36 protein-coding genes (2 of these 36 running past the window's edge) are annotated in these 57,671 nt (G+C 72.8%); 13 read left to right on the plus strand and 23 right to left on the minus strand.

Annotated features, from left to right (window positions below; translation table 11 throughout):
* Positions 1-619, plus strand: the 3' portion of a protein-coding gene (locus tag J5X75_RS22140; protein WP_307798196.1) for a lytic polysaccharide monooxygenase auxiliary activity family 9 protein. Its footprint begins 41 nt before the window's first position; the window shows 619 of its 660 coding nt (coding positions 42-660); its start codon lies beyond the left edge, outside the window; its stop codon occupies positions 617-619.
* Positions 620-669: 50 nt separating this feature from the next.
* Positions 670-1,197, plus strand: a complete 528-nt coding sequence (locus J5X75_RS22145) for a hypothetical protein (protein WP_208469391.1) — start codon at positions 670-672, stop codon at positions 1,195-1,197.
* A gap of 35 nt (positions 1,198-1,232) precedes the next feature.
* On the opposite strand, the gene J5X75_RS22150 is transcribed toward J5X75_RS22145, so the two are convergent.
* Positions 1,233-1,670 (minus strand): HIT family protein, encoded by a 438-nt coding sequence (locus tag J5X75_RS22150; protein ID WP_208469392.1) that lies wholly within the window; start codon positions 1,668-1,670, stop codon positions 1,233-1,235.
* 269 nt (positions 1,671-1,939) lie between these two features.
* Between J5X75_RS22150 and J5X75_RS22155 the strand changes: the two genes are divergently transcribed.
* Positions 1,940-2,629 carry a response regulator transcription factor gene (locus J5X75_RS22155; RefSeq protein WP_307798197.1) on the plus strand — a complete coding sequence of 230 codons (690 nt, stop codon included), beginning with the start codon at positions 1,940-1,942 and terminating at the stop codon, positions 2,627-2,629.
* Entirely contained in the window at positions 2,626-4,263 is a 1,638-nt protein-coding gene (locus tag J5X75_RS22160; protein ID WP_208469394.1) for a sensor histidine kinase, read from the plus strand. Before J5X75_RS22155 ends, J5X75_RS22160 begins: the two co-directional genes overlap by 4 nt.
* Here J5X75_RS22160 and J5X75_RS46040 read toward each other — a convergent pair.
* Entirely contained in the window at positions 4,238-5,458 is a 1,221-nt protein-coding gene (locus J5X75_RS46040; RefSeq protein WP_208469395.1) for a glycosyltransferase family 4 protein, read from the minus strand. The genes J5X75_RS22160 and J5X75_RS46040 overlap by 26 nt on opposite strands.
* Positions 5,459-5,512: 54 nt before the next feature.
* On the opposite strand from J5X75_RS46040, the gene J5X75_RS22170 reads away from it, so the two are divergent.
* A complete protein-coding gene (locus J5X75_RS22170; RefSeq protein ID WP_208469396.1) occupies positions 5,513-6,475 on the plus strand; it encodes a LacI family DNA-binding transcriptional regulator in 963 nt (320 codons plus the stop codon).
* Between the two features lie 9 nt (positions 6,476-6,484).
* Here J5X75_RS22170 and J5X75_RS22175 read toward each other — a convergent pair whose 3' ends face one another.
* A complete protein-coding gene (locus J5X75_RS22175) occupies positions 6,485-7,363 on the minus strand; it encodes an oxidoreductase (RefSeq protein ID WP_208469397.1) in 879 nt (292 codons plus the stop codon).
* A 73-nt stretch (positions 7,364-7,436) separates the two neighbouring features.
* On the opposite strand from J5X75_RS22175, the gene J5X75_RS22180 reads away from it, so the two are divergent.
* Positions 7,437-7,856, plus strand: coding sequence for a winged helix-turn-helix transcriptional regulator (locus J5X75_RS22180; protein WP_208469398.1), 420 nt, complete (start codon positions 7,437-7,439; stop codon positions 7,854-7,856).
* A gap of 42 nt (positions 7,857-7,898) precedes the next feature.
* On the opposite strand, the gene J5X75_RS22185 is transcribed toward J5X75_RS22180, so the two are convergent.
* The 6 genes from J5X75_RS22185 to J5X75_RS22210 form a co-directional block, all read right to left on the minus strand.
* Positions 7,899-8,936: a FecCD family ABC transporter permease gene (locus J5X75_RS22185; protein WP_307798198.1), complete on the minus strand. Its 1,038-nt coding sequence runs from the start codon at positions 8,934-8,936 to the stop codon at positions 7,899-7,901.
* Positions 8,933-9,937 carry a FecCD family ABC transporter permease gene (locus tag J5X75_RS22190; protein ID WP_307798199.1) on the minus strand — a complete coding sequence of 335 codons (1,005 nt, stop codon included), beginning with the start codon at positions 9,935-9,937 and terminating at the stop codon, positions 8,933-8,935. The genes J5X75_RS22185 and J5X75_RS22190 overlap by 4 nt, the downstream gene beginning before the upstream one ends.
* Positions 9,934-10,704 (minus strand): ABC transporter substrate-binding protein, encoded by a 771-nt coding sequence (locus tag J5X75_RS22195; protein ID WP_208469399.1) that lies wholly within the window; start codon positions 10,702-10,704, stop codon positions 9,934-9,936. The genes J5X75_RS22190 and J5X75_RS22195 overlap by 4 nt, the downstream gene beginning before the upstream one ends.
* A gap of 8 nt (positions 10,705-10,712) precedes the next feature.
* Positions 10,713-11,687, minus strand: coding sequence for an ABC transporter substrate-binding protein (locus tag J5X75_RS22200; RefSeq protein ID WP_208469400.1), 975 nt, complete (start codon positions 11,685-11,687; stop codon positions 10,713-10,715).
* Positions 11,688-11,762: 75 nt separating this feature from the next.
* Positions 11,763-13,904: an AMP-binding protein gene (locus tag J5X75_RS22205; RefSeq protein ID WP_208469401.1), complete on the minus strand. Its 2,142-nt coding sequence runs from the start codon at positions 13,902-13,904 to the stop codon at positions 11,763-11,765.
* Positions 13,901-34,648 carry a non-ribosomal peptide synthase/polyketide synthase gene (locus J5X75_RS22210; protein ID WP_208469402.1) on the minus strand — a complete coding sequence of 6,916 codons (20,748 nt, stop codon included), beginning with the start codon at positions 34,646-34,648 and terminating at the stop codon, positions 13,901-13,903. The genes J5X75_RS22205 and J5X75_RS22210 overlap by 4 nt, the downstream gene beginning before the upstream one ends.
* 70 nt (positions 34,649-34,718) lie before the next feature.
* Between J5X75_RS22210 and entS the strand changes: the two genes are divergently transcribed.
* Entirely contained in the window at positions 34,719-36,002 is a 1,284-nt protein-coding gene (entS, locus tag J5X75_RS22215; protein WP_208469403.1) for an enterobactin transporter EntS, read from the plus strand.
* Positions 36,003-37,197: 1,195 nt separating this feature from the next.
* Here entS and J5X75_RS22220 read toward each other — a convergent pair.
* The 7 genes from J5X75_RS22220 to J5X75_RS22250 form a co-directional block, all read right to left on the minus strand.
* The gene (locus tag J5X75_RS22220) at positions 37,198-38,001 is read right to left on the minus strand and encodes a siderophore-interacting protein (protein ID WP_307798200.1); all 804 of its coding nucleotides are present in this window, start codon (positions 37,999-38,001) and stop codon (positions 37,198-37,200) included.
* 63 nt (positions 38,002-38,064) lie between these two features.
* Entirely contained in the window at positions 38,065-38,286 is a 222-nt protein-coding gene (locus tag J5X75_RS22225; protein WP_208469404.1) for an MbtH family protein, read from the minus strand.
* On the minus strand, positions 38,283-38,534 hold the full coding sequence (locus J5X75_RS22230; RefSeq protein ID WP_208469405.1) for a phosphopantetheine-binding protein: 252 nt from the start codon (positions 38,532-38,534) through the stop codon (positions 38,283-38,285). Before J5X75_RS22230 ends, J5X75_RS22225 begins: the two co-directional genes overlap by 4 nt.
* Positions 38,531-39,883, minus strand: a complete 1,353-nt coding sequence (locus J5X75_RS22235) for a lysine N(6)-hydroxylase/L-ornithine N(5)-oxygenase family protein (RefSeq protein ID WP_208469406.1) — start codon at positions 39,881-39,883, stop codon at positions 38,531-38,533. The genes J5X75_RS22230 and J5X75_RS22235 overlap by 4 nt, the downstream gene beginning before the upstream one ends.
* Positions 39,884-39,943: 60 nt before the next feature.
* Positions 39,944-40,564: a GNAT family N-acetyltransferase gene (locus J5X75_RS22240; protein WP_208469407.1), complete on the minus strand. Its 621-nt coding sequence runs from the start codon at positions 40,562-40,564 to the stop codon at positions 39,944-39,946.
* A gap of 106 nt (positions 40,565-40,670) precedes the next feature.
* A complete protein-coding gene (locus J5X75_RS22245; RefSeq protein ID WP_208469408.1) occupies positions 40,671-41,633 on the minus strand; it encodes a hypothetical protein in 963 nt (320 codons plus the stop codon).
* An 82-nt stretch (positions 41,634-41,715) separates the two neighbouring features.
* On the minus strand, positions 41,716-42,282 hold the full coding sequence (locus J5X75_RS22250) for a TetR/AcrR family transcriptional regulator (protein WP_208469409.1): 567 nt from the start codon (positions 42,280-42,282) through the stop codon (positions 41,716-41,718).
* Between the two features lie 86 nt (positions 42,283-42,368).
* On the opposite strand from J5X75_RS22250, the gene J5X75_RS22255 reads away from it, so the two are divergent.
* Positions 42,369-42,944, plus strand: coding sequence for a dihydrofolate reductase family protein (locus J5X75_RS22255; protein ID WP_208469410.1), 576 nt, complete (start codon positions 42,369-42,371; stop codon positions 42,942-42,944).
* 36 nt (positions 42,945-42,980) lie between these two features.
* Here the strand turns inward: J5X75_RS22255 and J5X75_RS22260 are convergent, their stop codons facing one another.
* Entirely contained in the window at positions 42,981-43,949 is a 969-nt protein-coding gene (locus tag J5X75_RS22260) for an Acg family FMN-binding oxidoreductase (protein WP_208469411.1), read from the minus strand.
* Positions 43,950-44,179: 230 nt separating this feature from the next.
* Here J5X75_RS22260 and J5X75_RS22265 point away from each other — a divergent pair, with 230 nt between their 5' ends.
* On the plus strand, positions 44,180-44,794 hold the full coding sequence (locus tag J5X75_RS22265; protein WP_208469412.1) for a universal stress protein: 615 nt from the start codon (positions 44,180-44,182) through the stop codon (positions 44,792-44,794).
* Here the strand turns inward: J5X75_RS22265 and J5X75_RS22270 are convergent.
* The 5 genes from J5X75_RS22270 to J5X75_RS22290 all read right to left on the minus strand — a co-directional run bounded on the left by J5X75_RS22270 (position 44,733) and on the right by J5X75_RS22290 (position 50,256).
* Positions 44,733-45,143 carry a universal stress protein gene (locus tag J5X75_RS22270; protein WP_307798201.1) on the minus strand — a complete coding sequence of 137 codons (411 nt, stop codon included), beginning with the start codon at positions 45,141-45,143 and terminating at the stop codon, positions 44,733-44,735. The two genes, J5X75_RS22265 and J5X75_RS22270, sit on opposite strands and share 62 nt — an antisense overlap.
* Before the next feature lie 84 nt (positions 45,144-45,227).
* A complete protein-coding gene (locus tag J5X75_RS22275; RefSeq protein ID WP_208469414.1) occupies positions 45,228-45,965 on the minus strand; it encodes a CBS domain-containing protein in 738 nt (245 codons plus the stop codon).
* Between the two features lie 171 nt (positions 45,966-46,136).
* Positions 46,137-47,357, minus strand: a complete 1,221-nt coding sequence (locus J5X75_RS46045; protein ID WP_208469415.1) for an ATP-grasp domain-containing protein — start codon at positions 47,355-47,357, stop codon at positions 46,137-46,139.
* Positions 47,354-48,964, minus strand: coding sequence for a phosphotransferase (locus J5X75_RS22285; protein WP_208469416.1), 1,611 nt, complete (start codon positions 48,962-48,964; stop codon positions 47,354-47,356). Before J5X75_RS22285 ends, J5X75_RS46045 begins: the two co-directional genes overlap by 4 nt.
* A 2-nt stretch (positions 48,965-48,966) precedes the next feature.
* Entirely contained in the window at positions 48,967-50,256 is a 1,290-nt protein-coding gene (locus J5X75_RS22290; protein ID WP_208469417.1) for a lysine N(6)-hydroxylase/L-ornithine N(5)-oxygenase family protein, read from the minus strand.
* Between the two features lie 461 nt (positions 50,257-50,717).
* On the opposite strand from J5X75_RS22290, the gene J5X75_RS22295 reads away from it, so the two are divergent.
* From J5X75_RS22295 to ppdK, 4 genes are all read left to right on the plus strand, one after another.
* A complete protein-coding gene (locus J5X75_RS22295) occupies positions 50,718-51,941 on the plus strand; it encodes an ATP-grasp domain-containing protein (protein WP_208469418.1) in 1,224 nt (407 codons plus the stop codon).
* Positions 51,938-53,191 carry an ATP-grasp domain-containing protein gene (locus tag J5X75_RS22300; protein ID WP_208469419.1) on the plus strand — a complete coding sequence of 418 codons (1,254 nt, stop codon included), beginning with the start codon at positions 51,938-51,940 and terminating at the stop codon, positions 53,189-53,191. The genes J5X75_RS22295 and J5X75_RS22300 overlap by 4 nt, the downstream gene beginning before the upstream one ends.
* Positions 53,188-54,441: an MFS transporter gene (locus J5X75_RS22305; RefSeq protein ID WP_307798202.1), complete on the plus strand. Its 1,254-nt coding sequence runs from the start codon at positions 53,188-53,190 to the stop codon at positions 54,439-54,441. The genes J5X75_RS22300 and J5X75_RS22305 overlap by 4 nt, the downstream gene beginning before the upstream one ends.
* Before the next feature lie 99 nt (positions 54,442-54,540).
* A complete protein-coding gene (ppdK, locus tag J5X75_RS22310; RefSeq protein WP_208469420.1) occupies positions 54,541-57,207 on the plus strand; it encodes a pyruvate, phosphate dikinase in 2,667 nt (888 codons plus the stop codon).
* Between the two features lie 27 nt (positions 57,208-57,234).
* On the opposite strand, the gene J5X75_RS22315 is transcribed toward ppdK, so the two are convergent.
* On the minus strand, positions 57,235-57,671 hold the 3' portion of the coding sequence (locus tag J5X75_RS22315; RefSeq protein WP_208469421.1) for a hypothetical protein. 205 nt of this gene lie beyond the right edge of the window; only the last 437 of its 642 coding nucleotides appear in the window; the start codon falls outside the window, past its right edge — the gene reads right to left on this strand; the stop codon is at positions 57,235-57,237.

Below are 57,671 nucleotides of genomic sequence, written 5' to 3' on the forward strand. Positions count from 1 at the left end.
TCAAGTGCTGCTCGTCGCGCTCGCCACGATGATCAGCATGCTGCCCTGGACCGGAGCCGCCCAGGCACACGGCACCATCATCAACCCCGCGACCCGCGCCTATCAGTGCTGGAAGACCTGGGGTAGCCAGCACACCAACCCGGCCATGCAGACCCAGGACCCGATGTGTTACCAGGCGTTCCAGGCGAACCCGGACACCATGTGGAACTGGATGTCCGCGCTCCGGGACGGGCTGGGCGCCCAGTTCCAGGCCCGCACGCCGGACGGGCAGCTGTGCAGCAACGGCCTGACCCGCAACGACAGCCTGAACCGGCCGGGCGCCTGGAAGACCACCAACGTCAGCCGCAACATGACGGTCCAGCTGTACGACCAGGCGAGTCACGGCGCCGACTACTTCCGCGTCTACGTGAGCAAGCAGGGGTTCAACCCGGCCACCCAGACCCTCGGCTGGGGAAACCTCGACTTCATCACGCAGACCGGTAGGTACGCCCCGGCACAGAACATCTCGTTCAACATCACCACCTCGGGTTACACCGGGCACCACATCCTCTTCGTCATCTGGCAGGCCTCGCACCTCGACCAGGCCTACATGTGGTGCAGCGACGTCAACTTCGTCTGACCCGTCCGGCCCGGCGCTCCCCCCGGGCCGGAACTACCCCGAGGTGAATCATGAGGACCCGCTACATCGGGGCCGCGGTGGCGCTGCTGACGGCCACCGCCGGGGCGGTCGTGCTGTCCCGCTCCGGCGCCGATCCCGAGGATCTGCAAACCCAGATCATGACCCGGATGCGTACGACGCTCGAACAGTCCAGCCCCGAACAGCACCAGCACGCCGGCCACGGGGCCACGACCGCGGAGGCGGCGGTGATCTGCGGCGTCCGCGTCTACGGCTACGAGCCGGCGGAGGTCACCGCGCTCGCCGACGTGAAGACGGTCTACGGCTTCCACCTGTGCGGGGTGGCCGAGGGCCAGCGGCCGTGGGACGTGGCGGTCAAGCTGGCCGGCCCGGTCATCCTCGACATGTCCAGCGACCCGCCCTGCATCCAGGTCGTCGAGGCCACCGCCGAGGTCAAGTACGCCGACCGGCTCCGGCAGATGTTCCCCTCGCCGTACGCCGAACTGGCTTCCAAAGAGGCCCTGACCACCGAGGAGATGGCCGACCTGCGAGGGCGCTACGACGCGGCCGCCGGCCTGTGACCCGGCACCGGATCCGTCGCCGGCGGCGAGGCCGCTCATCGCAGGGCGGCCCGGATGGCGACGGCGAGCTCGTCGCGTCGTGCCTCGGGCAGGCGGGCGCCGGTGTCGTTCAGGTACCGGAAGACGCCCGGCCCGCGACGCTCGGCGGGCAGGTCCGGCATGCGGGGCACGATGTGGAAGTGCACGTGGGCGAAGCCCTCCTTCTCGGCGAACTGCACCACGTAGGTCTTGACGCAGCCGGTGACCTCCTGCAGTGCACGCGACAGTCGCACCTGCCAGGTGCCGAGCGTGCTCGCCTCCTCGTCGGTCAGCTCCGCGATGGAGGTCGCGTGACGCCGCGGGACCAGGACGAGCCACCCGGGCAGACTGCTGTTGAAGTCGTGCGCCACCCGCCAGAACCGGTCCGCGGCGATCCGCTCCCGAGGCGGCAGCCGATCGAACGTCTCGTTGTTCCGGCAGGCGTAACAATCCACCGCCGCAGATTACCGGCTGCTCACGCCGGCTCGGCGGGTTCGATCGCCGGGGCGCCCTTCGGTCAGGCGTGACCCGGTTCGCCGGGGCCGCACGACGGGCGGTGACCAGCGCTGATCACCGCCGGGCTCGACCATGACGATCACCGGTCCGGCCGGCACCGTGGACGATCCGCAGAATGATCATGCGGGCCACGCGGCGTGCTCCCCCCGGGTGAGGACGGTGTCTCGCGACATCGATGGAGGTTGCGGGGTGGTGTTTGGATCGATGGGTGGCAACCGAGATCCTGATCGCCGAGGACAACCCCAAGCAGGCCGAGCTCGCCGCCGCGTACCTGCGGCGCGAAGGGCACCGCGTCACGCTGGTCGGGGACGGGCCCGCGGTCTTCGAGGCGTGCCGGCAACGGCGGCCGGATCTCGTGGTGCTCGATGTGATGATGCCGGCGCTCGACGGGGTCACCGTCTGCCGGGTGCTGCGCGCCGAGTCGGATGTCCCGATCCTCATGTTGACGGCCCGCGCCGCCGAGGACGACATCCTGCGTGGCCTGGACGCCGGGGCCGACGACTATCTGACCAAACCGTTCAGTCCGCGTGAGCTGGCGGCCCGGGTGCGGGCGCTGCTGCGCCGGTCGGGGGCGCTGCGGGACCGGGATCAGCCGGTGCTGCGTACCGGGGATCTGGAAGTCGACGTCGGGCGGTTCGAGGTCCGGGTCGGCGGGCGGCCGATCGTGCTCACCGCCAAGGAGTTCGGGATCATCGAGGTGCTGGCCGGGGCGCCGGGGCGGGTGTTCACTCGTGGCGAGATCCTGGCGAAGGCCTTCGGTTTCGACCGGTACGTTCTGGAGCGCACGGTCGACGCGCACGTGCGCAACCTGCGGCGCAAGCTCGGCGACGACCCGGACGATCCACGGTACGTGCAGACCGTCTACGGGCGCGGCTACCGGCTGGCGGCCGAACCGTGAGCTTCCGGATCCGCGTCTTCCTGCTGGTCGCGGTCGTCGGGCTGGGCGCCACCGGGCTGACCGTCGCGCTGACCTGGTGGCAGGCCCGCGACCAGGTGGGCGAGGCGGCGTCGGCGTCCCGGGAGACGACCGAGACGATCCACGCCGAGTTGCGTGCCCAGGCGCTGCGCAACGGCACCTGGGAGGGGGTGGACCAGACCCTGAAGCGGTTGCGGGCGCAGACCGGGCAGCGGATGCGGCTGGTCGACCCGTACGGCAACGTGGTGGCCGATACCGATCACATGGACGGTCGCGCCGCCCGGCCGCCCGGCCCGGTCGCGGTGATCGTCGACCCGCTGCCCACGCTGGTGCTGCCGGTCGGCGGTGACGAGCGGATGGCGACGCTCACGGCCATCGGCGCGTACCGGGAGGAGACGGTGTGGTCGGCGTGCCTGTTCCGGGCCGGCTATACGCCGCTCGGCGTGGTGGGCGCGGACGGCGTACCCCGTCATGGTCTGTCCGGTGTCGATCCGGGCACTCTCGACGCGTGCCGGCCCGGTCCCTTCGCGGAGGCGACGCGGGCGACGGACCGTCTCGAGGTGGGGCAGTGTGCCGAGGCCGGCTGCCTGCGGGAGGCGTTCCGCCGGCGGGTCACCGACTCGGACGTGGCCCCGGCGACGCTGTTGCTGACGATCGGCGCCGCCAACGAGCCGGTACGGGCGCTGGACCCCGGCCCGGTTCTGCTGATCACCGTGGTGGTGGCGGCGCTGGCGGTCGGCGGCGCGCTGCTGATCAGCCGGCGGGTGCTGCGCCCGATCGGCACGCTGACCACGGCGGCCCGCCGGCTCGCCGACGGCGACCGGGCCGGGCGGGTGCCCGACGACGGCCGCGACGAGATCGGCGAGCTGGCCCGGGCCTTCAATCAGATGACCGATTCGGTACGCGCGGCGGAGGAGGATCAGCGGCGGCTCATCGCGGATGTGGCGCACGAGTTGCGTACCCCGCTGGCGAATCTGCGCGGCTACCTGGAGGCGATCCAGGACGGGGTGATCGAGCCGACGCCGGCGGTGTTCGCGTCCCTGCACGACGAGGTGATCCTCAACCAGCGGATCGTCGACGATCTCCAGGAGCTGGCGCTGGCCGAGGCCGGGGCGCTGGTCTACCACCGGGAGCCGACCGATCTGGCCGAGCTGATGGAGACGGCCCGCACCGCGCACCGGCCGGCCGCCGACGCGGCGGGCGTCCGGCTCACGGTGGAGTCGGACGGCCCGGTGTTCGCCGACGCGGACGCCGACCGGATCCGGCAGATCGTCGGGAATCTGGTGGGCAACGCGTTACGCGCCACCGCGTCCGGCGGTTCGGTCACCTTGCGCGCGCACGCCCGCGGCGACCGGGCGGTGCTCCAGGTGACCGACACCGGGGTCGGGATCGCGCCGGAGCACCTTCCGCTGGTCTTCGACCGGTTGTGGCGGGCCGACCCGGCGCGCGGCCGGGGCACCGGCGGCAGCGGGCTCGGGCTCGCCATCGTCCGGCAGATCGTCCACGATCACGGCGGTGAGGTGACCGCCCGCAGCGCCGAGGGCGCGGGCGCCACCTTCGAGGTCTCCCTGCCGCTGACCGGTGACCGCGTCAGCGGCGCCGCACCGGGTCGGTGACGGCGCCCTCCGCCGCGCCGGCACGCGGGGACGGCACCCTACGGTGGCCGAGCAGATCGGCGAAGAGCCCCTCCCACCGCGCGACGACCACCGGCATCTCGTAGCCGGAGGCGGTCGTCCGCGCGGCGGCGCCCAACCGCTCCCGCTCGGCGGGGGCGTCGATCAGGCGGGAAAGGCCGGCGGCCAGGCCGGGCACGTCCTTGGGCGGGATGAGCAGCCCGTTCACCCCGTCGTCGACCACGTCGGCCGGGCCGGTCGGGCAGTCGAACGACACCACCGGCAGCCCGGCGCTCATGGCTTCGAGCAGCACCATCGGCAGGCCCTCCTTGCGGGAGGACAGCGCGAAGATCGACGCTTTGGCGAATTCGGCGTCCAGGGTGCGGGTCACGCCACGCAGCCGGACCACGTCACCGAGGCCGCGTTCGGCGATCCGGGCGGTGAGCCGGCCCCGGGCCTGGCCCTCGCCGAAGATGTCCAGCCGCCAGTCCGGGTGCTGCTCGTGGACCAGGGCGAAGGCGTCGATCAGCATGTCGAAGCCCTTCTGCTTGCCCAGCCGCCCGGCGGCGATCACGGTCCGGGCGCGGTCCGGCTCGTCCGTCCCGGTCCGTGGCGGAATGCCGTTGGGGATGCGGAACAACGGCATCGCGTCGCCGAGCGCCTCCCGGTAGGTGGCCAGGTCGGCGCGGGTGAGCACGGTGACGGCGTCCAGGCGGGGGTAGGCGCGGACGATCCGCTTCTGCAGGCCCTTGCGGTAGCTGGCGAAGTTCATGTGGTCCTGGCCGATCCGGACCAGCCGGCGTGGCGCGAACCAGGCGGACAGCAGGTTGAGCGCCGGCCGGGTGCTGAACAGGATCCCGTCTTTCTGGGCCCGCATGTACCGGATGATCCGCAGGTCGACGACCGGGTCCCAGCGGTGGTACCGGAAGTCCCGGCCGTGCGGCAGCGGGTTGCGCACCGCCCGGGTCTTGCGCAGACGCCGGGGCGTGCCGTTCCACCTCGTGCCGTCGGTACGCAGATCGGTCAGTGAGACCAGCCGCACCCGCGGATCCAGCGTGAACGCCGGAACCTCCGCGGTGCGGTACACACTGGCGATCTCGACGTCGTGGGTGGCGCACAACGCGTTGGCCTGATTGAAGACCGTTCGGATCGTTCCGCCGACTCCGTACGCGTTGTGTATGAGATACCTGATATTCACTCGCACAACCTAGGAGGCCGCGTCAATCGAAGATCTGCGGTTATCGTGATCCACATGGAACGACGGCATCCCACCCTGGCCGATGTGGCGCGTGCCGCCGGCGTGTCGAAGGCCACCGCCTCCCGCGCCATCAACGGAGCGTACGGGACCTCGTCGACGGTCCGTGATCATGTGCGTTCGGTGGCGGCCCGGCTCGGTTTCGAGCCGCACGCGGCGGCCCGCGCCCTGGCGTCCGGGCGGGGCGGACCGCGCCGGCGGGACCGCATCGAGGTGCTGATCGTCGACCCGGATCCGGCCGCGATGAGCGCCAAACCCTTCTACGGGCGGGTCCTGGCCGGCGCGATGCGCGCGCTCGGTGACCAGGATCTCGCCCTGGAGGTACGCCGGGTGGCCGCCCCACCCTCCGATGAGGACGACGCGCCGTTCGGCCGTCTGCTGATCAACCTGCCGGGCGCGGCCGGTGCCGCCCTGGCCCGCCGGTCGCGGACCGTGGCGCTGGGCCGCTCCGCGCCCGGTGTGATGTTCGTGGCCCCCGACAACGACAGTGGCGGAAGTCAGGCGGCCGCCCATCTGGTCGCCACCGGCCGGACCCGGATCGGCGCCGTGTTCGGCCCGCCCACACCGTGCGCCGACGAACGCCGGGCGGGCTTCCTGCGGGTGCTGGCCGGCGCGGGCCTCGCGGTGGCGTCCGTGGACGGTGATTTCACCCGGCCCACCGCCTACGCGGCCACCCGCGACCTGCTGCGGCGCGAACCGGACCTGGACGCGGTGTTCGCCGCGTGCGACGTCACCGCGATGGGCGTGTTGCAGGCGCTGCGCGAGACCGGCCGCCGCGTCCCGGCCGACGTGGCGGTCGTCGGCTTCGACGGCAGCGCCCTGGCCGAGGCCGCCGACCTGTCCTCGGTCTACATGCCGGTCGAGGACGAGGCCGCGGCGGCGGTGCGGCGCCTGCTCGATCCGGCCCTGCCATCGGCCGGCCGCCTGCCGACCACCCTGACCGTCCGCGGCTCCAGCTGACCGATCCGGTCAGTGGCCGATCTTGTCCAGGTCGGCCAGATCGTCGGCGGAGAGCGGCAGGCCCGCGCCCGCGATGTTCTCGCGCAGGTGGGCGCGGGACGACGTACCCGGGATCAGCAGGATGTTCGGTGACCGCCGCAACAACCAGGCCAACGCGACCGACAGGGGCGACGCCTCCAGCCGGGCGGCCACCGCCGACAGCGCCGAGGACTGGATCGGGCTGAAGCCGCCGAGCGGGAAGAACGGCACGTACGCGATGCCCTGCCGGGCGAGCTCGTCGATCAGCCGGTCGTCGTCGCGGTGGGCGAGGTTGTAGAGGTTCTGGACCGCCACGACCGGTGCGATCGCCTGCGCCTCGACGATCTGTTCCGGTGTCGCGTTGCTGAGCCCGAGGTGGCGGATCAGGCCCTGCCGCTGGAGTTCGGCGAGGGTCTCGAACGCTTCGGCCACCGGCTCGGGCCGGGGTCCGGCGGCGTCGCCGAGGCGCAGGTTGACCAGGTCGAGCACGTCGAGGCCGAGGTCTTCGAGGTTCTCGTGCACCGCTCGGCGCAGGCTGCCGGGGTCGCGGGCCGGGGGCCAGCCACCCTGCCGGTCCCGCTCGGCGCCGACCTTGGTGACGATGTGCAGCGACTCCGGGTACGGATACAGCGCCGCGCGGATCAGCCGGTTGGTGACGCGCGGCCCGTAGGCGCCGGCGGTGTCGATGTGGGTGATGCCGAGGTCGACGACGTCACGGAGCACGGTGAGCGCGTTGCCGGGGTCGGCGGGTGGTCCCATCACCCCGGGTCCGGCGAGCTGCATGGCGCCGTAGCCGAACCGGGTGACGGTCAGGTCCCCCAGTGCCCGGAAGCCGCCGGGAAGAGAGGCGGAGCCGTGTTGATCACTCATGGACTCCACTATCGGGGGGTAGCTTTCCATCAGGAAGTAGGCACCTGAAGGTGCGTAACGTGGGGAGAAGTGCGTGGCGACGACGACAGCGGCGCAGAAGCGGGCGGCCGCGAAGGTGGAGTACGACGCTTTCGTGGCCCGGTGTCCCAGCCGTGAACTGCTCGACCGGATCGCGGACAAGTGGGTCGTCCTGGTCCTGGCCGCGCTTCGCAGCGACTGCGCCGGTGAGCCGCGGCCACTGCGGTATTCGGAGCTGTCCCGCACCCTGGCCGGTGTCAGCCAGAAGATGCTGACGCAGACCCTGCGCGCCCTGGAACGCGACGGTCTGATCACCCGGACCGTGACGCCGACCGTGCCGGTCACGGTCACCTACGAGCTGACCGGTCTGGGTCTCTCCCTGCATCAGACGGTCCAGGGTGTGAAGGCGTGGGCGGAGACGCACATGGACGCCGTGCTCGCCAACCGCGACTACTACGACGGACGCACCGCCTGAGGTGACGCCGAGGGGGCCCGCACGGTCCTCGGCGGGCTCGTCTCAGCGAACCCGGCGAGAATGCACCAGCAGGAGCCAGCCCAGGTAGATGCCGCCGACGCCGGCGGTCACGACGCCGACCGGGAGTTCGCTCGGGGCGGCCGCCCGCCGGGCGATCAGGTCGCTGGCGACCAGCAGCAGCGCGCCCATGAGGCCCGCCGCGGTCAGCCCCGCGCCCGGTGAGCGGGTGAGCCGCCGGGCCAGCTGCGGCCCGGCCAGGGCGACGAAACCGATCGGGCCGGTGGAGGCGGTGGCGATCGCGGTGAGGCCGACCGCGACCACGACCAGGCCGAGGCGGGCCTTCTCCAGCGGTACGCCGAGGGCCGCGGCCGCGTCGTCGCCGAGTTCGAGCATCGGCAGGTAGCGGGACAGGACGACGGTGATCGGGATGAGCAGCAGCAGCCCGAACCCGACCAGCTGCACGTCGCCCCACCGGCGCTCGAAGAGGCTGCCGACGATCCACACCGTGGCGGCCCGGGCGTCGCGCAGGTCGGCCCGGCTGACCAGGTAGTTGATGATGGCGATGAGGATCGCGCTGACGCCGATGCCGACGAGCACGAGCCGCAGCCCGTTGACGCCGCTGCGGTAGGCGAGCAGATAGACCGCGATCGCCGCGATCAGGCCACCGGCGAAGGCTCCGGTGGCGGTGAGCACGGCGCCCCCGCCGTAGAAGAGGATGACCAGAATGGCCCCCACCGACGCGCCGTAGCCGAAGCCGATGACGTCGGGGCTGCCCAGCGGGTTGTGGGTGAGCCGCTGGAAGATCGCGCCGCTGATCCCGAAGGCGATACCGGCGACCACGGCCACCAGGGCGCGCGGCAGGCGCCGCTGGACGACGAACAGTTCGGCGAGCCGGCTGCCCTCCCCCCGCAACGACGTGATCACCTCGGGGAACGGGACGGGATAGTCGCCGACGCTCAGCGACACCAGCACCAGCCCGGCGGTGACCAGGATCAGAATCAGACAAACCAGGAGGGTACGGGGTTCGACCCGGAACGAGACCCGGTCGGCGGCCAGCCGTACGTCCTTGACCGTTGTCACAGCGGCACCACCTGACGACGGCGGACCAGGGCGATGAGCACGGGCGCGCCGAGCAGGGCGGTGACGATGCCGGCCTCCAGTTCGCTCGGGGTGATCACGACCCGGCCGACGACGTCCGCGCCGAGCAGCAGGACGGGGGCGAGCAGCATGGCGTACGGCAGCACCCACCGCAGGTCGGCGCCGATCAGGGCGCGGGCCGCGTGCGGGACGGCCAGCCCGATGAACGCGAACGGACCGGCGGCCGCGGTGGCCGCGCCGCAGAGCAGGGTGACCGTGGCGGCCGAGGCGAGGCGGGTGCGGGCCAGGTTCACGCCGAGCGCCCGGCCGGTGTCCTCGCCGAGCGACAGCGCGTTGAGCGGGCGGCTCAGCAGCAGGGCGACGACGATGCCGATGAGCAGGAACGGCAACACGTCCATCAGCACCGACCGGTCGCGCCCGGAGAGGCCGCCGACGATCCAGAACCGGAACTGGTCGAGCGCCTTCGCGTCGAGCATCTGCACCCCGTACGTGTAGGCGACCAGCACCGCGCCGATCGACGTGCCGGCCAGGGCGAGCCGGACCGGGCCGCCGGGTCCCCTACCGCCGGCGCCGAGCAGGTAGACCACGACGGTGGCGGCGGCCGCTCCGGCGAACGCGAACCACACGTACCCGGAGGCGGTGGTGATGCCGAAGAAGCTGATCGCCGTGACCACCGCGGCGGCCGCGCCGGAGTTGACGCCGAGCAGGCCGGGGTCGGCGAGCGGGTTGCGGGTGAGCGCCTGCATCACGGTTCCGGCCAGGCCGAGGGCCATGCCGATCAGAAGACCGAGGACGGTACGGGGTACGCGCTGGGTGGTGACGATGACGGCCTCGGGTGAGCCGTCGGAGTGCCACAGCGCGTCGACGACCGTGGAGAACGGGATGGCGCGGGCGCCCACGGCGAGGCTGAGCAGCACGGCGAGCGCCAGCAGGGCGAGGCAGAGCAGCAGCCCCGCGATCCGGCGGGGCAGGGTGTTCGTCACGCGGCGGTCCGGTCCAGGGTGGTGAGGGCGGTGAACAGGCGGGCGTAGTTGCCGTAGGAGAACGCGTGCCAGGCGTCGTCCCACGGGTGGGCGCGGAAGCCGGGCGGGATCTCCCCATTGACCATGATCAGATCAGCGGACACGGCGGACCACGCTACCGGGGTGCCGTGCGGGCCGTCGTCGGGAGTGCGGTCACCGAGGACCCGCAGCCCCAGCTCGTGAAGCGTCACGAGCCAGGGGTAGCGGGAGGGGTCCAGGATCGACAGTCGCGCGCCCCGCGCGTACCCGAAGATGATCGTGCGGCCGGACAGCGAAGCGGTGAGCGCGAGCTTCGCGGCCTGATAGGAATCGGTCGCGGGCGGCGAGGCGCCGAGGGCGACGGCGAGCCGGGCCGTCTCGGCGAGCAGGTCGTCGAGCGACTGTCCGCGCTCCTTGAGCGGCAGGACGACGGCCGGAAAGCCGTGCTCGCGGGGGAAACGGTCGACCACCAGGTCGGGCCGGGCCGCGGCGAGCAGGCCGGGATCGATGGCGGGATCGCCGGGGGTGTCCAGCCGGGCGACTCCGCCGGGCGCGAACCCGGCGGCGGCGAAGCAGACGTCGCCGTCCGGGTCCGGGCCGAGGGCCGCCGCGACGGGACGGATCCCGGCGGCGGCCAGCGTCGAGACGGCGAGCAGCTCGGCGACGGCGATGCGCCGCGGCCGTCGCGGCAGGGTGAGGGTGACCCCTCGCCCGTCCGTGTAGTGCCAGTCGTCCCGACGATCCCGCATCAGACGTGTCAGCCCTTGAGGGACTTCGCGATGTCGTCGAGGACGATGCCCGCCGCGATCGGGCCACCGCGCGAGGTCCACGGCACACCGTCGACGGCCACGACCTTGTTCGCCTTGACCGCGCCGAGCTGGTTCCAGGAGGCGTTCGCCTTGGCCTGTTCGAGGGCGGCGGCGCCGTCGTTGTTCAGGGTGCCGAGGAAGATGTAGTCGGCGTCGAGGACGTCGAGCTTCTCCAGGCTGACCGGGTCGGACGGGCCGGTGCCCTCGGTGAGCTGGGCGTCCGGGCGCTTGAGGCCGAGCTCCTCCACGATGGTGCTGGAGAAGTGCTGCTTCTGCAGGTAGGACGGGCCCTGCGGGTTCCAGCGGACGAGGCTGACCTTGGCGGCGCCGTTCGCGGCGATGGCGGCCTTGGTGTCGGCGACCTTCTTGTCGTAGGCGGCGAGCACCTCGGTGGCCTTGGCCTCCAGGTTGAGCGCGTTCGCGACGCCCTTGAGGCTGTCCTTCCAGGTGCTGTCGACCATGCTGGTGATGACGGTCGGCGCGATCGCGTTGAGGTCCTTGATCTGCGCCGGGTCCGGGTCGAGGAAGTGTCCGTAGAGGATCAGGTCGGGCTTCGGGTCCAGCGTGGCGATCGCCTCGATGTTCGGCTCGACGATCTCGCCGACCAGCTTGACGTTGGGCAGCTGCGGCACGAGGTAGCCGGCGACCGAGTCGCCCTGGCGGGACTTGCTGGCGCCGATCGGGGTGACGCCGAGCGCGAGGGCCGCGTCCAGGTCGGTCTCGGCGAGGGCCACGATGTTCTTCGGGGCCGACGGGACGGTGACCTTCGCGCCGGAGGCGTCGGTGATCTCGCGGGTGGTGGAGGCGGGGGCGGCGCTCTCGCCGGAGGCGGCCGGCTCGGCCTCGGAGGAGCAGGCGCCGAGGGCGGCGGCCACCGTGGCCGCGGCCAGAAGCGCACCCATGCGCTGGGTGAAGCGGGACATCATGAACTCCCGGGGAGCAGTCGGAATCAGGCGGCTAGGCCGCGCTGAGTTTCTACCACATGAGGTAAGGCTTACCTAACGTCCGATCGACGCGGAGGTGGCTACCACAGTGGATTCGGTCGGTCCGTAAGTGTTGAATAGCTGGACATTCGGGGCGATTCGCCGCCAGGCGGCAACCCGGTCCGGCAGCGCCGCCTCGCCACCGATGATCACTGTGCGTACCGAATCCGGGACCCCGATGTCCTGAGTGGTGAGGGCGTGCACCAGTTCGTGCCAGAACGCGGTCGGCAGGTCGAGCACGGTGAGTCGCAGCTCACCGCACGCCCGCAGGAACGTCTCCGCCGAGGCGTGCATCTCGGGCTCGCGCAGCACCAGCGTCCCACCGGTCGAGAGAGTGCCGAAGATTTCCTCCACACTGGCGTCGAAGTGGAGGGCCGCGAACTGGAGAACCCGGTCGCTGTCGGTGAACCCGTACCGGTGGGTGGCGGCCGCCACGAAATGCGACAGCGCCCCACGGCTGATCTCCACGCCGTTCGGGCGGCCGGTCGAACCCGAGGTGTAGATCACGTAGGCGAGCGCGTCCTCCGGCACCTTCCGGCGGACCACTTCGTTTCCGCCACCGATCTCGTCGAGGACGATGACCGGCCGGGCGTCCGCCAGCACATCGGCGTTGCGTCCCGCCGGGCCGTCCGGATCGACCGGCAGATAGGCCGCGCCGGCCAGCAGCGCGCCCAGGATCGCCACGATCGCGTCCGGCTCGCGGCGCATCCGCACCGCGACCAGGCTGTCCGCTTCCACCCCGCGACGGGCCAGGTCGGCGGCCACGGCGCCGGCTCTCACCCACATCTCGGCGTACGTGTACCGCGCCCCGCCCTGCTCGACCGCCACCGCGTCCGGGGTCGCCGCCACCTGCACGGCGATCCGGTCCAGAACCGGCGTCGCCGCCCGATCCCGCCACACCGGACGGCGGGGCGCGACCGCCGGGCCCAGCCGCAGCCGGCCCAGCGGCGTCTCCGGCTCGGCCAGCAGGCGCAGCAGCCGGTCCAGATGATCGGCCAGGCCGGACTCCGTGTACCGGGCCGGGTTGCCGTCCACCTCCAGGCTCATGCCGGTGCCGTCGCCGAAGTCGCGGACACCCAGCGCCAGGTCCTCGACCGGCCCGGCCGAGATGTTGTGCATGGTGCCGGTCGCCGTGCCGAACCGCAGGTCGTTGTCGAACGGCATGGCGTTGACCACCGGGCCGAACAGCCGCCGGTCGCTGCCGACCAGCCCCCGGTCGCGCCGCATCTGCTCGTGCCGGTAGCGGTGGTGCGGCCGGGACCGTTTGATCTCGGCGGCGATCTGCCGGGCCAGGCTGGGCAGCGTCTGGTCGGGGCGGACCGGCACGCGCAGCGGCACGATGTTCATCACGATCGCCGGGACCCGCAGCAGCGGGGTGCCGAGCCGGCCCATCACCGGCAGGCCCAGCACGGCCTCGGTCGTACCGGTCATCCGGTGCAGGTAGGCGGCGGTGGCCGCGGCGAACAGCTCCGGCCAGCCGACGCCGAGGCTCTTCAGCCCGGCGGCCCGCTCAGGGCCGATCCGGGTGACCGCCCGGACCGTGTGGTCGGCGACCGGCGCCGGGGCGGCCAGCGCGGCCGGCTCCGGCATCCCGTCCAGGTAGCCGCGCCAGAACTCGCGGTCGGCCGGATGCTTCGGGGAGGCGAGATAGGCGTCGGCCACCTCCAGAACGGTCGCGAACGGGCGGAACGGCCGCCCCTCCCCCGTCGTGTACCGGTCGGCGACCCGGCGGGCCAGCATCGAGAACGCGAACCCGTCGATGGCGATGTGGTGGATCCGCTGGTGCCACAGCCACGTCTCCGGGCCGACCCGGAACAGCACCTGCGCGAACAGCGGGCCCGCGGCCAGGTCCACCGGGGTACGGACGTCCGCGCGCATCCAGGCGAGCGCCTCGTCCTCGCCACACTCGCGGACCGGGAACGGGAACGGCCGCGGGTCGATCACCTGCCACGGGCCGGTGTCGTCGGAGCCGTACCGGGTGTGCAGCGACTCCGCCTCGCCGACCGCCTGCCGGACGGCCGCCTCGAATCTCGCCACGTCGAGCGGGCCCTCGATCCGCACGTAGTCGGCCGTGTTGTAGACCGGGCTGGCCGGGTCGAGCTGCTGGGCGTACCAGAGCGGGGACTGGGCCGGGGACAGCCGCAGGTGTTCGGTCATCGGTGGTTCTCCCAGGTGTTCGCCAGCTCCGGGCCGATCAGCGCGAGCGCGGCCGGGTCGGTCATCTCGTCGTGGGTGCAGGGCACGGGCACCACCCGTACCGATGTGGCGTGCTTCTCCCAGGCGTCCGCCCGGAACGCGTCGTCGGCCTCCTCGTTCGCCGCCGTGAACAGCAGCAACTCGCCGTCGAAGAAGCCCAGCGCGGCGCCGTCGACCTGCGAGCCCGCGGCCGCGAGGTTGGCCTCGATCGCCTCCAGCGCGGGCCGCCCGAGCCCGGCCAGGACCCCCGATCCACTGAGCGCGGCGAACGCCTCGTCGCGGTCCGCCGGCAGGGCGTCCAGGTCGGACAGGGCGAGCAGGAAGTCCAGGCCGTCGCCGGCCGCCGGGCCGGTCTCTCCGCCTCCTGGCCTTCCGGGGTACGCGTCGAGCAGGGCCAGACGCACGTCCTGCCCCTCACGGCGCAGCTCGGTGGCCATCAGGTGCGCCACCGTCCCGCCGAGCGAGTAGCCGGCCAGGTGGTACGGGCCCTGTGGCTGGATCTCGCGGATCAGCGCCAGATAGTCGGCGGCCATCTGCTCGGCGGTCGGTGTGTGCCCGGGTTCGGTCAGGCTGCGGGCCTGCAACGCGTAGACCGGCCGTCTGGTGTACCGGGCCAGCCCGGCGAACGACCACCCCAGGCCGGCGGCCGGGTGCACGCAGAACAGCGGCTCGCCCTCGCCGGTGGGGCGCAGCGGCAGCAGCGGGCGCAGCGCTGCCCCCGGCTCGGCGCCGGAGTCGATCAGCCTCGCCAGGGCGGCCGGGGTCGGGTGGGCGATGATGTCCGGCACCGTCACCACGCCCTGCAACGCCGTCTGCACCCGCACCACCAGCAGCGAGTGCCCGCCCAGGTCGAAGAAGCCGTCCTGGACGCCCACCTGTTCCAGGCCGAGCACCTCGGCGAACACACCGCAGACCAGGCGTTCGGTGGCGGTGCGCGGGCGTCCGCTGCCGCCGGCGGTGAACTCCGGCGCGGGCAGCGCCCGGCGGTCCAGTTTGGCGTTCGGGGTGAGCGGCAGCGCGTCCAGCTCGACCACGGCCGCCGGGACCATGTGCTCCGGCAGGGTGGCGGCGAGCCGGTCCCGCAGGTCACCGGCCGGGCGGTCGAGGACCACGTATCCGACGAGCCGTTTGATGCCGTGGTCGGTGCGCAGGATCACGGCGGCCTGGCGTACCTCCGGCTGTTCTGCGAGGGCCGCCTCGATCTCGCCGAGTTCGACCCGGAAGCCGCGCAACTGGATCTGGTCGTCGGAACGGCCGAAGAAGTCGATGTTCCCGTCTTCTCGCCAGGACACCACGTCGCCGGTGCGGTACATGCGCTGACCCGGCTCCCACGGGTTCGCGACGAACCGTTCCGCCGTCAGGCCGGGGCGTCCCGCGTACCCCCGGGCCAGACCGGGACCACCCAGGTAGAGCTCGCCCTGGACGCCCACCGGGACCGGCCGCAGGGCCTTGTCCAGGATGTACGCGGTCGTCCCCGGGTCGGGGACGCCGATCGGCACGCGGGCGCCGTCCCAGCCGCGCCGGTACTCCCACAGGGTGGAGTTGACCGTCGCCTCGGTCGGCCCGTAGGCGTCGACGAACCGCATCCGCTCGCCCCACCGCCTGGCCAGTTCCGGGGTGACCGCCTCGGTTCCGCACAGCAGCACGGCTCCGGCGGGCAGCTCGGCGTCCGGCGGCAGCGCGCCGAGCACGGCCGGCGGCAGCGCGATGTGGGTGGCGCCGTTCGACGCGATGTAGTCGGTCAGCGCCTTGTCCGCCACCCGGCGCGCGGACGGCACGATGATCGACCGGGCGCCGGTGAGCAGGCCCATCGCCAGCTCGAAGAAGGCCAGGTCGAAACTGATCGACGCGAACTGGAGCACCCTCGCGTTCTCGTCGACGCCGAACGACTCGCGTGCGGTGGCGAGCAGCGCCGTGACGCCCTCGTGGGTGACGACGACGCCCTTCGGCAGGCCGGTCGACCCGGACGTGTAGATCACGTAGGCCGGGTTACGCGGATCCACGTGGACGTCGAGCGGGCTGTCGTCGGTCTCGTCGAGGTCGTCCATGAGCAGCGTCGGGACGCCGGGCAGCGCGGCCGCGGTGGCCCGGGTGGCGAGGCCGACGACCGGGCAGCCGTCGTCGAGCATGTGCGCGATCCGGGCGGCCGGGTAGGCCGGGTCGATCGGCAGATAGGCGGCGCCCGCCTTGGCGACGGCCAGCACCGCCACCGCCATCTCGACATCACGGGGCAGGGCCAGCGCGACCGTCCGCTCCGGCCCGGCGCCGTGTCCGCGCAGCACCCGGGCCAGCCGGTTGGAGGCGGCGTCCAGTTCGGCGTAGGTGAGCCGCCGGTCCTCGCAGACCACGGCGATCTCGTCCGGCCGCTGATGCGCGGCGAACAGCTCGGCGACCGTCCGCGGCGGGTAGCCGCCGGCCCGGCCGGTGAACCGGGCCAGTTCGGCCGCCTCGGTGGCGGTGAGCAGCGACAACCGGCCGACCGGGGTGGCGGCGGCGGCCGGCACCGCACGGAACAGGGCGTGCAGCCGTTCGCCCAGCACCTCGATCTCGGCCACGGTGAACGCGTCGGCCCGGTACCGCAGTTGCAGCACCAGACGGTCGCCCGGGTTCACGGCCAGGGCGAGCGGATAGTGGGTGGTGTCCTCGTCGACGACCCCGGTGATCCGCAGCCCGGCGAACGTCTGCCGCGCCTTCTCGGCGTCGAACGGGTAGTTCTCGAACACGGCGAGGGTGTCGAACAGCTCTCCGGATCCGGCGATCCGCTGGATTTCGGCCAGGCCGAGGTGCTGGTGGTCGAGCAGCCGGGACTGTTCCCGCTGGACGGTGTCCAGGTAGTCGCCGACCGTCCGCGCGGGGTTCAGGCGGACGCGTACCGGAACGGTGTTGATGAACAGGCCGATCATGTCCTCGACGCCGGGCAGACCGCCCGGCCGGCCGGACACGGTGGTGCCGAACACCACGTCGTCCTGGCCGGTGAGCTGGCCGAGCAGCAGCGCCCACACACCCTGGACCACGGTGTTCAGGGTGAGCCCGCGGGTCCGGGCCCAACCGGTCAGGGCCGCGGTCAGCTCCTCCGGCAGCGTCACCTCGTGCTGCTCCTGTACGGTCAGCGCGGGCGGCGTGTCCGGCGCGACCCGGGTGGGCCGGTCCAGGCCCTCCAGGGCGTCGGCCCACGCCGCGTGCGCCGCCGCCGGGTCCTGCCCGGCCAGCCACGTCAGATACTCCCGGTACGGGGTGACCGCGGCCGGGCGCTGTCCGGCGTACCGGGCGAACAGGTCGCCGACCAGCAGCGGGGTGGACCAGCCGTCGAGCAGGATGTGGTGGTTGGAGATCAGCAGGCGGCTGCGTCCCGGGCCCCGCCGCAGCAGGGTGAAGCGGAACAGCGGCGGCGCGGCCAGGTCGAACGGCGCCCGGTCCGCCTCGGCCGCCCGTTCGCAGTCGGCATCCGTCGGTGCGTCCAGTTCCCGCCACGCGGGCTCCGGGTCGGCCGGGATCACGGCGAGCAGGCCGTGCTCGCCCTGGAGGAAACCGGCGGCCAGGTTGGGGTGGGCCCGCAGCAGATCCCGGGCGGCCGCGCGCAGTCTCGCCGCGTCGACCTCGCCCTCCAGGTCGAAGGCGAGCTGCACGGTGTAGACGTCGGCGCCCAGCTCGGCGTGGTAGGCGAGGCCCTCCTGCAACGGTGAGGCGGGCAGCAGGTCGGCGAACCCCGGATAGGCGGTCTCCAGCCGGTCGATCTCCGCCTGGCCGGTTCTGACCAGCGGGAAGTCGGACGGGGTGTGGCCGTGTTCGCCGCCCAGCCGCCGCAGGGCCGCGAACCAGGCGTCGGCGTAGGCGGCGACCTGCTCCTCGGTGAGCACGCCGTCCGGCCAGGACCAGTCGGCGACCAGCTCGGTGCCGTCCGGGGACGCCTCCGCGTTGATCTCGATCACGTGGGTGGCCGGCATGTCGGCGTCGGCGCCACCGTCGCCGATTCCCGCGTCACCGTCGGCGGCGGCCACCGCCCGGCCCAGGTAGTTGAAGGCGACCTGCGGTTGCGCGGTGCCGGCCAGTTCGCCGTCCAGGTAGCGGAGCAGTCCGTAGCCGATACCGGAACCCGGCACCGCCCGCAGCTCCTCCTTGACCCGCTTGATCGAGCCACCGGCCGAGATGCGGACCGGGTGGACGCTGGTGAACCAGCCGACCGTGCGGGAGGTGTCCAGGCCCAGGTCCTCGCGGCCGTGGGTCTCCCGGTCGACCAGGATCGACGGGCGGCCGAACGCCTCGGCCAGGGCGGTCAGCAGCACGTCGTCGACGTTGCCGTGCACGGCGGCCGGGATCGTGGTGAACAGCGGCGCCGCCCCGGTCAGTGTCCGGCGCAGGTGACGCATGGTGGCCGTGGTGTCCTGGGGTCCGAGGGGGCGTACGCCCAGGGGTGTGTTGTCACCGGCGAGAATGCGCCGCCACGCCGGGATCTCGCCTCGCCGGCTCGCGGCCTCCTCGGACAGGCGGCGCGCCCAGCGGCGGAACGACGTCGGAGCGGGCTCCAGCCGGCGGCCGGCCTGGGCGGCTTCCAGGTCGGGAAGCAGGATCCGCCACGACACCGCGTCCACCACCAGGTGGTGGGCGACCAGCAGCAGACGGCCGTCGCCGTGGACGGCACGCAGCATGATCCCGGCGTCCGGGTCCAGTTCCGCCTGGGCGCGGCGGGCGTCGGCGGCCCAGTCACCGCTCCCTTCGGACAGCACGTCCTCGGCTTTCGTCGTGCCCGGCGGCGGCACGATCAGCCGGGTCCCCTCGGTGCGGGCCCGCAGCAGATCGTGGGTGTCGAGCAGCGCCTGCATCGCCGCCACGAGGTTGTCCGTCGAGGCGCCGACCATCACCGCCTGGCTGAAACCGCGCGTGCCGGTGCCCAGCTCGTGCAGCCAGTGCATGATCGGCGTGAACGGCACCTCGCCGAACGCCTCGGCGCGCGGTTCGGCGTCGTCGCGGACCGCACCGGCGACCGCGGCCAGGCCGGCCGGAGTCCGGTGGTCGAACACCTGCCGCGGAGTGATCGCCAGCCCGGCCGCGCGGGCCCGGCTGACCAGCTGGATCGACGAGATGCTGTCGCCGCCCAGGTCGAAGAACGCGTCGTCGGCGCCGACCGCCGCCAGGCCCAGAAGCTGGGCGAACAGGTCACAGAGGATCCGCTCGGCCGCGGTGACCGGCGCCCTGCTCGTGGTCGGCGCCAGGTCCGGGACGGGCAGCGCGGCCCGGTCCACCTTGCCGCTGACCGTCAGCGGCAGCTCGTCGAGGCGCACGATCACCGCCGGAACCATGTAGTCGGGCAGCGTGGCGGCGAGCCGCTCCCGCAGATCGGCGGCCTCCCCCGTCACGTAGCCGATCAGGCGGCGGGCGCCCTCGGCGCGAACCACCACGACCGCCTGATCGACGCCGGGCAGCGCGGCCAGGGCGGCCTCCACCTCGCCCAGCTCGATCCGGTAGCCGCGGATCTTCACCTGGTCGTCGGTGCGGCCCAGCAGCCGCAGGTCGCCCGCCGGCTCCCACATGGCCAGATCGCCGGTGCGGTACATCCGCTCGCCGGCCTGCCAGGGGTCGGCGACGAACCGTTCGGCGGTGCGGGCCGGGTTCAGGTAACCGCGGGCCAGACCGGCACCGGCCAGGTACAACTCGCCCGGCACGCCCGGCGGGACCGGGCGCAGCGCGCGGTCCAGGATGTACGTGCGGGTGCCGGCGATCGGCCGGGACAGGCCGGTGGATTGCCAGTGCCAGGCGTCGACGGTGTACTCGGTGGGGCCGTACAGGTTGTTGACGGTCAGGCCGTCGATCGCGGTCAGCCGCCGCCACAGGGTGTCCGGGACCGCCTCGCCGCCGACCGACACCACGCTCGGGCGGTGCCGTCCCTCGCCCAGCAGGCCCGCGCCGAGCAGCTGGCCCAGGTGCGCCGGAGTGAAGTCGAGGTAGCCGATCCGGTGCGTGTCCACGTAGGCCGCCATCGACTCCGGGTCGCGGTAGACGTCCTCGGTGAGCACGTGCAGCTCGTGGCCGGCGAACAGCCACAGGATCGGGTCCCAGGCCGCGTCGAACGAGAACGAGGTGGTGTGCGCGATCGCCAGCCGCTGTCCGGTGAACACGCTCGCGCGGTGCGAGGCGAGCAGGTTGGCGATGGCGGCGTGCGGGACGGCCACACCCTTCGGGCGGCCGGTGGAGCCGGAGGTGAAGATGGCGTACGCGGTCTGGCCCGGGTCGATCGCGACGTCCACCGGGGTGTCCGGGAGATCACCGAGGTCGGGCAGCTCGTCCAGGACCACTACCGGGCGGGTGTCGGCCAGCATCAGCGCGACCCGGTCGGCCGGGTAGCCGGTGTCGATCGGCAGGGCGGCCGCGCCCGCCTTGAGCACCGCCAGCAGGCCGATCGGATAGGACTCGTCGCGGGGCAGGCGCAGGCCCACGTACCTCTCGGCTGTGGCGCCCCGGGCGATCAGCCATCTCGCCAGCCGGTTCGACGCGGCGTCGAGCTGCGCGAAGGTCAGTCGCGTCGGGCCCGCGACCAGCGCGGTGGCGTCCGGCGTCGCGGCTGCCGTGGTGGCGAAAACGGCCGGCAGCAGCGGCGTCTCGCCAACCTTGGGACCGACAACGGGCGCCGCGGCACCCGGATTCGGCACCCGGCCCACCAGCTGCCGCGCATCGGTCGCGAAGGCGGTGAGCAGATCCGCCAGCCGCGCGCCCAGTTCGGTGACCCGCTCGGCGGTGAAGCAGTCCGGGCGGTACTCCAGGTGCAGTTTCAGGGTCTCGGCGGGGATCACCGACAGGCTCAGCGGGTAGTGGGTGGCGTCGCTGCCGCCCACCCCGGTGATGGTGAGGCCGTCGGCGTCGCGGGCCGCCCGGTCCGGGTCGAACGGGTAGTTCTCGAACACGGCGAGCGTGTCGAACAGCTCACCCGCGCCGGCCAGCCGCTGGATCTCGGTGAGGCCGACGTGGTGGTGGGCGGTGAGGGCGGCCTGCTCGGCCTGGATGCGGGTGAGCAGCCCGGCGAGGGTCTCCCCCGGGTGCAGCCGCACCCGCACCGGGACGGTGTTGATGAACAGGCCGATCATCCGCTCGACGCCGTCCACCTCCGGCGGGCGGCCGGAGACGGTCGCGCCGAAGATGACGTCGTCGCGGCCGGTGAGCCCGGCCAGCAGCATGGCCCAGGCGCCCTGCACGACGGTGTTCATGGTGACGCCGAGGGCGCGGGCCGCGTCGTCGAGCGCCACGTCCAGCGGAACGGTGATCTCGGCCGGGCGGATCGGCTCGCGGTGCCCGGCGGCGGCCGCGAGACACGGTTCGGCGCCGTCCAGCGCCAGCTGCCACGCTTGGCGGGAGACTTGCGGGTCCTGCTCGTTCAGCCAGGACAGGTAGCGCCGGAACGGCGCCGCCGTGGGCCGGTCGCCACCCTGGTAGGCGGCCATCAGCTCGCCGATGAACAGCGGCGTCGACCATCCGTCCAGCAGCAGGTGGTGGCTGGTGATGGTGAGCCGGCGCCCGGCCGCCGTCACGGCGTCGCCGCTTTCGGACACTGCCGCTGGCGCGGAACCTGTGGTGCCGCCGGTTTCAGCCACAGCCGACGGCGCGGAACCGGTGGTGCTACGACTCTCGGCCACGGCCGCTGGCGCGGAACTGGTGGCGCTGCTGCTTTCGGCCACGGCCGTCGGCGCGAAACCGGTGGCGCTGCGACTCTCGGCCACGGCCGCTGGCGCGGAACCGGTGGTGCCGCCGATTTCGGCCACAGCCGACGGCGCGGAACCGGTGGTGCCGCCGGTTTCGGACAGGCGGGCGTGGATCAGCGGGGCGGTGCCCAGGTCGAAGCGGTCCGGAACGGTGTCCGACCACGGCACGGTGGCGGTTCGCGGGACGACCGCGACGACCGAGCCGGCGGCGGTGCGGTGCACGGCGATCCGCAGGTTCTCGTGGCGGGAGAGGACGGTGTCGAGGGCGGCGCGCAGCCGGTCCTCGTCGAGCGGCCCGGCCAGGTCGATGGTGAGTTCGGTGACGTAGACGTCCGGGCCGGAGTCGTCGAGCAGGGTGTGGAAGACCATGCCCTGCTGGAGCGGCGACAGCGGATGCACGTCGGCGAGATCCGGGTGGGCGGCCTCGATCTCGTCGATCTCCGCCTGGGTGAGGGAGACCAGCGGCAGGTCGGACGGGGTGCGGCCACCACGCTCGACGGCGGCCAGCTCACGCAGGGCCTCCTGCCAGCGCTCGGCCAGGTCGGCCACCGCGGCCTCGGTCAGCACCCCATCGGGCCAGGTCAGCACGGCGACGAGGGCGCCGTCGCGGATGTCGGCGTTCACTTCCAGCGGATACGCCACCGGCAGGTCCCGCGCGCCGCCGCGCAACCGGGAGGACTCCGGCGCGGGCGACCACGGCTCGCCGGTGAACGACCCGGCCCGCCCGAGGTAGTTGAAGCAGATCGGGCCGGTGCTGCCGCCGTCGAAACCGACACCCCGATCCGGTACGGCGCGCAGCTGCTCCTTGATCCGCTTCAGCGCGTCCGCCGCGTCGCCGGTGCCCGGGTCGAGCAGAACCGGGTAGAGGCTGGTGAACCAGCCGACCGTCCGGGCCGTGTCGGCGCCCGGCAGATCCGCGCGGCCATGGCTCTCCAGATCCACGACGGACACCGTGTCGTGGCCGTAGCCATAGGCCTCACGCCAATCGGGCAGCGCCCGGGCGAGCCCGGTGAGCAGCACATCCTCCGGGTTGCCGTGGAACGCCGCCGGCACCGCCGACAGCAGCGGCTCCGCCGGGACGCTGATCTCCAGCCGCCGCAGCGTGGCGGTGGTGTCCACGGCCGAGTCGAGCGGCCGGTCGCCGATCGGGCCCGCGGCGGCCGTCGCGGCCGCCCACAGGCGGGCCTCGGCGTTCGCTCCCCGGCCCTCGGAACCGCGGTCGAGGTCGGCGGAAACGGCGTCGTTGCGGTCCTGCCGGAGGCTGGTCCAGCGGCGGAAGGAGGTGCCGGCCGGGGTGACCGGGCGGCCCTCGCAGGCGGCGGCCAGGTCGGGCAGCAGGATGCGCCAGGACACCTCGTCGACGACCAGGTGGTGGATGACCAGAAGCAGGCGGTCGCCGTCATTCAGCCGTAGGCGGACCGCCTCGAACATGCGGCCGGCGATCGGGTCGAGGCGCTGCTGGGCGGCCCTCAACTCGGTGTCCACATCGGCGCCCGCCACCCGGAACGGGACAGCGGCGCCGGGCGGGGGCACCGACAGGTCCCAGTCGGCGGTGAGGGCGGCGCGAAGCAGGTCGTGCGCGTCGTATACCGCCTGCAGCGCCGACCGCAGGGTGTCGTCGGCGAGACCGTCCGGCAGGTGGACCAGGATCTCCTGGCTGTAGCCGGCGGCCAGAGCGACGTCGCCGCCGGTCAGGTCGCGCAGCCAGCGGATGATCGGGGTGGCCGGAATCGGGCCGTACGCCGCGTCGCGCGGCTCCAGCTGTTCCCGGGCGACCGGCGCGGCCACCGCGGCGAGCGCCTCGACCGTACGCTCCTCGAACACCTGCCGCGGGGTGAGCATGAGACCGGCGGCCCGCGCCCGGCTGACCAGCTGGATCGAGGAGATGCTGTCGCCGCCGAGGTCGAAGAAGCTGTCGGTCATCCCGGCGGACACGCCGAGCACCTCGCCGACGAGGGTCTGGATCAGGCGTTCGGCGTCGGTGCGCGGCTCCCGGGAGGCGCTGACCGGCTGGGCCGGGGCGGGCAGGGCGCGCCGGTCCACCTTGCCGGACGGGGTGAGCGGGACGGCGTCCAGGGTGACGACCACGGACGGGACCATGTAGTCGGGCAGCCGATCGCGCAGCAGAGCCACGTCGGCGGATCCGACGACGTAGCCGACGAGTCGCCGTACCCCGGGATGGTCTTCGCGGACCATGGCGACCGCCTGGATCACGCCGGGCAGGGCGGACAGTGCGGCCTCCACCTCGCCGAGCTCGATCCGGTAGCCGCGGATCTTCACCTGGTCGTCGGCGCGGCCGAGCAGTTCGAGCCGGCCGTCGACGAACCGGGCCAGGTCACCGGTCCGGTACATGCGGCCGGAACCGTACGGGTCGGCGACGAACCGCTCGGCGGTCAGGCCGGGCCGGTTCAGGTATCCGCGGGCCACGCCCGGCCCGGCCAGGTACAGCTCGCCGGTCACACCGGGCAGCACCGGCCGCAGCGCGGCGTCCAGAACACGGACCGTGGTGCCGGCGATCGGGCTGCCACCGTCGGCCGTCCACTGATAGGCGTCGACCGTGTACTCGGTCGGCCCGTACAGGTTGAGGGCCCGCACCCCGGCGTCGAGCAGGGTCTGCCAGAGCCCCGGCGGCACGGCCTCGCCACCGACCGACACCACCGACGGCACGTGACCGGGCCCGGTGAGCAGGCCGCGGTCGATCAGCTGTTCCAGGTAGGCAGGGGTGAAGTCGATCCCGTCGATCCGGTGTTCACGCAGGTAGGCGAGGAACACGTCGGGGTCGGCGTAGTCGTCGAGAACGTGCAGTTCGTGCCCGGCGAGCATCCACAGGATCGGGTCCCAGGAGGCGTCGAACCCGAACGAGGCGGTGTGCGTGACGCGAATGCGGCCGGTCGACGGGAACAGGTCACGGCGATGTCCGGCGAGCAGGTTCGCGATGGCGCCGTGGCTGACGACGACGCCCTTGGGCGTACCGGTGGATCCGGACGTGTAGATGATGTAGGCAGCCTGGCCGGATCGCAGCGGGACCGGCGGTGGCGTGTCAGCGCCGCCCGGCGGCAGCGCGTCCAGGGTGATCACCGGCTGAGCGTCGGCGAGCATCAGCGCCACCCGGTCGGCCGGATAGGCGGCGTCGATCGGCAACGCGGTCGCGCCCGCCTTGAGCACGCCGAAGAGGGCGACGACGGCGTCCGCGCCGCGCGGCAGCCGCAGCGCGACCACGGTCTCCGGCCCGGCGCCGAGGCCGAGCAGCGCGTTGGCGACCCGGTTGGATTCGGCGTCGAGCTCAGCGAAGGTGAGGGTCCGGTCCGGACCGACGACGGCGGTGCCGGTGTGGCCGGCCAGCATGCCGGTGATCGGCGTGAACGGCTCCGTGGGGCGGCCGTGCTGGGCCGAGTCGGCGGTGACGACGCTGGTCGCGGCGACCCGTTTCCCGGTGTCCGCTCCGATCGTGCCGAGCAGCGTGGCGAGCCGGCCCGCGATGACCGTGGCCGCTTCCGCGGTGAAGCAGTCCGGCCGGTAGTCGAGGTGCACCTGCAATCCGTCACCCGGGGTGACGGTGACGTTCAGCGGGTAGTGGGTGGCGTCCCGCCCTGCGACGGCGCCGATGGTCAGCCCGGCGACGGTCTCGGCCGCCTTCTCCGGGTCGTACGGGTAGTTCTCGAACACGGCGAGCGTGTCGAAAAGGTCACCCTCCGCGGCGAGACGCTGCACCTCGGCAAGGCTGAGATGCTGGTGGTCGAGCAGAACCGCCTGCTCCGCCTGGACCCGCCGCAGCATCTGGGCGAGCGTCTCGGCCGGGTCGAGCCGGATCCGGACGGGCACGGTGTTGATGAACAGCCCGACCATCGTCTCGACGCCGGGCACCTCGGCGGGCCGTCCGGAGACGGTGGCCCCGAACACCACGTCGGTGCTGCCGGTGAGCTGCCCGAGCAGCATCGCCCAAGCGCCCTGCACCACGGTGTTGAGGGTGACACCGAGCCGCCGGGCCGCGGCTGAGAGCCGTTCCCCATCGACCGAAACGGTCACCGTGCCGGGCAGAACCGCCACGCGGGCGTTCGCCGGCCCGGCCACCAGGGTGGGGGTGACGTCCTCGAGCGCGGTCCGCCACGCCTGCCGGGAAGCCTCCCGGTCGGTGGCGGCGAGCCAGCGCAGGTAGTCGCGGTACTGCGGGGCGGCGGGCAGACTCCGCCCCCGGTAGAGGTCGAACAGCTCGCCGAGCAGCACCGGCGTGGACCACCCGTCGAGCAGCACGTGGTGGTTGCTGAACAGCAGCCGGTGCCGGTCCGCGCCCTGCCTCAGCAGCGCGAACCGGGCCAGCGGCGCCCGGGTGATGTCGAACTTGCGGGCCCGGTCCCGCTCCTCGAAGCCGGCGTCGAAGTCGGCCTCCAGCCACGGCACGTCCACGATGGCCGGAATCGCGGCGACCGCCCGGCCGTCGCCGGTACGCCCGAACCAGGCCCGCAGGTTGGCGTGCCGTGCGAACAGCGTGTCCACGGCCCGCCGCAGCGCGGCCACGTCGAGCGGCCCGGCCAGATCGATGGCGAGCTGGCTCAGATAGACATCGGGCGCGTCCGCGTCGAACTCCGAGTGGAAGAGCATGCCCTCCTGCAACGGCGACAGCGGGCACACGTCGACCAGCCCACCACCGAGCGCGTCCAGGTCGCCCTGGGTGACGTCGGCGGTCACGTCGGACGGCGTCAGCCCACCCTCGGTGAGCTGTGCAATATCGGTCAGCTCGGCGAACCACGCCTCGGCCAGCGCCCGCACCCGCTCCTCGGCGAGCACACCGGCGGCCCACGTCCAGGTGGCCCGCAGCTCACCACCGACCGTCGCAGCGTTCACCTCGACCGCGTGTGGCAGTGGCATGTCCGGCGATCCGCCGGCGGCGGCACGCTCCGGCGCCACCCCGAAATCGACGTCCTCCGGCGCCGGCATGCGCCCCAGATAGTTGAAACCGATCTGCGGCGCGGGCGCCTCGGCAAGCTCACCCGAGAGCCACCGCAAAACCCCGAAACCAAGACCGTTCGCGGGTACGGCGCGCAGCTGCTCCTTGATCGATTTCAGACTCGCGGCCGCGTCCCCGCCGGCGGAGAGCCGGACCGGGTAGACCGTGGTGAACCAGCCGACGGTCGCGTCGAGCCCGTCCGCCTCACGGCCGTGGCCCTCCAGGTCGATCAGCGCGCCCGCACTCCCCCGCCATCCCTGTACGGCCCGGGTCAGCCCGGTGAGCAGCACGTCGTTGGCGCCGGCGTGGAAGGCGGCGGCCACCGTGCCGAGCAGTGACCCGGTCACCTCGGCGGGCAGCGTCAGGGTGAGTTCGCGGGAGGTGGCGGTGGTGTCCAGCGCCGGATCCAGCGGCCGTGACCCGAGCAGCGGCTCGTCCCCACCCAGCACCGACTCCCAGTAGGGCAGCTCGGCGGACCGGTCCTCGGCGGCCTGGGCCTGCGCGAACCTCCGGAACGAGGTACCCGACCGCAACAGCGGAGTCCCGGCGTGGGCGGCGCGCAGATCGTCCAGGATGATCCGCCAGGAGACGCCGTCCACCACGAGGTGGTGGATCACCAGGATCAGGCGGCCGGGCTCGTCCCCCTGGTCGAGGTGGACGGCCTGCACCATGCGGCCGGCGGCGGGGTCCAGCCGGGCGATCGCGGCGGCCGACTCGGCGGCGACCCGCTCCCGCCACATCCCCTCGAACCGGTCGCCCGCCAGCTCAGCGGCGACCTGATCCTGCCGCACCACCGCAAACCCGTCGACCGCCGACTCGGCGGCGGCCCGATCCTGCCGCACCACCGCAAACCCGTCGACCGCCGACTCGGCGGCGGCCCGATCCTGCCGCACCACCGCAGACCGATCAGCCGCCGGCTCGGCGGTAACCCGCACCGCCACAGACCGGTCGGCCGCCGGCTCGGCGGCAACCTGCACCACCGCAGACCGGTCGGCCACCGGCTCGGCGGTGGCCGGAACCGGCGGCACCGCCCGGAACCAGTCGGTGGGCAGCACCTCCGGGACGGTCAGGGTGTCGCCGTCGAGGCGGGCCCGCAGCAGGTCGTGGCGACGGAGCACGGCGGTCAGCGCCGGTTCCAGGTCGGCGCCGGCGGGCACGCGCAGCACCACCGACTGGTGGTAGCCGTCGGTCACCGGGCCGAGGGAGGCGAGCCACGCCGACATCGGGGTGGCCGGGATCTCGCCCAGCGCGTCGGCGGCCGTCTCCACCGGGGCGCCGTCGAGTTCGCGGGCCACGGCGGCCAGGGCGCGCGGCGTCTGGTGGGTGAACACGTCACGCGGGGTGACCACGAGGCCGGCGGCGCGGGCCCGGCTGACCAGCTGGATCGACGAGATGCTGTCGCCACCCAGGTCGAAGAACCCGTCGGTGACACCGATTCCGGCCACCCCGAGAACGTCGGCGAACAACCCGGCGAGAGTCGCCTCGGCGGCGCTGGCGGCGGCCTCGTTCTCGACGGCCAGATCCGGGGCGGGCAACGCGTTCCGGTCCAGCTTGTCATTGGCGGTACGCGGCAGCGCGTCCAGCACCACGACGGCGACCGGGACCATGTAGTCGGGCAGGCGCTCGGCCGCGTACGTCTTCACCGTGGCCGGATCGGCGTCGCCCACCACGTACGCGACAAGCTGTCGGCCACGCTCCTCGCGGACGACGACCGCGGCCTGGACCACCGCGGGGTGGCCGAGCAGCACCGCCTCGATCTCGGCGGGCTCGATCCGGAAGCCGCGGATCTTCACCTGGTCGTCGGCGCGGCCCAGGATGCGCAGCACCCCGTCGGAGCCGAAGCGGGCCAGGTCACCGGTGCGGTACATGCGGCCGCCGCTGACCGGGTCGGCCACGAACCGGGTGGCGGTGAGCGCCGGATCACCGAGGTAGCCGCGGGTCACCGAGGCGCCGCCGACGTACAGCTCGCCGGTGGTCCCGGCCGGAACCGGGCGCAGCGCGGCGTCGAGGACGTAGACGGCGCTGCCCGCGGTGGCCGCCGCTGCGGTGTTCCACCAGACGTAGCCGTCCACGGTGGTCTCGGTGGGCCCGTACTGGTTGATGGCGAGAAGGCCGGGCTGCGCCAGCAAACGGTCCCAGAGGGCGGTCGGGACGGCCTCGCCGCCGACCGTGACGATGCCCGGGTGGTGGTCGCCGTCGAACAGCCCCTCCGCGACGAGCTGGGCCAGGTAGGACGGGGTGAAGTCGAGGTAGTCGATCCGCTCCGCGCGCAGCAGGGCGAGCAGCGCCTCCGGGTCGCGGTAGGTGTCGCCGTCGACCACGTGCAGGGTGTTGCCGCCGGCCATCCACAGGATCGGGTCCCAGGAGGAGTCGAAGGTGAACGGCGCGGTGTGTGCGATCCGCAGCCCGTCGGCCGGGAACAGGCGGGTGGCGTGCGAGGCGTACAGGGTGCCGAGGCTGCCGTGGGTGGCGACGACGCCCTTCGGGGTGCCGGTCGACCCGGACGTGAAGATCACGTACGCGGCGGAATCCGGGTGCGGGTACGGCATCTCGTCGACCGGCCCGTCGAGCGCGGGGAGCGCGTCCAGGACGAGTAGCGGTTTCGCGGCGGCCGTCATGGCGGCGATCCGTGTCTCCGGGTAGGACGGGTCGAGTTGCATCGACGCCGCCCCGGATCGCAGCACACCGAGCAGGGCCACGACCGCGTCCACGCCGCGCGGCAGGCGCAGCCCGATGACCGTTTCCGGGCGGGCGCCCTGCCGGCGCAGCCAGGTGGCGAGCCTCTCCACGGCCACGTCCAGCTCGGCGAAGGAGAGGGCCCGTTCACCGTCGGTGACAGCGGTTCGGTCCGGGACGCGGCGGGCCCGCGCGGCCAGCACCTCGGGAACGGTGACGGCCGCGATCGGTACCGCCGCGGCCGGCCGTTCCGCGGGGGCGAGGATGTCGAGGTCGCCGATGGGCCGGTCAGGTGAGGCGACGGCGGCCGCGAGCAGACGGGTGAACCGGTCGGCGAGCTGCGCGACGGTGGCCGGGGCGAACAGGTCGGTGCGGTACTCCAGGTAGCCGGCCAGGCCGTCCACACCGGGGGTCTCGGCGACGCTGACGGTCAGGTCGAACTTGGCGATCTCCGGTTCGGTGTAGGCGATCTCGACGGTCAGGCCGGGCAGGGCCGGGGCCTGCTGCATGCCGTTCTGGTAGGAGAGCATCACCTGGAACAGCGGGCTGTACGCGGCCGACCGGCGCGGGTTGACGGCCTCCACGACCCGGTCGAACGGCAGGTCCGCGTGGTCGTACGCGGCCAGGTCGACGGCACGGACCCGGCCGAGCAGCTCGCGGAAGGCGGGGTTGCCGGACGTGTCGGTACGCAGCACCAGCGTGTTGACGAAAAACCCGACGAGCCGGTCCAGGGCGGCGTCGGCGCGCCCGGCGACCGGCACGCCGATCGGCAGGTCGGTGCCCGCGCCGAGCCGGGTGAGCAGCGCCCCGAGGCCGGCCTGGAGCACCATGAACAGGCTGGTGCCGGTGCTGTTGGCCAGATCCCGCAGACCGCGGTGCAACTCGCCCGGGATGGTGAAGCCGTGCAGCCGTCCGGCGCCGGACGCGACGGCCGGGCGGGGCCGGTCGGTGGGCAGTTCGAGCACCTCGGGCAGGCCGTCGAGCGCCGACGTCCAGTATTCCGCCTGCTCCGCGCCGACCGCGTCGAGCAGTTCGGTGTGCCAGAGGGTGTAGTCGGCGTACTGCACCGGCAGCGGCGTGAAGGCCGGCACGATCCCGGCGGTGCGGGCCGAATAGGCCACGGCCAGGTCGGCGCAGAGCGGTTCGAGTGACCATTCGTCACCGGCGACGTGGTGCAGCAGCAGGAGCAGCCGGTGCTCGTCCGGCCCGTCGGCGATCAGCGCGGCCCGCAGCGGCGGCTCCGCGTCCAGCCGGAACGGCGTGTTCACCGCCGCGTCGAACTCCCCGGGGCTCAGCACCGGCAGCGTGACCGGAACCGGGTCGAGGATCTCCTGGTACGCCTCCCCGTCCTCGGTGCGCAACACGGTCCGCAGCGTCTCGTGGCGCACGGTCAGGTCGGTGATCGCGGCGGCCAGTGCCCGTACGTCGACCGGTCCGGACAGCTTGAGCACCAGCGGCAGGTGGTAGGTGGCGCTCGGCCCGTCCAGGCGGTCCAGGAACCACAGGCGCTGCTGAGCCGCGGAGAGGGGAAGACGCTCCGGGCGTACCCCTGCTGTCAGTGAAGGACGCCGCGGACCCGCAGCCGTCAGGCGCAGAGCGAGCCCGGCGGGGGTCGGGGTTTCGAAAACGGACCGTAGCGGCACTTCCGCGCCAAGTTCGAGGCGGATCTGGCTGACCATGCGGGTGGCGAGAAGCGAGTGGCCGCCGAGGGCGAAGAAGTCGTCGTCGGCGCCGACCGTGCCCAGGCCGAGCAGGTCGGCGAAGATCGTGCAGAGGGTGCGTTCCTGGGGGGTCTCCGGGGCGCGGCCGGTCGCGGTGATCGCCGGGGTGGGCAGGGCGCGCCGGTCGAGTTTGCCGTTCGGCGACAGCGGCAGCGCGTCGAGCCGGACGGTCACGGCCGGGACCATGTAGGCGGGCAGGGTACGGCGCAGCGGTTCCAGGTCGACCGGGTTGACCGTGTAGCCGACCAGCGTGTCGTTGCGGACCGCGACGGCGGCCGGCCCGCCGGACGCGGCGGTCAGGGCGGCCTCGATCTCGCCCAGCTCGATCCGGAAGCCGCGCAGTTTGATCTGGTCGTCGGTGCGGCCCAGGTATTCGACGGCGCCGTCGGCGCGCCAGCGGGCCCGGTCGCCGGTGCGATACATGCGACCCTCGCCGAACGGATCGGCGACGAACCGTTCCGCGGTGAGCCCGGCCCTGCCGAGATAGCCGTGGGCCAACTGGATTCCGGCCAGGTACAGCTCGCCGGGCACGCCCGGTGGGACCGGCTTGAGGTGGCGATCCAGCACGTAGAGGCGGGTGTTCCAGACCGGGCGGCCGATCGGTACGACCTGGTCGCCGGGCGCACACGGCCAGTAGGTGACGTCGACGGCGGCCTCGGTGGGCCCGTACAGGTTGTGCAGCTCGGCCGGGAGCAGGGCGAGGCAGTCGGCGGCCAGCGCGGCGGGCAGGGCCTCACCCGAGGTGATGATCCGGCGCAGCCCGGTGCAGTTCGCGGCCGTCGGCTCGGCCAGGAACGCCTGGAGCATCGACGGCACGAAGTGGACCGTGGTGATCTGCTCGTCGCGGATCAGCGCAGCCAGGTAGGCGGGATCACGGTGGCCGTCGGGGCGCGCCACGACGAGGTGGGCGCCGGCCAGGAACGGCCAGAAGAACTCCCACACCGACACGTCGAAGCTGGCCGGGGTCTTCTGCAGGACGCGCTCGCCGGGCTGGAGCCGGTATTCGTGCTGCATCCACAGCAGGCGGTTGACGATGGCGACGTGCGGGACGAGCACGCCCTTCGGCCGGCCGGTCGATCCCGAGGTGTAGATGAGGTAGGCGGCGTCCGTTTCGTTGACCGCCGGGAGATCACTCTGCTCCTCCAGGTGATCAATTTCAGTCAGAATGACCGCCGGATCGGCGTCGGCCAGCATGAACGCGATCCGGTCCGCCGGCAGGTCGGGGTCGATCGGCAGATACGCGCCACCGGCCCGCTGCACCGCGTGCAGGGCAACTACAAGATCAAGAGACCGGGGCATCTGTACGGCGACGATCCGTCCCCGGGCACCCCGCGCCGCCAGGCTGCGGGCCAGGGCATCGACCCGCTCGCCGAATTCCCGGTAGGACAGGGTCGAACCCTCGAAGGTGACCGCCGGCGCGTCCGGGGTTGCGGCGATCCGCTCGGCGACCAGACCGGGCAGGGTGGCCGGCACGACGGGACGGTCCGTGTCGTTCCACCGGTGCAGGACGGCGTCCCGCTCCTGGGCGGTGAGCAGGTCGATGGCACCGATCGGCCGGTCCGGCTCGGCCACCGCGGCGGCCAGCAGCCGGGTGAACCGGTCCGCGAACGTCGTCATGGTGGCCCGGTCGAACAGCGCGGCCCGGAACTCCAGCCCGGCGTGCATCGGCTGCCCGGCGCCACCGTCGGCGACGCTCACCGTCAGGTCGAACTTGGCGTCCCCGGCCGGCGTGATCTCGATGGCCGCGTCCAAACCGGCCAGATCCAGGGTCTCGCCCAGCCCGGCCCGGTAGACCAGCAGGGTCTGGAACAGCGGGTGATATGCCAGCGACCGCGCCGGATTCAGGCGCTCCACGAGCCGGTCGAACGGCAGGTCGGCGTGATCGAAAGCGGCCACGTCAGCCTGCCGCACCCGCTTCAGCAGCTCGGCGAACGTGGGATCGCCGGAGGTGTCGGTGCGCAGCGCGAGGGTGTTGACGAAGAAGCCGACCAGATCGTCGAGGGCGGTGTCGCCACGGCCGGCGACCGGGGTGCCGACGACGATGTCGGTCCCGGCGCCGAGCCGGGTGAGCAGGGCGGCCAGGCCCGCGTGCAGCACCATGAAGACACTGCTGCCGGCGGCCGCGGCGCGAACCTTGTCGGCCAGCTCGGTGGGCAGGTCGAAGCCGACGGTCGCGCCCTCGCCTCCGGCGACGGCCGGGCGGGGCCGGTCGGTGGGCAGGTCCATCACGTCGGGCGCGCCGGCCAGGGTGTCGCGCCAGAACGCGATCTGGGTGGGTTCGGCGGCGGCGAGCAACTCGCGCTGCCAGAGGGCATAGTCGGCGTACGAGACGGGCAGTCGCGTCCAGTCCGGGGCGCGACCGTCGCGGCGGGCCCGGTAGGCGGTGGCCAGATCGGTCATCAGCGGCTTCATCGACCACTCGTCGCCGGCGATGTGGTGCAGCAGCAGGACCAGATCGTGGGTGGTGTCGTCGATCCGGCGCAGCGCGGCCCGCAGCGGCAGGTCGCCGGTCAGGTCGAACGGCTCGCGGATCGTCGCGGCCACGTCATCGGTACGCCCGAGAACCGGCCGCTCGTCGAGAACACGCTGGTAGGGGACGCCGTCCGGGCCGGCCGGGAAGACCGTGCGCAGGGTGGCGTGCCGGTCGGCGAGATCGCCGATGGCGGCATTCAGGGCGGACACGTCCAGGTCGCCGGTGAGCCGGGCGATCAACGGCATGTGGTACGCGGTGGTGTCCGCGTCGAGGCGGCTCAGGAACCACAGGCGCTGCTGGGCGTACGACAAAGGCACGGTTTCCGGCAGGTCGCGGCGGGTGAGCGCTGGTCGCGCCGGGGCCTGCGCGGTGGAGGCGGCCGCCACCCCGGCCGGGGTGGGCCCGGCGAACAGGTCGCGCAGGCTGATCTCCCGGCCCAGGTCGGCGCGGAGCCGTCCGATCAGGCGGGTGGCCAGAAGTGAGTGGCCGCCGAGGGCGAAGAAGTCGTCGTCGGCACCGACCGTGTCCAGGCCGAGGATGTCGGCGAACAGCGCGCACAGGGCGGCCTCCAACGGGGTGGCCGGGGCGCGGCCGGCGACCACCGGCATCTCGGCGGCCGGCAGGGCGCGCTTGTCGACCTTGCCGTTCGGGGTGAGCGGCAGCCGGTCCAGCCGGACGATCACCGCCGGGACCAGGTAGTCGGGCAGGGTGGCGGCCAGTTCGGCGCGCAGCGCGGCCGGATCGACGTCACCCGCCACGTAACCGGCCAGGCGGACCACCGGCCCGGGCACCGCCAGCACGGCCGCGCCGGCCACACCGGGCAGCGCGGACAGGGCGGCCTCGATCTCGCCGAGTTCCACCCGGAAACCGCGGACCTTCACCTGCTGGTCGGCGCGGCCCACGTACTCGATCTCGCCGTCCGGGCGGACCGTGACCAGGTCGCCGGTCCGGTACATGCGGTCGCCGGGGTCGCCGTACGGGTCGGCCACGAACCGCTGGGCGGTCAGCGCCGGCCGGCCCCGGTAGCCGCGTGCCAGCGACGGCCCGGTCAGGTACAGCTCCCCGACCACACCGGACGGCACGGGCTGGAGCCCGGCGTCGAGGACGTAGGCGCCGGTGTGCTCCAACGGGGTGCCGATCGAGACGGTGGCGGAATCCCGGCGGTCGGGCATGGTGTGGCGCTCCCAGCGAACGACGAACAATTTAGGTGAGGCTAACCTATGTTGGCCTCACCCTTTCGATCACCCGCTTCCATCCCGCAAGGAGACGCCGATGCGCCTCGGTGACCTCGTCATCGACGTGACACCACTCAGGACCAGCAGGGACTTCCGCTTCCTGTTCGCCGCCCGCCTGGTGTCCCTACTCGGCCTCGGCCTGACCCTCGTGGCGCTGCCGCTACAGGTGTGGCAGATCACGCACTCGTCCTGGCACGTGGGACTGGTGAGCGTGGTCAACATGGTCCCGATGCTGATCGGCACCCTGGCCGGGGGCATCCTGGCCGACCGGATGGACCGCCGGAAGCTGATCCTGCTGGCCCGGGGTTCCGCGGTGGCGGTTTTCGCGGTGCTGGCCCTGAACGCGTCAGCGGACACCCCGTACCTCTGGGTGATCTATCTGTCCGCGGCGGTCAACAGCGTCCTGAACGGACTGTCCGCCACCGCACTGATGGCCACCACGCCCAACCTGGTCGGCCGCGACCAGCTGCCGGCGGCGGGCGCGCTGATGGCGATCACCGCCGAACTGGGCGCGATCGTCGGCCCGTCGCTCGCCGGTGGCCTCACCGAACTCGCCGGCCTGTCCTGGAACTACGGCCTCACCGCGGTCGCCACGTTCATCACCACGGCGCTGATCGCCTTCATCGAACCGCAGCCCCCCGCCGGCGACGTCGAGGAAGAGGGCCCGCTGCGCTCGATCGCCGGCGGCCTGCGGTTCGTGGCCTCCCACCGGCTGATCGCCGGCCTGCTGATCATCGACATGGTCGTGGTGGTCTTCGCGATGCCGACCGCGATCTTCCCCGAGCTGACCGAGAAGATGTACGGCGACGGCGGCACCGTCCTCGGCCTCTTCTACGCCGCCCCCGGGGTGGGTGCGATGATCGCCGCCCTGGCCAGCGGCTGGACCGGCACGGTCAAGCACACCGGCCGCCACCTGATCTGGGCCACCGCCGCCTGCGGCCTGGCCGTGGCCGGCCTGGGTCTGACCGCCGACTGGCTGTGGGCCGCCCTGTTCTTCCTGGCCCTGCTCGGCGCCGCCGACACCATCTCGGAGATCCTGCGCCGCGCCCTGCTCCAGCACAACACCCCCGACCACCTCCAGGGCCGGGTGAGCAGCCTGTGGCTGGCCCAGACCAACGTGGGCCCGGCCATCGGCAGCGTCGAGGTCGCCCTGGCAGCCCGCATCGTCGGCCCGGCGATGGCCCTGATCGCCGGAGGCGCCCTGTGCGCGGCCGGCGCTGTCACCATCGGAGCCTCCAGCCGCACCCTCCGCGACGCCAGCCTCCACACCCCAAGCGCCGACGAACTCCTCGAACCCACCTCCCCCATCCCCGAACCCTGACCCACCGTCAACGGCCATCGCGCCGAAGCCGACACCTGCACCTTCACCCCCACGCCAACCCACAAGCGGCCGAACCCCCACCTCCGCCCACGCCCATGCCCGCGCTCACCGCCCACGCCCACGCTCACCGCCCGCAACCACCGCCCGTTCACCGCCCGCGCTCGCGAACCACTCCACGCCCACGCCCATAACCCGCTGACCGCCCGCGACCACCGCCCGCGCTCACAAACACTCACCGCCCACGCCCACCGCGCGCCCATAACCCGCACACCGCACGCGGCCACCGCCCGCACTCACGCACCACTCACCGCCCCGCGGTATCGCCACCCCGCACCCACCCGAATTTGCGCCCCACCCACCCCCGACTGTGCTCGATCTTGGACGTTTCACCACCGCCGTCGGTGGCGTGACGTCCAAGATCGCGTTAGCGGGATGAGCAGAGCGCCAGCAGACAGGCCAGCGCTCACACCGCACACCCGATCCCGACCTTGGCCGTTTCACCACCGCAATCGGGGGATGGTCGTACAAGATCGGATCACTGCAAATCCGAAAGGCGCGGGCTGCCGCAGAACAGGCAGGACTCAAGACGCCAGCGCACCCGATCTTGAACGTTCAGCCACCGAAAGCGGTGGTCGAACGTTCAAGATCGCGCTAGCTGTGGGGGCGTCGGCGGCCCGCCCGTTTCGGGATGGGCGCGAGGCGGCAGTGGGTCAGGCTGAGTGCGACGGCCCGGCGTGGATGGGGCAGACGCCCAACGCGCACGAGGGCGACGCCGGACACGACGGCCCGGCATAGGCGGCACAGACACCAACGCGCACGAGAGCGACGCCGGACACGACAGCCCGGCACAGGCGGCACAGACACCAACGCGCACGAGAGCGACGCCGGACACGACAGCCCGGCACAGGCGGCACAGACACCAACGCGCACGAGAGCGACGCCGGACACGACAGCCCGGCACAGGCGGCACAGACACCAACGCGCACGAGAGCGACGCCGGACACGACAGCCCGGCACAGGCGGCACAGACACCAACGCGCACGAGAGCGACGCCGGACACGACAGCCCGGCACAGGCGGCACAGACACCAACGCGCACGAGAGCGACGCCGGACACGACGACCCGGCACAGACACCAACGCGCACGACTGTGGGGCTGGGCGCGACGGCGCGGGGTGGGTGTGGAGGGGTGAGGGTCAGTCCTCGTCGGGAGCGTGGTGGTCGAGGTTCTGGACGCCGCGCTTCCAGTAGCCGTCCACGTCGATCGCGGCCGGGGGCAGGGCGCGGTCGTCGCGGAGGTGGCGGCGGATCGGCTTGAGGGTGGTGGCTTCACCCGCCACCCAGGCGAAGCCGTCGCCGGGCGGGAGTTCGGCGGCGGTGATCGCGTCCAGCAACAGGGTGGTGGTGCCGGGCTCAGCGCCGTCTCGGTGCAGCCAGGTCAGGGTCACATCGGCGTTCCAGGTCAGCTTCTGCTCCTCGAGGGCGTCGGCTACCTCGACGTATGCCAGGACTCGGCGGCCGGCGGGGATCTGTTCCAGGAAGCGGGCCACGGCGGGCAGGGCGGTCTCGTCGCCGGCGATGAGGTACCAGTCGAGGTCCATCGGGATCAGGACCGAGCCGCGCGGGCCCAGGACGCCCACGGTCTGGCCCTCGCTCGCCTGTGCGGCCCACGTGGATGCCGGCCCTTCGCCGTGGATGACGAAGTCGAGGTCGAGTTCACCGGGCCGGTACGCGCGGACCGTGTAGTCGCGGAACACCGGGCGCGGCGAACCGGGCGGCGGGGGCGTCAGGCCTTTCGGGCCGAGGGTCGGCATGATCGGCAGGTCGGCGCCGTCGGCCGGGAAGAAGACCTTGACGTGGTCGGCGGGGGCCGGGCCCTGGAAGCCGTCGAGGTCGTCGCCGCCCAGGATCACGCGGACCATGCGCGGGGTGATCCGCTGGACGTCGCGGACCTGGAGCAGGCGGGGCTTGAGGTCGTACTGGACGATCGTGGCGGGCACGGAACTCCTCGGTGAACAGGCACGACCCGCCGTGAGCGGACGGCGGGTCGTGGCAGGACAGGCTCAGGTGGACGGGGTGTCCATGGCCCGGATCAGGCTGGCCGGGCGCATGTCGGTCCAGGTCTTCTCGACGTACTCCAGGCAGTTGGCGCGGGAGTCCTCCGGGTGGGCGACCGTCCATCCGGCCGGGACCTCGGCGAACGTCGGCCACAGCGAGTGCTGGCCCTCGTCGTTGACGAGCACCAGGTAGGTGGCGTCGTCGTCCTCGAACGGGTTGGTGCTCATCGAACCGCCTCCCGCTGCGCGGTCAGCAGCGCCCACCAGCCGTTGACGGTGGGGTCCTCGGCGAGGTCGGCGAAATCGAGGCGGGCGCCGCCGGAGCGCCAGCGCTCGACCAGGGTCATCAGCCGGATCGAGTCGAGGCCGACGTCGATCAGGTCGTCGTCGGGGCCGAAGCTGTCGGCCGGCTCCTCGAGGACCTCGGCGATCTGCGCCTGTAGTTCGGCGGCGGACGTGGGCAGCGGGGCGGTCATTGTCGGTCTCCGGAGGTGACGAGCGTCCACGGCGCGGCGGCCGGGACGGGGTGGCGATCGGCGAGCCGGGCGGCGACCGACGCGACGATCTCGCCGGATCGCACCGCCACCGCGGACAGCAGGGAGGACGTGATGCCGTGCGTGTGCTCGGTCGCGCCCTGGAGGTAGACGCCGGCCTGGAGCGCCGGGTCGGTGACGAGCCGGTAGTCGCGGCCGATGCGGGGCAGGCCCTCGTCGTCGCGCCGGCACAGCGGGCCGGTCGCGCCGAGCAGTGTCGCCGCGTCGACCGGGCGGCAGCCGGTGGCATAGACGACGGCGTCGGCGCTCAGCTCGGTGAGTTCGCCGGTGGGCAGGTGTTCGACCACCAGTTCGACGCCGTCGGGGCGCGGTTTCAGGCCGGTGACCCGGGAGGCGTTCAGGACGCGGAGCCGGTTGCGGCCCAGGATCCTTTCACCGTACGCCTTGCGGTACAGCTCGGTGATCAGGTCACCGTCCACCACCGAGTAGTTGGTGTTGCGGTGGTAGTCGAACAGCATTCGCTTCACGTCGTCCGGGGCGCCGTAGTAGAGGTCCACGGCGGACGGGTCGAAGATGCCGTTGGCGAAGTTGCTGTCGTCGGCGGGGCTGTAGCCGTACCGGAAGAAGACCGAGCAGACCTCGGCGGCCGGGTAGCGTTCGTGCAGGAAGGCGACCGTCTCGGCGGCGCTCTGGCCGGCGCCGACGACGACGAACCGCTGGGGCCGCTCCACCTCGAACGTCGCGACGCGGTGCAGGATGTCGAGGTTGTGCCAGACCCGCTCGGAGACGGTGACCTCCGGCGGCAGGGCCGCTTCCAGTCCGGCGGCGACGACCACGTTGCGGGCGCGCACGACCCGGGTGCCGCCCGCGTGCCGCGCGATCACGTCGACCGCCCGGGCCGGGCCGTCGGCGCCGGTGACGGGAACGACGTCGGTGACGGTGTGCCCGTACGCCACGCTGTCCTTCATCCGGCCGGCGGCCCAGCTGAGGTAGTCGTGGAACTCGACGCGCAGCGGGTACATCGTCTTGTAGTTGATGAAGTCGGCGAGCCGGTCGTGGGCGTGCAGGTAGGAGACGAAGCTGAAGTCACTGGCCGGGTTGCGCATGGTGACCAGGTCCTTGAGGAAGGAGACCTGCATCGTCGCGTTTTCGAACAGCATTCCGCGATGCCAGCCGAACTCCTCCTGCTTCTCCAGGAAGACGGCCTCGATGCGGTCCTCGAGACGGGCGCACCGGGCGTTGTGCTCCTCGACGGCGATGGCGAGGGCCAGGTTGGACGGTCCGAAACCGATGCCGACCAGGTCGTACACCGTGGAGTCGGAGGGATTCAAGGTCAGGCCCTTTCGAGCGGAGCGGCACTGCCGTGCGGAGGTTAGGCTAACCTAACAATTTCAGGCGCGTAAAGCGGGTCGTGGATGCGACATGAGCGCGGCACACTTGTGCCCCAGCTCGACCTCGGCGAGTGGCTCGAAACCCGCGGCCGCGAACATCCGGCGTGCCATGGCGTGCCGGGCGTCCGGGTCGGCGACCACCCGGGCACACCGGGGATCGGCCGCGAACAGGCCCTCGACCAGCGCCGCCATCAGCTCCCGGCCGAGCCCGCGGTCGGTCGCCTCGAGCGGCCCGACGGCGATGTGGACACCCAGGTCGTACGCCTCCGCCGGGTAGTACCGGCCGACCACGTCGCGCGGCGTCCGGTAGACCTCCAGGTAGGCCAGGTCCACCCCGTCACGGGTGGCGATCAGGGGAAGCGTGCACTCTCCCGCGAGCTGCCGCCGGAGCACCGCGTCCCACCGTTCGACCGGCCAGTTCTGCTCCCAGAACAGGTCCACGTGCGGCAGCGCCATCCAGTCGGCGACCACCTTCGCGTCACCGGCGCCCGGGTCGGCGACCCGCACCCGCCAGGGCCCGCCCAGCTCCGGGACGGGCGGTGGACCGGCCACCACCACGGCCGGGTCGAGGCCGTCGGTCAACTCCCGGAAGGACTCCGCGGACCAGGTTTCCGCACTCATCGGATCCCCCTTTACTTAGGTTCGCCTAACCTAAGCGCTGGAGGGTGCCTCCGCCTAGCCCGGGGCGTGACGGGAACGCGCTCGCCCGTACGGTAATGTCCCGCGATCAACCGTCGATGCTGCGCGAGAGATTCGCGATGCTGGTGGTCAGCGCGGTGACGTAGGCGTCGATCCGCCACGCCGCGGTGACCAGGCTCGCGAGCCGCGTCACCAGCACCGGCCGGGTCAGCACCTCCGGACTGTCGATCACCCACAGGATCGCCCGCGCGAACAGGTCGCCGATCAGGCCGCGCACGATGTCGCGGGCCAGCAGGATCAGGTCGCCGGCCGATCTGGTGATCAATGTCATGGCCGTCGAGGTCGCGGCCAGCCCGCGCAGCGCCTCCACGTTGTTCGCCATGATGTCCAGATAGGCGCGCACGTCCGGCCGCTCCGGCCCGGGGAACGCCCCGGCCAGGCACCACTCCAGATCGGACGCCAGCCGGCGCAGCTCACCGGCCATCACGTCCCAGTGGCCGGCCTGGTCGGCGACCACCTCCGGGGTGCCGGTGAGATCGTCGAGAAGGCGGCGAAGCGGTTCGACATGCGTGGTCGCGTACTCCAGGCCACCGGTGCGCAGCAGCATGTACATGCCGGTCACCGGGGTGGCGAACTCGGCGACCGGGGCGGCCTCGGCGAGCAGCGGCTCCACCCACTCGCGGCTGTTGACCGTCTCCAGCACGCCGTCGATGATCTCCGGAGCCGACGGGGCGTCCTCGTCGGTGGAGCCCTCGTCCGGCTGGCCCACCATCTCGGCCAGCGGCTGCTCGGCGGCGGCCACCCGGCGCAGGCCGCGAACGGTCAGGACCAGCGTCTCCTCGACGTACGCCAGAAGCTCGTCGTGTTTTTGATAGCGGTCACCCAGACCGGTGAGGATCCAGCCGCAGAGCGCCCCGAAAGCGGTCTGGCCCTTCTCGATCTGCCGCCCGGTGAGCCGGACCTGCCCGAGCCGCACCCGCAATCGGTCGAGCTGGGCGGCATGCGCCCTGAGCTGCTCCGGATCGACCGGGGGCCCGGCGTCCGTCGCCACTACGACGACATCCCGGAAAGGTACCTCAACGCCACACCGGGACAGTACCGTCCCGTCACGGTGCCGCGCTGACCCAGGGGCATCAGAGTACGAGCCGGTCCACGAAGGCCGTCACCACCTCGTCCGGCTCGGCGTCCGCCCCGATCGACGTGGTCAGCATGTCCAGCAGCAGGCCGTCCATCGCGTAGTGCAGCAGCGCGATCTCGAACGCCCCGCCCGGCAGGCCGGTGGTGACGTGGAACGCCACGTCGTCACGGAAACCGCGCCGCAGCGTGCCGCCGAGGATCTCCGCCAGGCCCGGCCTCCGCACCGCCTCGAGGCGCAGCTCGATCAGCGCCCGGGTCAGGTCGGGCTGCCGGGTGGTGCGCTCCACGATGTAGCGCAGGTAGTCGACGAACAACTCCCGGCCCGGCTCCCGCGCGGCCAGGCCGGCCAGGACCGTCGCGTCCGGGGCGAACCGTTCCATGATCCGCTCGCCGAGGGCGCCGAGCAGCGCGTCACGGGACCGGAAGTAGTTCGACGCCGTGCCGGCCGGCACCCCGGCCTCGGCGTCGACGGCCCGGTGGGTGAGCCCGCGGGCACCGCTCGCGGCGAGCACGCGCAGGCCGGCGTCGGCGAGATCGCGACGGCGCTCCGGATTTCTGACCATGCCCGGACCCTACCAGGAACCACTACAGGTGTTGTAGGTTGTCAATCACGACAGCCATAGTGGTTGTCGTCGACCGAGGAGTCATCTTGCGAAAGCTCGTCTATTTCGTCGCCGCCACCATCGACGGTTTCATCGCCGCGCCCGACGGCTCGTGGGACTTCATGACGATCCACGACGACGTCACCGCGTTCATGAGCACCCGATATCCGGAGACCGTGCCCACACACGTGCGCGAGCCGCTGGGCGTCGAGGGGCCGAACCGGGTGTTCGACACGGTGCTGATGGGGCGGCACACCTACGAGCCGGCCCTCCAGGCCGGGATCATCTCGCCGTACGCGCATCTGCAGCAGTTCGTGTTCTCGCGCACGCTGCCGGCCTCGGCGGATCCGGCCGTCCAGGTGGTGGCCGACGATCCGCGTGCCCTGGCCGAAAAGCTGAAGCAGCGGCCCGGCCTGGACATCTGGCTGGCCGGCGGCGGCAGCCTGGCCGGGCAGCTGCTGCCCGTCGTCGACGAACTGGTCGTCAAACTGAACCCGATCGTGGCGGGCGCCGGCATCCCCCTCGCCACCACCGGTTTCGACCCGCACCGTTTCGACCTGATCGACGCGACCCCACTGGACAGCGGCGTGGTCGTGCTCCGCTACGGGGCTGCCGCCCGATAGCGGACCGGCGATGCGCGGCCGGGCAGCGCCGGGGGATCAGTCGCGGATCTCGACCACCTGGTCGACGGGCAGGCGCGGGGTGGGCTCGGCGGCCGGGCCGGCGGTGTCGGCGATGCCGAGGCGCATCACGAGGTACGGCGTGCCGATGCCGCCGAGCATGTGGCCGAGCCGCTGCCGGGTGAAGCCCACCTCGACCGGCCCGCTCAGCGGGGTGAGAGCCGCTCCGTGCTCGGTGGCGGCCAGCCATACGGCGTTGAGCGCCTCGCCGGCGCGCAGCCAGTCGGCCGGCTCGTCGCCGGTGCCGTAGAGCACCGCGTAGGTGACGGCACGGTCGTGCCCGGCCCCGACGGCGAGCGTGCCGGCCACGCCGAAGTCCCGGCCGGCGACGGTGGTCTGCGCCGGTTCGGCGGGCAGGCTCGCGTCCGGAATGCCGGTGCCGTCGGCGCGGTCGCCACCGACCCAGGTGGAGGTCTCGGCCTGGAGCAGATCGTCGGAGGTCTCCGCCTTCTGCGCCTGCTCCACCAGGACGGCCAGTTCGATGACCTGGTCGCGGTCGAGGACGTCCAGGCGAGCGCCGGCCTGCTCGGCGGCCGCGGTGAGCGCGTCGAGGACCTTCACGTCGACCGGTTCGTCGCTCATGGTGCGGCGGTCGGTGTGCCGCCGCGACAGTTGCTCGCGGCGGCGGACGGCCGCCGGGTCGGCGGTGCCGCGTTCGAGCGGCCGGATGATCGCGAGGGGCTCGGCGGCGGGACGGTCGACCTCGTAGGCCCAGCCCTCGGCGTCCAGGGCGACCCGGGCGTGGTGCAGCGCGGCGCCGCAGCTCACCAGCAGCATGTGCCGGTCCGGGTCCTGGAAGCGCAACTGCCGGGCGGTGACCGCGAACAGCTCCAGGCGGCCGCCGGACACCACCCAGCGCCACGGTTGGGTGTTGTGGATCGACGGCGCGTAACGGGCGGCGCCCGCGGCCTGGGCCAACAGGTCACGGGTCTGCGTGTCAGCGGTCAAGGTGTCCTCCCCGGCGGCGCCCGTCACGACGTCACCCAGCCTGCCACAGCGGCACCGAACCCGAAGCGGAACGACACCCGCCAGGCACTCCGCGCGCCGGTCCGTTCGAGCCCGTGGGGTCTCGGTCGGGACCTTCGGCCCTGGGTGCCGCCGCGCGGGAGCGCGAGGATTCAGACACCCACCGGCCAGGTGGGGTCCAGCAGCGTTCCGGCGACGGTCTGGGGTGACCCATGGACACGATGACGGCACACACATCGACGGGCGAACTGATCGCGGCGATCCGTGCCCGGCTGGGCCCGGAAACCCACTGGCGGCTGCGCCCGCACCCGGACCGGGACGCCGTCGAGCTGGTCCCGGACACACCCCCGCCGGGTGACGTGGTGCTCGCCGCGATCACCGAGGACGCCCGCCTCGGCGCCGTGGTGGACTACGCACGGGCACGGGCCGCCGAACTGCACGCGCCGTTGCGCCTGGTGCACGTCTGGACCGGCCGCGGCCGGAAGATCGGCGCCGTCCGGATGAGCCCGGAATCGCCGGCCCACGCCGACCTGATGCTGGCCACCGCCGTGCGCGACGGCCTCACCCCCGCCGAGACGGCGGCGGCCGAACGGCAGATCCTGCACGACGACGACCCCGGGGCCGCGCTCCGCGCGCTCGCCGACCACGCCGTGCTGCTGGTGGTGGGCGCCGCCGCGGGGCACGTCGGTGACACGACCGGCGCGCTGATCGGGCACACCGCCTGCCCCCTGGCGCTGGTCGCCGCCGGCCCGGCCGGACCGGGCCTCACGAGTTGCCGCGAACCACGACCACCGGGCAGTGCGCGTGCTGGACGCAGTGCTGGCTGACCGAGCCGATCAGCGCTCCGCCGAACGTGCTGTGCCCTCGGCAGCCCACCACCAGCAGGCAGGCGTGGGCGGACAGATCGATCAGGACCTGCGCCGGGTGCCCGGGCTCCACCCGCTCCACCACCTCGACCTCCGGAGGGCTGTCACCGAGGGCGTCACGCACCGCGGACGTCAGCACCTTCCCGGCGGCCTCGGCCAGATCGTCCTCGGGCGCGGACGGCACCCATCCGTAGTAGGCCGGGATCTGCCAGGCGGTCACCGCGTACAGGCGGCCGCCGGTCAGTCGTGCCTGCCGGACCGCCCAGCGCAGCGCGGCCCGCGCCGGCGGGGAGCCGTCGACGCCGACCACCACGTCACCGCCCCGGCACTCGGCCGGATCACGATCGTCGAAACCGGGTCATCATCCACCTCCTGTTCGGGATGTCCGCCGCGGTCAGCGGCCGGCCGACGACTCGGGGCCGAACGGTGGCCTCGGCCCGGGGGAGTCCGCTCCGAACGGCTGTCGCGGCCCCCGGAACTCGCGGTCGTCGAAGTCGTGGTCCAGCCACGAGTGCACCTCGACCACCCCGGCCACCTGCCGGGCCAGCCGGATCGCGATCTCCGCCGACGACCGGCGCTCCACCTTCCCGGTCAGCGTCACCACACCGTCGACGACCTGGGTGGTGACGGCACGGGCGTCCTCGGCCAGGAACGGCTCCAGCACCGTCTTCTCGATGTCGGCGAGGATCTCGTCGTCCGGCCGCAGGTGAACCTTCAGCAGGTCGCCGCGGGAGACGATGCCGATCAGGCGGCCCAGGTCGTCGACGACCGGCAGGCGCTTGACCCCTTCGGTGTTCATCAGCCGCGCGGCCGCCGTCACCGCCATTCTCGCCGTCGCGAGGACGGCCGGGGCGCTCATCAGCTCTCCGGCCGTGGTCCCGTGCGCCTTGTCCCGCTCACCGCGCCGCCGCCGGCTCTCGAACATCCGCGGCTTCTCCGCGTCGGCGTACTCGATCTTACGAAGGAGGTCGGCCTCGGAGACCACCCCGACCACCCGGTGCGATCCGTCAACCACCGGGACGGCGCTGAACCGGTGACTCACCAGCACGTCGACCACCCCCCGGTACGAAGTCTCCTCCCCCACCGAGACGACCGCCTGCGTCATCACGTCACCGACATTCCATGTCCGCATAGTGGCCTCCCGGGGTCGCGGATCTTTCCCCTTCACACTGGTCGCCCGCCGGCCCGCACGGTAGGGACCTCCGACCCTGCCCACACGGCCGCATCGGCGATATTACGGACAGTGAGGGCAGGGCGGCCGGTCATCGGACCGGACGGGTTCGAGCCGGCCGGGCGCGCGGTGTCAGCCGAGCGGTTCCAGGTCGAGGCGGAAACGCTCGGCGACCAGGTCGATCCGCTTGTGCAGCAGGTCGGCGTCGGTCGCCTCGATCAGCACCGTTCCGGCGGCGGACGCGGAGTGCAGGCGGGCGCCGATGACGCTGCCGGGCCGTACCCGGACCGATGCGCTGATGACGCCGTCGAGGCCACTCAGCTCCTCCGCGCCGGTGACCGCCTTCACCCGGCCGGGGCGGACCGGGAGGAGGCAGACGGCGACGAGCCCGTCGCGTGCCGGCCGGGCCGGGACGGTGGGCGCGGGCAGGCCGAGGGAGACGCGGTTGAACGCCTCCCACAGGTCCACGCCGTAGGCGGCCTTGATCATGTCGGTGATGCCGCCGCCGGCCGGCCGGCAGGAGATCTCGCCCACGACGAGTTCCGTTCCGGCCTGATAGACCTCCAGGTGGGTGACGCCGTCGCGGAGGCCGAGGGCGGTGACCACCGATTCGTGCAGGCGGCGTACGGCGTCGGATTCGGGTCGCTGTCCGGGAAGCAGGTAGGAGCCGTTGAGCCGGCCCACCGGGTCGAGCTGCGAGACCAGGTACCGGCCGACGGAGGCGAAGACGAGCCGGCCGTCGCGCACGATGGCGTCGGAGTGGTATTCGGCGGACATCTCCACCATCCGCTCGACCAGCAGCGGGCAGGCGGCCCGGCGCAGGGTGTCTCCCGCGGCCGAGGCGGCGAAGTCCGCCAGCTCGGCGGCGCCGGTGAACCCGTGGACGTTCATCGAGCCGGTGCCGAACGCGGGTTTGAGGACCACCGGCCCGCCGAGTTCGTGGGCGGCGCGGACGGCGGCCGGCAGACCGGCGGCGACCCGGTACGCCGCCACCGGCAGTCCGGCCCGGGTGAGCGCGGCCTTCATCACCGCCTTGTTGGTGAACCGGTTGGCGACCTCGAATCCGATGCCCGGCAGGCCGAGATACGACCGCAGGTAGCCGCCGGCCGGCACGCTGCGTTCGGACGGGGCCACGACGTGGTCGATCGGGTGGTCGGCGAGCATCCGGAGCGCGGCCTGGCGTACGGCGGTCAGGTCACCGATGTCGTCGACGAACGTGAGATGGGCGTCGCCGGGGTACTGCGCCCGGTAGGCCGGCTCGGTGAGCACGTCGACGTGGGCGCCGGGAGCGACCAGCCGCAGTTCGTCCAGGGCCTCGGCCTTACCCGAGTTGATCATGAGGATGCGGGTCACGGCGTCGCCTCCAGCGCGGCGAAGGCCCGGTCGAGGTACCACAGGGTGTAGGCGTGCACCGCGAGCCACACCTCGGTGGTACGCAGCGCGTCCTGATACTTGAGCCAGCCGGCCAGCGCGTTCGCGGCGCCGATCAGCAGCCGGGCGCGCGCCTGCGCCGGATCGTGCGCCGCGGCGCCGGCGGCGAACCCGTCCTCCAACTCCCGCAACACCGGGTCGATCGTGAACGGTGTCCGCAGGCCGGTCAGGTCGAGCACACCGCCGGACGGCGGGGACGGCGGGCCGGCGAGCAGCTCCGCGGTGGTCCCCCGGTCGATGGCGGTGAGCAGCCCGCTCATCGGCAGGGCGCTGTGCAGGAGGGTGGCGTAGTCGTACGCCGGATCGCCGTAGCCGGCGTCGGGCCGGTCCCGCCCGTCCCAGACGGTCCGCGGGTCCACGAAGACCGGGGAGCCGTCGGCCCGGCGCATCATGTTGCGCAGGTGCACGTCGCCGTGCACCAGGCAGCCGTGGCCCGGCTCCAAACGCGGGTAGACCTCCCGCAGCCGCTCGACGGCCTCGGAGTACGACGGCAGCAGCCGCCCGCCCGGAACGCGCACCCGGGCGCCGAGCACCTCCTCGGCCCGCCACCCGGGCAGCAGCGCCGCGAACGTGCCGCGATATCCGGGATGCTCGACGACGGCCGGAAAGCGGTCGCGGTACAGGTACGCGGCGACCGTCGGGGTCCGCCGCTGCGTGGAGGTGCGGTACAGCGCGTCGAGGAGCTCCAGATGCGGCCGCATCGTGTCCGGCGCGCCGGGGCGCAGACGCCACCGGCCCTCGTCGGCGAAGACCGCCTCGTCCAGGGTGGCCGGGTCGGCCTGCTCCATGACGCTGGTGGCGAGCGTGCCGTCGAGATGGGTGCCGAAGCGGCGCGGGAACAGCGGCGGCCGCCGGTGGGCGGCCAGGTGCTCGTTGACCCGGTCGACGAACTCGGCCTCGGCCGTGACCACGTCACGCGGGCCGATCTTGGCCACCAGGGCCGGGTCGGCGCCGAAGGCCACGATGCCCAGCGAGTCGGCGCCGTTGGCGTACGCCGCCCGGACGGTGGCCGGTTCGCTCAGGGTGACGCCGGCCGTGTCCGCCCAGGTGCGCAGCCGGTCGGCCACGAGCAGGTCGATGACGGCGCGGGTGTGCTGGACGCTGTCGGTGATCCGGTCGATCAGCGTGCCGTGGCGGGGGCCGCCGAGGAACAGCGTCCAGCGGGACAGGTAGCGGTTGCCGTCCCGGTCCACGTGGGGCAGCCGGGCGGCGTCGTCGCCCGGCTGCCGGACGGCGCCCGCGAGGGCGGCCGGCAGGTGGGCGTGCTTCTCCGGGTCCTCGGTGCTGAGCGCCGCCACGGTGATGCCGAGGCGGCGCACCTCGTGGTGCACGCTGCCGAGCAGCAGGGTCTGGCTGGTGCAGCCGGACAGGTCGTGGTGCTGTTCGCCGACACCGTGCCCGGGGTAGGCGAAGACGATCACCGGGTCGCCGTCCGGTGTGCCGAGCAGACGCCGTACGGTGCCGATCTCGTCGGCGGTCGCGGCCCGGACCCGTCCGTGCAGGTCGACCGGATTCGTGATGGCGGTCATGGTCAGACCTCGGCCGGGATCGGCGCGCCGGTCATCGCCGCGTCGACGATCTCGGCGGCACGGAACGGCATGAGCGACAGCAGGACCTCGCTGAACCCGTGGGTCGCCTCGGCGTACCCCTGCAGGAAGATCTTGGGCCGGAACCGCGACGTGGTCTCGATGTCGTAGGTGCGGCGCAGGGCGTAGCGGTCCGGGCGGGCCATCGTCAGGTGCCGCTGGACGTCGCGCAGCAGCGGCACCGGCATCGGGTAGCGGTAGCCGGTGGCCAGGATGACCGCGTCGGCCTCCAGGGTGGTGGTGTCGCCGGTGTCGCGGCGGCGCAGGCGCGCGGTCGCCCGGTCCGGGCCGCTCTCCGCGCCCACCACCTCGCTCCAGCGGTGCAGGGTGACGGCCTGGGAGCCGGTGACGAGGTCCTCGTAGTGCTCCCGGTAGATGGTCGGGATCAGGTCGTAGCTGACGCCGGTGTGCGCGGCGAGCCCGTAGGTGTCGAGCACCTCCCCGCGGAACGCCTCGGGCTGGCCGTAGAACCAGTCGGGCATCGCCGGGTCGAAGAACTCGTTGATGAAGTGCGTGTCGTCCTCGGGGCGCAGCGCGAACCCGCGGATGACCTGGTCGATGCGGGCGTTCGGGTAGGTGCGGCGCAGGTGCAGGAAGACGTCGGCCGCGGTCTGGCCGGCGCCGACGATCGCGAACCGGTACGGCGCCGCGGCGTCGGCGTACGACCCGGCCAGCCGGTGGGCGGTCTCGGAGGCGTGGAAGACGCGCGGGCCCGCCTGGACACCGGCCGGCAGGTGCGGCTGCCCGCCGGGCGCGATGATCAGATTTCGGGTACGGACGGTGCGCTCGGCGCCGTCGGCCAGGTCACGGACGACGACGTCGAGCAGGTCGACGTCGTCACCGGCGCCGGCGACCGGGTGGACCGCGACGACCTCGGTGCCCCAGTGGACGCGGTCGGCGAAGCGGGCGGCGACCCAGCGGTAGTAGTCGTTGAATTCCGTACGCGTGGGGTAGAAGGTCCTGAGATTGACGAACTTCGCGAGTCGCTCACGGTCGGCGAGGTAGCTCAGGAACGAGTAGTCGCTGCGCGGGTTGCGCATGGTGATGAGGTCCTTGAGGAAGGACACCTGCATCTCCGCGCCGGCGAACATGAGGCCCTCGTGCCAGGAGAACTCCGGCTTGCGGTCGAAGAAGACGGCGCGCACCGGCTGCCCGGCCTCCTCGGCCGCGATGGCGACGGAGAGGTTGGCGGGACCGAAGCCGATGCCGACGAGATCGTAGGTCGATTCAGACATGAATTGCTTTCCCCCGGATGATGATTCAGTGCCGCGACCACCGTGTCGCACCATGAATGGCGAATGGCTCCGCCCGCAGGTGCGGGAAATTGTCGGGCCGGTCGATCGGAAGCCGATACGAACAATTCCAGTTCCGTCATGGAGGGGCGATGGACACCCTCTGGAAACTTCCTGTTCACCTGTTCGGCGACCTCCGGTAACGTAACGGTAGCCGCTAACCGGACACAACGCCCCTCTCGCACTCTGAGATATGAGCGGATTGACCAGGACATATTCATCATTGTCGAAATTGTGCCCACATTCCCGGAAAGCACCGCTGAGCTGCATCGATGCCCCGAATCGGAACGGCGATCGACCGACGTTGTGATCTCTCTCATTCCGGAAACCGTTCACGGTCTATTCCTCCGCTGTTAATGTGGCTCCGCATTCCACCGAAACACCACATCGGGAGTTGCTCCTTCATGACCTCATCGCCGGACGGGCGCCCTGCCGTCCTGCTCATCGGTGGCTCCCCACGTGCCCTGCGACAGGCCGCCGCGACCGGCGCCCGGGTGGTGCTGCTCCAACCGCCGGGGTGGTCGGATCCCGGCGCCGCCGACCACGCGCACCACATCGCCATCGTCGACTACACCGACCCGGACGTGCTGCCCGGCGTCGCCCGGGACCTGCACGCCCGGTACGGATTCACCCGCGCCGTGTCGCTGACCGAACCCGGCCTGATGCCGGCCGCCCTGGTCAACGAGCAGCTCGGTCTGGGCGGAACCCCGGCCGCGACGGTACGGCTGCTCAAGGACAAGCTGGCGATGCGCGCACACCTCGCCGCCGCCGGCCTGAGCCCGGTCCCGGCGGCCGCGCTCGGCGACGTCACCGATCTGGCCGCCTTCGCCGCGCGCCACGGCACACCGGCCGTGGTCAAACCGGTCGACGGGGTGGGCAGCCTCGCCGTCGTCCGCCTGGACCATCCCGGCGACGTCGACCGGGTGTGGTCCCGGGCCCGGCGCGCGACCGGCCGGCCGCTGATGGCCGAGGCGTACCTCGACGGGCCGGAGATCAGCGTCGAGGCGTTCACCTTCGGGCCCGGCGACCACCGGGTGCTGGCCGTCACTGACAAGGTGGTCGGCGCGAACTTCGTGGAGGTCGGGCACACCGTTCCGGCCCGGCTGGCGCCCGGTGACGCCGCCCGCGTGGAGGCGCTGACCGTGGCGTTCCTGGACGCCGTCGGCCTGATCGAGGGGCCGTCGCACACCGAGATCAAACTGACCGCCGACGGGCCGCGCGTCGTTGAGTCGCACAACCGGGTCGGCGGCGACAAGATCGCCGATCTGGTCCGGCTGACCACCGGCGTCGACCCGGTCGCGCTCAGCTTCGCCTGGCCGCTCGGGCTGGCGGACCGTCCGCCGGCCGGCGGCACGCCGCGATCCGGGGCGGCGATCCGCTTCCTCACCCCCGCGCCGGGACGCGTGCTGACGGTGCGAGACCTCGACCGGGTACGCGCCGAGCCGTCCGTGGTCGCCGCCGAGGTGACCGTGGCGCCGGGCGACGTCGTCCCCGAACTGGCCCGGTCGGACTCCCGTGCCGGATACGTGATCGCGTGTGCCGCGGACGCGGACCGGGCGGCCGCGCTCGCCCAGCGGCACGCCGCGACGATCACCATCGACACCGTGCCCTGCGAGGCTTCCCGATGACATCCACCGTCACCCACGTCGTCGCCGGATTCAGCGACGTCCTGCTGTCGAGACTCGACGGCCTCCTTCCCGCCGGATCGGTGCTGGTCTTGGAGGACCCTCAGGTGGTGTCGGCGCGTGACGCCGTACGCCGGGCGGCCGCCCACCCGTGTGTCGCCGGGCTGACCGAGGCGCCGGTGCAGCGCGAGGACGACCCCGGCGCGGTACCCGCCGCGGTGGCCCGGCCGGACGGGCTCCAGGCCGTGCTGCCCGCCGTCGAGTACGCGGTGGTGGCCGCGGCCGGACTGGCCGAGAGCTGGCGGGTCCCGGGCGCCGGGGTACCCGCCGCCCGGATCCTGCGGGACAAGGCACGGCTGCGCCACGCCGCCGGCGCCGCCGGGCTGCCGCAGCCGGCCTGGCGCGTGGTCGAAAGCCTCGACGAGGCCGCCGCCTTCCGCGCCACCCTGGGCGGCGCCTGCGTGCTCAAGCCCGCGAACCGGCAGGCCAGCCTCGGGGTGCAGCTGCTGGAACCGGAGGACGACCTGGCCGCCGCCTGGCGGCGGCTGATCGGCGCCGACGAGCCCCGCCTGCGCGGTGAGCTGTCCACCGGCCACTACCTGATGGAGCAACGGCTGCGCGGCCGGGAGGTCAGCGTCGAGATGCTCGTCGATCGGGGACGGCCGGGATTCGTCAACGTCTGCGCGAAGACCGTGCAGCCCGGACCGCACCCGGTGGAACTCGGCCACCAGGTTCCGGCCGACATCGCCGAACCGGACCGGGACCGGCTGGCGGCGCTGACCGCCGGGCTGGCGACCGCGACCGGGTTCCGGTCCGGCGTGCTGCACGCCGAGTGGATCGTCACCCCCGGCGCCGGGCCGCACCTGGTCGAGTGCGCCGGGCGACTGCCCGGCGACCGGATCGTCGACCTGATCGACCTGGCGTACGACCTCGACCTCACCGCCGCGTGGACGGCGATCCTCCAGGGCCGCCCGGGACAGCCGCACACCACCGCCCGCCGCGGCGCGGCCATCCGCTTCCTGACCGCCGCGCCCGGCACCGTGACGGCCGTCGACGGCACCGGACCGGCCCGGTCGGCGCCCGGCGTCCACGACGTCCAGATCACCGCGCGGATCGGCGACGTGCTCGCACCGGTCTCGTCCTCCTGGGACCGGATCGGCAGCGTGCTGGCGACCGGCGACGACGCGGCCCAGGCCGACCGGCGGGCCCGGCACGCCGCGGACCTGATCACCGTCCGGGCCGCCACCCGGTGATCGGCCGGCTGGCGGGCCGGTACGTCCCGGCCGGGCGCGACGGGCGGATCCTCACCGTCGTCGCCCTGATCGACTCCACCGGCACCGGCCTCTACCTGGCCGGCGCCACGGTCTTCTTCCTGCGGGCCATGCTGCTCGAACCGGATCAGATCGGGCTCGGCCTGGCGGTCGCCGGATGCGCCGGGTTCGTGACCACGCTGCCGATGGGCCTGCTCGCCGACCGGATCGGCGCCAAACGCACCCTGATCGGCATGCAGGTGTGGCGGGCGGCGTGGTTCGCGGCGTTCGCGTTCACCAGCGGCCCGGTGGCGTTCACCCTCATCGCCTCCGCGGTCGCGGTCGCCGAACGGGCCGCCTCGCCGACCACCCAGATGCTGGTCGGCGGCACCGCCACCGCCGAGGACCGGACCCGCACCATGGCGGTCATGCGTTCGGTGCGCAACGTCGGCTTCGGGCTGGGCGCGCTGCTCGCCACCCCGCTGCTGGCACACCACTCGACCTGGGCGTACCGGGGTGTCGTGCTGGCCGACGCGCTCTCCTTCGTCCTGGCCGCGCTGCTGCTGACCCGGGTCCGCGACGTACGGCCGCCGCGAACCGCCCGCAAACCGGCGCCGCTGCGCTCCCTGTGGGGCTTCCGCGACTGGCGGTATCTGCTGCTCGCGTCGGTCAACGGACTGCTCACCCTGCACATGACCCTGCTCTCGGTGGCGCTTCCCCTGTGGGCCCTGCGAGCCACCACCGCACCACCGTCGGCGCTTCCGCTGCTGGTGCTGGTCAACACGGTACTGGCCGTGCTGTTGCAGGTGCCGATGGCCGGAATAGCCCAGCGGCCCGACGGCGCCCTCCGGGCCCTGCGCTACGCCGGGCTCGCGCTGGCCGTCTGCTGCGCCCTGTTCGCCGCGGCCGCCGGGACCAGCCGCTGGACCGCCGTGGCGGTGCTGCTCGCCGCGGTTCTGGCGCTGACCGCCGGGGAACTGTGGCAGGCGACCGGCGCATGGGACCTGTCGTACGCCTACGCCCCACCCGACCGCACCGGCGAATACCTGTCGGTGTTCAGCCTCGGCGCCACCGTGCAGCAGATCGCCGGCCCCGCGCTCGTCACCTCGCTGATCGTCCCCCACGGCCGCTCCGGCTGGCTGGCCCTGGCCGTGCTCCTCGCCGTCACCGCCGCGGTCACCGGGCCGGTGGTCCGGATGCTGGCCCGCGACCAGCCCACCGCACCGGCGCGACACGCCACCCGACAAGCCTGACCGGTCCGGGCCCTCCGGCCCTGCCCGCGATGCCGTATCGGCGATATCACGGGAGGTGAGGGCGGGACGGCCCGCCATCGACGAGGGCGAGGGTACGAGATGTCCCGCTACGTGTACGACTTCTTCGAGGGGAACAAGGATCTCCAGGACCTGCTCGGCGGCAAGGGCGCCAACCTGGCGGAGATGACCCGGATGGGGCTGCCGGTGCCGCCCGGGTTCACCATCACCACCCGCGCCTGCCGGGAGTTCCTGCGTACCGGCGTCCTGCCGGCCGGCCTGTTCGACGAGGTCGAGGAGCACCTGCGGCTGGTCCAGGCCCGGCTGGGCAAACGTCTCGGCGACCCGGCCGACCCGCTGCTGCTGTCGGTCCGCTCGGGTGGCAGGTTCTCGATGCCCGGGATGATGGAGACGATCCTCGACATCGGCCTCAACGACGCCACGGTCCTGGGTCTGGCCGCGCACAGCGGGGACGAGCGGTTCGCGTGGGACTCGTACCGGCGGCTCATCCAGATGTTCGGCAAGACCGTCTTCGGCGTGCCGGGTGAGCAGTTCGAGGCCGAACTCGCCGCCGCCCGGGCCGCCGCCGACGCCGCGACCGACGCCGACCTCGGCGCCGCCGCGCTACGTGACCTGGTCGCCGCCTACAAGAAGGTGTTCGCGGCGCACACCGGCCGGGATTTCCCGCAGTCACCGCACGATCAGCTGTTCTCGGCGATCGGCGCGGTCTTCGGGTCGTGGAACGCCGAGCGGGCGGTGCTCTACCGCAGGCAGGAGCGGATCCCGCAGGACCTGGGCACGGCGGTCAACGTGATGGCCATGGTCTTCGGCAACCGCGGACCGCACTCCGGCAGTGGGGTGGCGTTCACCCGTGATCCGGCCACCGGGCGGCGCGGCGCCTACGGCGACTACCTGCCCAACGCCCAGGGTGAGGACGTCGTGGCCGGTATCCGCAACACCCTGGGCCTGGCCGAACTCGCCGAGATCGACCCGAAGAGCCACGCCCGGCTGCTGTCGATCATGCAGAAGCTGGAGCAGCGCTACCGGGACCTGTGCGACATCGAGTTCACCATCGAGGACGGCACCCTCTGGATGTTGCAGACCCGGGTCGGCAAGCGCACCCCGGCGGCCGCCTTCGTGATCGCCGCCCAGCTCGTCGAGGAGGGCCTGATCACCCTGGACGAGGCGCTGCTGCGGGTGACCGGCGAACAGCTCGCGAAGCTGATGTTCCCGAGCTTCGACACGGCGGCCGCCCCGCCGCCGCTGACCACCGGCGTGGCCGCCTCACCCGGCGCCGCCGTCGGCGCGATCGTCTTCGACTCGGCGGCGGCCGCCACCGCGAGCGGCCCGGTGATCCTGGTGCGCCGCGAGACCAACCCGGACGACCTGCCCGGCATGATCGCCGCCCAGGGCATCCTGACCAGCCGTGGCGGAAAGACGTCGCACGCCGCCGTGGTGGCCCGCGGCATGGGCAAGACCTGCGTCTGCGGCGCCGACGAGCTGGAGGTCGACGCGGCGGCCGGCACCCTGACCGTGGCCGGCCGGGTGCTGCACGCCGGGGACGTGATCTCGATCGACGGCACCTCCGGACGGGTCTACGCCGGCCCGGTGGCGGTGCACCCCTCCCCCGTCGTCCGCTACTTCGAAGGCGAGCTGTCACCGCTCGGCGACCCGCTGCTCGCCGCCGTCCAGCGGCTGATGACGCACGCCGGCCACGTGGCCCGGCTGGGCGTGCACGCCAACGCCGACACCGGCGCCGACGCCCGCCGCGCCCGCCGCTTCGGCGCGACCGGGATCGGCCTGTGCCGGACCGAGCACATGTTCCTCGGCGACCGGCGGGAACTCGTGGAACACCTGATCCTCGCCACCGGCGCCGAGGAACGCGAGGCGGCGCTCGCGGCCCTGCTGCCCCTCCAGCGCGACGACTTCGTGGAACTGCTCGCGGCGATGGACGGCCGGCCGGTCACCGTGCGACTCATCGACCCGCCACTGCATGAATTCCTGCCACCGCTCGACGAGCTGACCGCACGGGTGGCCCGAGCCGAGGCGCTCGGGGCCGACCCGGAGAACGACGGCCGGTTGCTGGCCGCGGTCCGCCGCATGCACGAGCAGAACCCGATGCTCGGGCTGCGCGGCGTCCGCCTCGGCCTCGTCGTGCCCGGTCTCTTCGCGATGCAGGTCCGCGCGGTCGCCGAGGCCGCCGCGCTGCGGCTCGCCGCGGGCGGCGACCCGCGCCCGGAGATCATGGTTCCGCTGGTCGGCGCGGTTCAGGAGCTTGAGATCGTACGCGCGGAGGCCGGCCGGGTCCTGGCGGACGTGCCCGGCGCCCCACCGATCCCGATCGGCACCATGATCGAGGTCCCGCGGGCTGCCCTGACCGCACACCAGATCGCGATCAGCGCCGACTTCTTCTCCTTCGGCACCAACGACCTGACCCAGATGACCTGGGGATTCTCGCGTGACGACGTGGAAAGCGCGTTCTTCGGCCGCTACCTGGACCTGGGCGTCTTCGGCGTCTCCCCCTTCGAGACCCTGGACCGCCTCGGCGTCGGCGAACTGGTGCGCACCGCCGTCGAACGCGGCCGCGCCGCCCGGCCCGGCCTGCCCACCGGCGTCTGCGGTGAGCACGGCGGCGACCCCGCCTCCATCCGCTTCTTCCACGACGCCGGGCTCACCTACGTGTCCTGCTCCCCGTTCCGGGTGCCGGTGGCCCGCCTGGAGGCCGGCCGCGCCGCGGTGGACACCGGCGCGGTCTCCGACACCCGTTAGCGTCTCACCCGTACCAGAAAAGGATTCTCAGACGGCGGAGCGGAGGCCCAGACGCGGCGGGGTGGCCGGGAGCAGGTCGGCGGCCTCGGCGGAGACGGTGACCACGACGCAGCCGGAGCGGCGGGTGACCATGGCCGTGGCGCCGAGCAGGCGGGCGGCGCGCACCAGCACCGCGGCGATCTCCTGGTCGCGGACCGTCACCCAGATCAGATCCCGCCGGCGGCGTTGGCCGGCGGCCAGCAGCGCGGCCCGCCACGCGGCCTGCGCCAGCGCGAGCCGCTGCGCGTGCCGGGGCGACGACGCGCCGAGCGAGGTGGAGTCGAGGAGGGCCTGGCGACCCTGCCGCCAGGCCGTCTCGAGCATCCGGCTGGTGGCCAGACGCTGGGTTTCCTGTACGAGCACCCGCTGCACCTGGTATCGGCGGCGCCCCCCGCCTGACCAGGTCTCCCGTGCAGCGGCGCATC

Source organism: Actinoplanes flavus (assembly GCF_017592555.1).
Lineage (GTDB): Bacteria > Actinomycetota > Actinomycetes > Mycobacteriales > Micromonosporaceae > Actinoplanes > Actinoplanes flavus.

Bases quoted from the DNA above. Each gene is read 5' to 3' on its own strand.
- J5X75_RS22145 (WP_208469391.1), top strand. From the start codon at position 670: ATGAGGACCCGCTACATCGGGGCCGCGGTGGCGCTGCTGACGGCCACC.
- J5X75_RS22170 (WP_208469396.1), top strand. From the start codon at position 5,513: ATGGAACGACGGCATCCCACCCTGGCCGATGTGGCGCGTGCCGCCGGC.
- J5X75_RS22175 (WP_208469397.1), bottom strand. From the start codon at position 7,363: ATGAGTGATCAACACGGCTCCGCCTCTCTTCCCGGCGGCTTCCGGGCA.
- J5X75_RS22195 (WP_208469399.1), bottom strand. From the start codon at position 10,704: ATGCGGGATCGTCGGGACGACTGGCACTACACGGACGGGCGAGGGGTC.
- J5X75_RS22200 (WP_208469400.1), bottom strand. From the start codon at position 11,687: ATGTCCCGCTTCACCCAGCGCATGGGTGCGCTTCTGGCCGCGGCCACG.
- J5X75_RS22205 (WP_208469401.1), bottom strand. From the start codon at position 13,904: ATGACCGAACACCTGCGGCTGTCCCCGGCCCAGTCCCCGCTCTGGTAC.
- entS (WP_208469403.1), top strand. From the start codon at position 34,719: ATGCGCCTCGGTGACCTCGTCATCGACGTGACACCACTCAGGACCAGC.
- J5X75_RS22225 (WP_208469404.1), bottom strand. From the start codon at position 38,286: ATGAGCACCAACCCGTTCGAGGACGACGACGCCACCTACCTGGTGCTC.
- J5X75_RS22230 (WP_208469405.1), bottom strand. From the start codon at position 38,534: ATGACCGCCCCGCTGCCCACGTCCGCCGCCGAACTACAGGCGCAGATC.
- J5X75_RS22240 (WP_208469407.1), bottom strand. From the start codon at position 40,564: ATGAGTGCGGAAACCTGGTCCGCGGAGTCCTTCCGGGAGTTGACCGAC.
- J5X75_RS22250 (WP_208469409.1), bottom strand. From the start codon at position 42,282: ATGGTCAGAAATCCGGAGCGCCGTCGCGATCTCGCCGACGCCGGCCTG.
- J5X75_RS22265 (WP_208469412.1), top strand. From the start codon at position 44,180: ATGGACACGATGACGGCACACACATCGACGGGCGAACTGATCGCGGCG.
- J5X75_RS22275 (WP_208469414.1), bottom strand. From the start codon at position 45,965: ATGCGGACATGGAATGTCGGTGACGTGATGACGCAGGCGGTCGTCTCG.
- J5X75_RS22285 (WP_208469416.1), bottom strand. From the start codon at position 48,964: ATGACCGCCATCACGAATCCGGTCGACCTGCACGGACGGGTCCGGGCC.
- J5X75_RS22290 (WP_208469417.1), bottom strand. From the start codon at position 50,256: ATGTCTGAATCGACCTACGATCTCGTCGGCATCGGCTTCGGTCCCGCC.
- J5X75_RS22295 (WP_208469418.1), top strand. From the start codon at position 50,718: ATGACCTCATCGCCGGACGGGCGCCCTGCCGTCCTGCTCATCGGTGGC.
- J5X75_RS22300 (WP_208469419.1), top strand. From the start codon at position 51,938: ATGACATCCACCGTCACCCACGTCGTCGCCGGATTCAGCGACGTCCTG.
- ppdK (WP_208469420.1), top strand. From the start codon at position 54,541: ATGTCCCGCTACGTGTACGACTTCTTCGAGGGGAACAAGGATCTCCAG.